Source organism: Bifidobacterium rousetti (genome assembly GCF_008698235.1).
Lineage (GTDB): Bacteria > Actinomycetota > Actinomycetes > Actinomycetales > Bifidobacteriaceae > Bifidobacterium > Bifidobacterium rousetti.
In genome coordinates this window covers 1-57,671 of sequence record NZ_PEBH01000006.1, presented here as the reverse complement: position 1 = coordinate 57,671, position 57,671 = coordinate 1, and the positions used below count along the sequence as shown (strand labels likewise).

The window sequence follows — 57,671 nt, the reverse complement described above, 5'->3', positions numbered from 1 at the left end:
TATGGCGTGACCAACCTCACGGTCACGGGAAACACCGTCACCGCTGATGCCGAATCCAAGGGTTCCGCATACGGCGCCTATGTGCAGGGCGTGCAGAACATGACGTTCACCGGCAACTCGTTCACTAACCTGCGTCAGGCCCTCGGTAGCGGTGTCGCCACCGGTCAGAACACGAAGAGCGATAAGGTGACTGTCGGCGACAACACGTTCAAGGGCACGACGTTCGGCTACAACCTCGGCAACGGTGTGACTGACGATGGTTTGACGTTCTCCAAACCGGATAACGGCAACACCAACAACCCGAACATCGCCGCGGGCGTCCCCGGCAAGGATGGCGTGATCACTCCGTACGCGACTCTCGCAGAGGCGATCAATGCCGCACAGAACGGTGATACGGTCACACTTCTGTCGAATGTCACGCTGAGTAGTGTGCTGACAGTTGGTAAGACGATCACGCTTGATGGCCGTGGATATTCCCTCAACGGCCAGCTTGTTTTGGGTGCACAGGCCACGGGAACTCAAATCACGAACGTGCACTTCATCCTCAACAGCACGACCAAGGTTACGAATTTCTCGTCTAGTGTGATGATCAGTGCTGCTGACCGCGTGCAGGTGACCGGTAACACCTTCACGATCACTGCTGACGCCAAGATTACGTCCGGCAGAGCCGTGGGCGTGAATGTTCAGACCAATTCCGGTGAAAAGGTCGAGGGTACCGTGATCTCCGGCAATACGTTCGATATGGCTGATGGAGATAGTGGCTATCATTACGGAGTCTTGCTGACTAACGAGGTCAACTCTGGCACGGAAGCCGGCGTCATCAACACGGTGATCTCAAATAACACCATGCTTGGTGCGGCGAAGCTCAACAAGACCCGGTTCCTCGCCACTTACGACACTGCTGCTGAACCTCGACTCGGTGTTAGTGGTGTCACTGTCACCGGCAACAAGCTTGCCGTGGGAGAGGACAATTATACTGACCTACTGATTGATTTCTGGGGTGGCACCACCGGCATCACCCTCTCCGGCAATGAGTTCGGAGCTGGCCGCATGGGTGTTCTGTTCCGTACACAGATCTTCCAGCAAGGTAAGAAGACGGCCCTTCAGGAGAACATCACCATCACGGGCAACACGTTCAACAGCGATACCGCTGTTGTTGACAACGGTGGCATCAAGGTCTCCGAGAAGTCCCCGTTCATCTTTGGCGGGGAGCACGCCGATGAGAACAAGTTCGGCAAGAAAACGGTTCCCTTCGCCGGCGCCAGTGGCGATTCCACGCTGTTCTACGGCGTGACCTACCGTATCGTCGGCACCGATGAGCTGGAGGGTTTCGAGGTAGTCGCCGAGAACGGAACTGTTGCGAACATCCCGTCCAAGGACGGTTACACCACTAGGGTGTACGTCAAGGTTGGTAATGACTACAAGCTGTTCGATCCCTCCACCAAGGTGACGGACAACCTGACCCTGTACGTGACGTTCACGTCGAACGGCGGTAACGGTGGTAACGGTGGCGGCACCGTGGTCTACCCGTCCAGCCCCGAGGTGACGACCAAGCCGAACAAGCTCGAGTACAAGATCGGCGAGCAGTTCGACGCCACCGGCATGGTGGTCAAGTACCGTGGCAGCACCCTCACCCCCGACCAGTACACGGTGACTCTTGACACCTCCAAGCCGGGCAAGGTGAAGGTGTTCATCACCCTGAACTCCGACCCGACGAAGGCGACCTCGTTCGAGGTGACGGTCGTCATCTCTGACATCAAGGTGCATCGCCTGTACAACCCGCGTAGCGGCGAGCACTTCTACGTGTCGAGCGAGAACGAGTACAACGCGCTGATCAAGTCGGGCCAGTGGCGTGACGAGGGCATCGGGTTCACGATGGTCGATTACGGCACGCCTGTGTACCGTCTGTACAACCCGGGTGGCAAGCATCTGTTCACGACGTCCGTCAAGGAGCGTGACGTGCTGATCAGGGCCAAGTGGAATTACGAGGGTGTCGCGTTCTACGTGCCTGAGTCGTCGGATGGTTCCGATGATTCCGCCGCGAAGGTGCATCGCCTGTACAACCCGGGCAACGGCGATCACCTGCTGACCACAAGTGCGAACGAGCGTGGTGTGCTGGTGATGCATGGTTGGCGTGACGAAGGCACCGCCTTCACCGCCAGGTAACCCGCAGCATCGGGTTCCATCAGGCCTCGGTTTCCGTGCGATTCGCACGGTGCCGGGGCCTTCTTGGTTGTATCGGCGAGAGGCGCGTGTTGGTTGGTGCCGTGTTCGTCTCTCTGGAGCACTCCCAGTGAGAGGCGTGTGCGGGGCGGTGACGGGAACGTCTCGCGGAGACAGAGGCTGGCGGGAGGTGTGCGTGGGATGGTGACCGGTTTCTCTCACTGAGGCGGGGATCGCAAGAGGTGTGCGTGGGATGGTGACGGGAACGTCTCGCGGGGGCAGAGGCTGACGAGAGGTGCGTGCGTGGTGGTAACCGGTTTCTCTCGCGGAATCGCGATCAGGGAGAGATGTATGCAGGCTGCTGACGGGAATGTCTCGCGAATATCCTGACGGGCCGAAACCCCCTTATGTGCGGCAAGGCTGAGCCGACGACTCATCGGGCTCAAAAGACGTTTGCTCGCATGGTGTCTCGCACGGTCGCCCCGCACGGTGGCCTCCGCACAGTGTCTTGCACAGTGTCTTGCACAGTGGCTCGCTCAGTGGCTCGCTCAGCGGTCCGCACGGTGGCTCGCACAGTATCGGGCGAATACCCCCGAATGCCACCCCATCATCGCCCGACATCCCTGATTCCTCCGGAACCGACAGGAACATGCTGTTGTATAGTCGTTGAGGTTCATAACATACGGTGTTCCGCATGATTCCGGCGCGACGGGCGTCCCGGCGTTGCCAGCCAGCCCCGCCGGCGGTCAGAGCGGTGTACGGTTCCAAGGGGAAAGAAGTTACTTATGCGTATCGGTGATGGTGTGCAGGCGCTGCTGAAGTCGCCTGTGGCGTTCGTGGGTGTCGTGTTGGCCGCCGTGGCGTCCGACGTGTTGATGCCGCTGGCCTGGTGGCGTGGCGATCGACTGCTGTGGTGGGTGATTCCGGGTGTCGTGTGGGCCGTCGGCCTGCTCCTGCTCGCCGCGTTCCTGCCCGCGTCCGGTGCGGCGTCCGACTCTGATCCCGCAGCATCCGCAGCATCCGCCCGTGCCTCCCGCGCCGCCACCCCCGCGGCTGGCGTCGCCGCGCTCGCGTTCCTCGGCCAGCTCGTGTTCGCCGTGCTGATGCTCGTCGTCAACGTGATCGCGAAGCCGGAGGGCCGTTTCGGGCTCCTGTTCGCGCTCCTCGTGCTCGTCGTCGCGCTGGTCTCCCTGATCGCGCTGTCCCGTGGCGGAGAGGTGCGTGACGCCGCCCTGTGGCCGCTGCTGGTGCCGTTCGTCCTGTTCATCGACCGCGTGCCGGCCGTGAACTGGATGACCATCCACCTGCCGCTGCTGTTCGCCTTCGGCCTGCTGTTCGTGCAGATCGCCGTGGTCTGGCACACCCTGACCCATCTGCCGGCCGCCTCCGCCGTGACCGTCGCTCCGGCCGCGACCCGCGCCCGCCACGGCGGCGAGTGATCGCACCACTCAACATCGACTGAAATCAACTCAAATCAACCAGATGCCGCCATGCGTGACCCCGTCCGCACGGCGGCATCTGCGTATTGATACAGCATCTCAGCTCATCAGCATGTCGCCGTACCGCTGCGTCAATCCGCTTTCCACGCGCTCGAACTCGGGAATGTAATCACGGATGATGTCGTCGACCAGACGCAGCGCCTTGTCCGCGTCGTAGATGTGAGCCGAATCGTTGCGGGCGCGCAGCATACGAAGCCAAAGTCCCTCGTCCATGAAGTCGTAGTACTGGAAGGCGGTTTTCAGTACGTCGCGGGGCGAGCCGGAAGCCGCGACGGGATCGCCCTCGTACGCCAGAAGAACCTTGAACAGCTTCCAGCCGAGTTCGAACTGCAATTCAAACTTGTCGATGACGCCGCTCTGCACGAACTCGTTGGACAGGTCCTGCTGCGGAGCCTTGCGCAGGGATCGCAAGGCCGATGCGTAGTTCTCATACTTTTTCATACAGCACCTTTCCGGACGCGGCGATCTCCCGCCTCAGCTCTTCGGTCACAGGCTCGTCAAGGTTGATGACGTCCACCTTGAGCAGCGACCACAGATCGTCCTGAAGGTGACGATTCAGCTCGTCGAACCGCCGGCATCCGCGCACGGCCAGATCGATGTCGCTTTTAGGCCGGTTCATGCCCCTCGCGCGGGACCCGAACAGGATCACCTCGCGGGCGTCGCACGCCGCGGCGAACTCGCGGATCTGTGCGTAGACGTCCGCTATCGGCACCGTGCCCCTGCCATGCTCCCGATCGACATGCTCCATAATCGCCATGATAGATCACCCGGGTCCACCCCGGTGAAGTGAGGACGCCCACCCTATAACCAACGCTTATACCCGGTGCCGCGCGTCGTGAGATATCCGCATTAATCTAGCCAATCATGTGCAGATTACTGGGATACGCTACAGCCGGGTTCAACCTCAGCCTCAACGCTATCCTTGGCACGGAAAACGTCGTGGAATACCGCGAGATGAGCGAGATCCACAACGACGGCTGGGGTTGTTCGATGCTGTACGAGCCGGTCGAGACCCCCGGCACCGAGGACGGCGGCGCCCCCGCGCCCGAGACCGGCACCAAGCTCTACAAGACCACCGTCGCCGCCCGACTCGACCCGGTGTTCCCCGAACTCGCCTCCGAGCCGGCGCGTGGCGCCCTGTGGCACCTGCGTCTCGCCTCCTCGAATCTGCCGCTGATCCTCGAGAACCAGCAGCCGTTCTTCACCAACGGACTGAGCTTCATTCACAACGGCGACATCTCCGACTCCCACGGCCGCAACATCACGACCAACGACCAGTATCCGGTCAGCAACAGCGTGTACCTGTCGACCGGCGGACGCTCCGACTCCGCGATCTTCTTCGCCGTGATCCTCGAGTACCTCGGCTTCGGCTACGAGCTCGACGAGGCGCTCGCCCAGGCCGTGCGCGAGCTGCGTCAGATGTACCCGCGCTCCAGCTACAACTGCATGATCCAGTCGCAGGATCAGTTCATCGCGCTGAACGCCGCCGGACGCGAGCGCACGTCGTCGCGTATCGTCGAGATCTACGACGAGTACGGCCAGGGTGCGAAGGCGGCCGACTACCGTGTGATGCGTTATCGCGCGCTGACCGACGAGACCGGCGCCCCGGCCGGCATCGTCGTCGCCTCCTCCGGGTTCGAGCAGACCGAGGCCGACGGCTGGGCCGAGCTCGGCAACGACCAGATGATCGTCGCCTCGAACCGCACCGGCGAGTGGTCCATCCGCTCGATCTAGCGGTTCGCTCTACAATGGGGCTCATGATCCCCACACTTGAGCAGATCGACGAGCTGCACCATAAGATCGCCCCGTCCGAGGCCGCGTACCGCCTCGTGCACACACACTGCGTGATCGTCTCGCGCATCGCCCGCGCCCTCGCGCATCGCCAGAACGCCCTGTTCATGCGACGCTGCACCCTGCCGGACGGCGCTCCCGAGCTGGATCGCAACGCCGATTCCGCCGGCGCGTCCCTGCTGACGCTCGCTCCTGCCGCCGACAACGACAACGCCGACGCCTCGGCCGCAGCCGCCGTTACCGCCATCCCGCAGCTCGACTTCGCCGTCCCGCCGTCCGACGACATCACCGGCGGCCGCGTGCCCCCGCGTCTGATCGACGAGCGGCTCGTCACGATCGGCGGCCTCCTGCACGACATCGGCACCTACCGCGTCTTCAAGCACGACGGCAACGACGACGAGCCGCTCAAGTTCAACGGCAAGCAGTACATCAAGCACGGTCTGCTCGGCTACGAATACCTGCTCGAGAACGGGGTCGACGAGTCGATCGCCCAGTTCGCGCGCAATCACACCGGCGTCGGGCTGACCCGCGAGGATGTGGAGCGTCAGGGACTGCCCCTGCCGCCCGCCGACTACGTGCCGGTCAACCTCGAGCAGGAGACCGTGATGGTGGCCGACAAGTACAACAGCAAGTCCCTGCCGCCCAAGTTCGTCTCCGCCGAGGCATACACGCGCCGCGCCGCGAAGTTCGGCGAGGAGAACCGCCGTCGTTGGCTTGAGCTCCTCGACCAGTACGGCGTTTTCGACGTCCGCCCGATGGCCGCCGAATACCACATGATCGTCATCTGACGGCCGCCACCGGGCGAACTGGCCGAACTGGCCGAACTGATCAGCTCAGTTGGCGAGCGAGTAGACCTTGTCGGCGCGGTCGGCGACCTCGTCGGAGGCGGTCACGATGATGACCGCGCGCTTCGGGTCGCGGCCGTGCGCGATCGAGACGATCAGGTCCAGAATCGAGCGTGCATCGGACAGGCCCAGCCCCTTGGTCGGCTCGTCGAGGATCAGCACGTCCGCCTCGCAGCTGATCGCGCGCGCGATCGCCACGCGGCGCTGCTCGACCAGCGGCAGATCGCGCACCTTCCGTCCGTTCGTCGCCTCGCCGAACCCGACCTTCGCGAGGAACTCGCGCGCCGCGATCGGCTTCGGCTTCAGGTACGTGCGCCCGGACGCGTTCATCGCGTACAGCACGTTCGACTCCGCGTCGAGGTCGCCGCGGACCGCGAACCGCTGCGGGACGATGCCCAGCCGGTGACCGCGCAGCTCGCCGACCTCCAGCTCGACCAGGTTCGAGCTCTTCGTCATCGCGGAACCGGAGGTCGGCGTCTGGAACCCGCCGAACACCTCCATCAGCGTGACGCGCTGCTCGGCGTCGTCCTCATCGGGCAGCACGCGCACCGCGTACAGCTCGCCCGCGTAGAACGCCATCGACGTGTTGTCCAGCACATGACGGCCGGACTTGTGGTTCGTGGTCGTCGCGTGGTTGAGCGAGAAGTTCGGGTACGACTTCAGGAGCACGCGATCCGCGACCTGACTGTAGACCGCCGACTCGCTCACTTCCTCGGCGTGACGCAGCTCGTTCGGGTCGCCGTGCTGGCCGTTCGCCATCACGTCGCCCGCCAGCGCCATCGTCTCGTTGACGCGACGCGCGTTCGCCTCGGTTGCCGCCGCGCTGGTCTCGGTCGGCGTGTCCGACTCATCGTCTGCGTCCGACTCGTCGTCCGCGTCCGATCCCGTAGTATCGGACGTTTCCCGGCCCGCGGAGCCCTCATTGCCGTCCGATCCCGTAGTATCGGACGTTTCAGAGCCCATTCCGCCCCGGTTTTCGTCCGATCCCGTAGTATCGGACGCCTCGGTGTCCTCGACGAGGTCCGCGGACACGTCGTCATCGTCGTCGAACGTGAAGCTGAACGACACCTCGGGGGTCGCGGTCTCGTCCGCGTCCGTCTCCGGCCTGTCGTCCGGCTGCTGATCGGTCTTGTCGGTCATCTCATCCTCCACGTTGCTGGTGTCGCTGTTCATCTCGTCGTCCTTGCCGCTCATGCCTTCGCCTCCTTGTTGGTGGCGGAATCACCCGCGCCGAAGTCGCTCACGACGGCGTCGTCGTACGTGACCGGCGCGAACAGCTTCGCGTAGTTGAACGTCGCGACCCTCAGCATCGCGACGATCGCCAGCACGACCACCAGTCCCAGCGAGTTCCAGACCAGTGTCCACACGATTGTGGAGGTGACGGGCGTCGCGTGACCGCCGGCCAGCGCGGCACCGATCGACTTGACGCCGAAGCCACCGGCGACCAGTCCGATCGCGATCGGGATGACGGTGAGCATGAACGTCTCGACCATGAACTGCCAGCCGAGGCGGCCCTTGCCCACGCCGGAGACGAACGCGAGGCCGATCTCGTCGGTGCGGCCGAACCATGTGCGGGCGATCGTCAGCGCGAGCAGCACCACGACGCCGCCGATCGCGATCGCCCACGCGGCCGGGCGGACCTTGCCGGCCAGGGAGTCGAGCGGCTGGATCGACTGTTCGTACGCGGCCATCGACGGCGAGGTGATCTCGTAGCCGTCGGGCAGCTTCGCCTTCTTGGCGAGCTTGACGAACTGGTTGTACGTGTCGACGTCGGTGAAGTCGAAGATCACGTTGAGGTCAGGCACGGACCAGGTGTCCGCCTTGGGGGAGTCGGGGTCGAGTCCGAACGTGTAGGCGGTGGCGTAGGCCGTGTAGATCACGTTCTCGCGGTTCTCCTTGGCGAGCGTCGCCGAGCCGTCCGAGGTGATTCCGTCGGCAGTGGCCTCGCCCGTGTACTCGTAGATGCCGCGCACCTTGAACTCGTACGTCTTCGAGGTGTCGGTCGGGTCGCCCACCTTGAACGTGTCGCCCACCTTGAGGCCGTTCTTGTCGGCGACGGACTTCGAGATCAGCGCGCCGATGGCCTTCGTGTCGGTGAAGACGAGGCCCTTGCCGTCGACCAGCTTGTACGTGCCGTAATCATTGGCCTTCGCGGCCTTCGCGTCGTAGAAGCTGCGCAGCTGGAACTCGCCGCCGGTCTTGTCGGCGGAGACGTCGGACGAGCCGGGGATCGCCTTGATCGTGTCGCTCTGGCGCACGGGCAGCGTCTCGGTGAAGGAGTACGTGAACGACACGCTCTTCTCCTGCGCGGCGATCGCGTACGGGTTGTAGTCGGTGAACTTCAGGTACTTCGACGTGCTCGACTTGGCGTCGTCGGCCTTCATCGCGGCCGCGGTCTTCGCGGTGGGGCGCAGCACGGCGTTCGGGGTCTGCGCGTTGTAGTCGGCGCCGTGCGCGTCGGAATCCTCCTGCAGGATCGCGAGCGAGGCGATGGTGCCGAACGAGACGAGGAGCGCGACCACCACGGTCAGCGCTGAGATCGCCCAGCCGCGCGTGACCGCGCGCCAGGCGTTGGTGAGAACGAACATGCGTTACTTCTCCAGTTCCCTAGGTTCCCTAGACGACTCTCTGCTCACAGCCAAACCCAGCGCCAACATCACGGCGGGTCATCGGTGGTCATCGGTGGATTCGGCGATGCAACAGTTCAACAGTAAGACAGTACGTCGGCAATCGTGTGCGTTGTCTTGCCTGTTCCTGAAAGCTTTCTGAAAAATAGATGACGCGACGTCGTGCGATGCCGGTGCGGGACGCCGCGCGATGCCGACGTGCGATGCCGGCCGGCTTCCGCGCTACCATCCCCCCGAACTACAATGGGAAGGCAAGGAGAAGACAAGGAAAGGAACGGTGAGCGGCCATGCTGAAGCCATATGTGCGTCCGGGCATCGACGACAGGCCCGATTACGACAAGGCGTTGAGTCCCGAGGACAAGGCCGCGGTCCAGCGGCTGGCCTCCGACCCGAAGCGTCAGGCGCCGGAGGCGTCGGCCGAGCAGCCGGGCACGCAGGCCGCCCGACTCGCCGCCGACGGCATGGCGACCGTCGCCGCGGCGTCCACGGTCGACACGGCCGTGCCCGACTACGCGTCGTCCTTCCTCGACATGCGCGACCCGATGGTCTCCGCCGACGGCCAGCGCCCCTCCGCGATCGACGTGAACCGCCTCAAGTGGGGCTTCGCGGTCGGCTCCTTCCTCATCACCGCGCCGTGGGCCGCGCTGAACCTCGTCGCGATCCCCTCCCACATCGCCCGCGTCTACGGCGTCGATACCGCCCTCGATACCGCCGTCGGAGGGCTCAACGCCCCGGGCATGGGACCCGGACAGTCCATGTTTACGCTCGTGCAGAGCCTTCCCCTGGTCGTCGTGATCGGCGCGGTGTTCTCCGTGTTCTTCGGACCGATCGTCTCGGCGCTCTCCGATCGCACCCGCACGCCGATCGGCCGCCGCGCCCCGTGGCTCGTCGGCGCCGGAATCCTCTCGGCGCTGATCACACTGGCCGTGGGCGCCGTCGGCAATCTCGCCGGCATCGTCATATTCTGGATCGCCCTGCAGTTCGCCTACGCAGGACTGGTCGCGCCCCTCGCCTCGGCCCTGTCCGAGCGCGTGCCCGACAAGTTCCGCGACGTGATCGAACGCTGGAACGCGATCGGCGTGATCGCCGGTCAGGCGGCCGGCGGCGTGGTCGCGGGCCTCGCGATCGCGTTCGGGTCCTACGCGCCGTTCGTGTGCGCGGCCGTGCTGTTCGCGGTCTCCGGGTTCGCGACCGTGCTCGTGTGGCCGAGGGAGCCGTCCAGCGTGGACCAGCCGCGCGCGCCGTTCGACTGGAACGAGGTGTTCTCCTCGACCCGTCCCCTGCCGCGCGGTGCCGCCTACAAGCCGTTCCGCAGACTGTTCTGCTCGCGCACGTTCATGACCGCCGCCGTCGCGATGACCACCGTCTACCTGTGGTACGTCGTGCGATACACGGTGTACGGCGGTGAGCCGATGTTCACCTCCGCGCCGCTCACCCTGCCCTCCGGCCTGCTCATCGCGATGCTCGCGCTCGCCTCCCTCGCCGGCGCCCTGCTCGCCTCCTACTCCGCCGGCGCGATCACCGACAAGTTCGCCGAGGGCTTCGGCCCGTGGTGGCGGGGCTCGCGCGCGGCCGTGGTCGCGGCGTGCGCGCTGTACGCGATCGGCCTCGCCGTGGGCCTTGCGATCGTGCAGATCGGCGGCGAGAAAAGCCTCATGATCTTCTCGTTCATCACCGGACTCGCCTCCGGCCTCTACGACGCGTTCATCCAGCCGCTGGTCGTCGACGCGCTGCCCGATCCGCGCGACGCCGGCCGCGACCTCGGCACGTACGCGCTCGCAAGGCCCTTGGGCCTGACGATCGGCGTGCTCGGCGGCGAGCTCGCCATTGTGGTCGGCTCGCAGGTCGCGGCGTCGCTCGGCTTCACGGCCGTGTTCCCCGGCGCGATCGTGTGCGTCGTGATCGCGGCCCTGTTCCTCGCCAAGTGACCCCGGCGCCCCACCGGCCTCACCCCACCCACCCACGCATCACCCCAACCCCAACCCCAGCCCCGCCTACCCCGCGCCCCCAACCCGGCTCGGCGCCCGATCCCGTAGTATCGGACGTATCGGGCCGGTTTGCGGGCGCGAAATCGCCCGATCCTATAGGATCGGATGCCAGGTGGGGGTGTCCGGGGGTCTGTACCGTCCGATTCTGTAGTATCGGACGGTAGGGCGGTCCCGCAGTGCCGGACGGCCCGGTTCGAGCGAGCGGAAAGGTGATGGTCGATGGTCGGAATGCGTGACGTGGCGAAGAAGGCCGGTGTGTCGCTGAGCACGGTGTCGCTGGTCGTCAACGGCACCGGATACGTGTCGGACGACATGCGCGCCAAGGTCCAGGCCGCGATGAAGGCGCTCGACTACATCCCCAACGAGCTCGCGCGCAACCTCGCCCACAACCGCACCAACATGATCGGCGTGATCGTGCCGACGATCCGCCACCCGTTCTTCGCGACCCTCACCGCCGCGCTCCAGCGCGAGTTCTCCGCACGAGGCCTGCGCACGATGCTGTGCTCCACGGCCGACTCGGACAAGGGCGAGGCCGACTACGTCGACATGCTCCAGCGGCACATGATGGACGGGCTGGTCATGGCCGCGCACACCGCGCATCCGGTCGGCTACTGGTCCGCGATCGGCCGTCCGGTCGTCGCGTTCGACCGATACCTCGGCCCCGGCATCCCCTCGATCGGCTCCGACCACGAGCAGGGCGGTCGGCTCGTCGCGCGGGAGCTGATCGACTCCGGCGCGCGTCATGTGGTCATGGTCGGCGGCCCGCGATCGCAATTCCATGACCTGCAGGGGGGCGGCGGCGCCGATGGGCGCGGAACCGCCGCGCCCGACGCGGACACCACCTTCCCGACGGTCCGCTACTACCTGACCCTCGAGCATGAGCTCGACGAGGCCGGCGTGCGCCACGACTATGTCGAGGCCGGCGAGGTCTCCGACCTCGAGGGGTACGCCAAGGCGATGCGCGAGCTGTTCGACAGGTTCGACAATGTCGACGCGGTCGTGAGCTCCGATCTCGGCGCCGCCCTGTGTGTGCAGGAGGTCCTGCGCCGCGGGCTCCTGCTGGGGGCCGACGTGCAGGTGGTCGCCTACGACGGCACCTATCTGGCCGACACCGCCGGCGTCCGGCTCACCGCCGTGTGCCAGGACTTCGACGCGATCGCCTCCGCACTCGCCGCCCGCATGACCGCGCTCATCGAGGGGGAGGGGAACGGCGGCGATTCGCCGAGCGATCTGAACCCGGCTCCGTCGGGGGCGGCGCCAGCCGGGGCGCCTAGCTCGGCCGACGCCTTGGGGGCGCCTTCGGCTGGCGCTTCGGCGCCGCCTATGGACGGCCGCCTGCCCGGCTCCGCCGTCGAGCTCATTCCCGTGACCCTGCGCAAAGGCGATTCCACCCGCTGAAAGGCTAACTCGGTTACGCGGGGTACTTTTGCCCTTCTGCAGACATCTATCTGCGTTACGAGGGGTACCTCCCACAAGTACAACTCCGCTAAAACGGCATAACGGCCACGGTGACAAGCCGTTTTGGATGCGTTGTACTTCGGAGGGGTACCCCTCATAACGCAGGTAGACGTCCGCGAACCCCGAAAAGTACCCCTCGTAACGCAGATAGGCGTACGTGGGTGCGTGTAGTGGGATCTTCTGGTGACTCAGCGATCCACGAGCCTACGTCTCGGCGTGTCGAACCGGTTTGAGCTTGACGGCATCGAACCGGTTCGATGCACTGTAATCACAAACAAACCAACAACTCGACAACGGAACAGCGGTTGGTTCCGGGTCCGGCTGCAATGGCCTGCAGCGACGGCGACGTCACGAGACCACTGCGGCGGCCGCAGCCAAACGCCGATCCGACCTCCATCACAACCACAAAATCACGCCATCATGATCAAAAGGGGATTACAACATGGCTGATGCAACCACCACCGCGCCCGACGCCTCCGCTCTGGCCTCGAACGCCCCGATCCACGATCCGTCCGTCTCCGCCGACGGCCACCGCCCGACCAAGGCCGAGGTGATCCGCCTCGGCGTCGGCTTCACCGTCTCCGCCGTCGCCTGCGCCATCCCGTGGGTGGCGCTGAGCTCCATCATCCTGCCGGCCGTGCTCGAAGGCATCGACCCGGCCACCAAGGAGCCGATGCTCGGCCTCATCAACGGCGTCGGCTCGATCGTCGCGTTGCTTGCCAACATTATCTTCGGCACCTTCTCCGACCTCACGCGATCCCGCTTCGGCAAGCGCAGTCCGTGGATCATCGTCGGCGGCGTCATCACCGGCCTGTCCATCGGCGCCATCGCGTTCGTCAACACCCACGCCCTGATCCTGCTGCTGTGGTGCTGCGCCCAGCTTGGATACAACATCATGCTCGCCCCGTACGTCGCCACGATGTCCGACCGCGTGCCCGACAAGTTCCGTGGCACCGTCTCCGGCTTCTACGGCGCCGGCATCGCCGCCGGTCAGACCATCGGCGCCTTCGTCGGCGCCCAGCTGCTCAAGAACGGCGCCTCCGGCATCTTCGCCGGCTGGATGCTGGGTCTGGTCATCTTCGGCCTGTGCGGCATCGTCGTCGTCATCATCTGGCCCCGCGAGAAGTCCAACGTGGACGAGCCGCGCGAGGAGATCACCGCGAAGTCCGTCCTGCTGCGCTTCCGCCCGCCGAAGAACGCCCCCGACTTCTACTACGCGCTCGCCGGCCGCACGATGATGATGGGCGGCTACTGGATGATCAACACCTACCAGCTGTTCATCGCCCAGGACTACGTCTTCGCCGGCGACCCGAACGCCAAGATCAAGGCCGCGTCCGTCATCGCCACGATGTCCATCATCACGCTCGTCGTCTCCCTGATCGCCGCCGTCGCGGCCGGCCCGCTGACCGACAAGCTCGGCATGAGGAAGCTGCCGGTTGCGCTCGCCAGCTGCCTGTTCGCCCTCGGCGCCCTGATGCCGCTGCTGTTCCGCTCCGAGATGGGCATGTACCTGTTCGCCGCCATCGCGGGTCTCGGCTACGGCACCTACAACGCGATCGACCAGGCCCTGAACGTCTCCGTCCTGCCGAACCCGGACGAGGCCGGCAAGGACCTCGGCATCCTCAACCTCGCGAACACGCTGTCCACCGTCATCGGCACCGCGATGACCTCGCTGATCGTCGTCATCGTCAAGGCCGTGATGGGCGTCACCCAGACCCCGACCGAGGCGTACTCGGTGGTGTTTATCGTCGCGATCGTCATCGTGCTCATCGCCGCCTGGCTCATCATGCGCATCAAGCACGTGAAGTAGCGCGTCCGGCCTGCGATCCGGTCTGAACCGCATGCGGGCCCCTCCGGTGTCCACCGACACCGGAGGGGCCCGTTCGTCGTTTTTCCTGCCGTTTTCCGCTGGTATTGCCACCGTGTTCAGATGCCGTGTTCAGGGGCGCGTCCCGTGTCCGCCGTATTACGAACAGTGACGGCGTTCACATAGTGAACCCCCGCTGGTTTGTCGCATTACGCGCGCCTATGTTCTGTGTCCAGATCGAGCGGAAAGCCAAGACAAGCCGCTTGATGACATACTTCGAGACCGAAAGGAGGCCGCCGCGATGACTGGATACACTGCCCTCAACACCGTTAGCGAATCGGTTCTGACCGTCGTTAACGTCGCTCTGCTGTCCGCACGAATTATTATTCCGTCTTCGCTGGCGGACTGATTTCGGCTTGATTAGCTTGAGCCCCGCCGGCGAAGGCAGGGCGACGAGCATCGATCACGTTTGAAGCCCTGCGCACGACAGCAGGGCTTTTTCATTGCCCGCCCTCCAAGGTCCAGCGGCCCACAGCCCACAAGGCACAGGGTCTTCCCGGATCGGGGCGTAGCGGTGGCAAGCATTCCCGGAGAGAACAGACAAGAACCAAACGAGATTGGAAGGGATTCCTCTCATGACTTCAGTCGAAACGACCGCAGCAGGCAAGGCGAAGAGCCTGGCCCGCGATTCGGTCAAGACCGTGATCGCCGCCTCCATGGTCGGCACGGCCATCGAGTTCTACGACTTCTACGCCTACGGCACCGCCGCGGCCAACTACTTCCCGCACATCTTCTTCTCGGCGAAGGACAACCCGACCGTCGCCCTGCTGATGAGCCTGCTGACCTTCGCCATCGCGTTCGTCGCCCGCCCGCTCGGCTCGCTCGTGTTCGGCCACTTCGGCGACCGCATGGGCCGCAAGACCACGCTGGTCGTCTCCCTGATGACGATGGGTATCGGCACCTTCCTCATCGGCTGCCTGCCCACCTACGACCAGTGGGGCGTCGCGGCGGTCGCCGTGCTGTGCCTGCTGCGCTTCATCCAGGGCATCGGCCTTGGCGGCGAATGGTCCGGCGCCGCGCTGGTCGCCACCGAGAACGCGCCTGAGGACAAGCGCGCCCTGTACGGCTCCTTCCCGGAGCTCGGCGCCCCGATCGGATTCTTCCTGTCCAACGGCACCTACTTCATCCTCGAATCCTTCAACGACTCCGACGCGATGCTCGCCTGGGGCTGGCGCGTGCCGTTCCTGCTCTCCGCGGTCCTCGTGATCGTCGGCCTCGTCGTCCGCGTCCACATGGAGGAGACCCCGATCTTCCGCATGGCCCAGGAGCAGAAGAAGGTCGTCAAGTCCCCGCTCACCGAGGTCTTCAAGAAGAGCTGGAAGCAGGTCCTGCAGGCCACCTTCCTCGTGGCCGTCACCTACACGCTGTTCTACACGCTCGCCACCTGGTCCCTCGCGTGGGGCACCAAGGAGCAGGGCGAGGGCGGCGGTGGCCTCGGCTTCACCAACCAGGAGTACCTGCTCATGCTGATGATCGCCATCTGCGTGTTCGCCCTGTTCATCGTGATCTCCTGCGTCAACGCCGATAAGCTCGGCCGCAAGCGCGTGATCACCTTCTCCTCCTGCGCCCTCGTCGTGTTCGCGGCCCTGTTCCCGTTCCTGCTCAACGGCCAGATCGTCGGTCAGCGCAACTTCGTCGCCAACATGGTGTTCCTGTGCGTCGGCTTCGCCCTGATGGGCACCGCGTTCGGCCCGATCGGCGCGTTCCTGCCCGAGCTGTTCGACGCCAACGTGCGCTACTCCGGCTCCGGCATCGGCTACAACCTCGCCGCCATCGTCGGCGCGGCCTTCGTGCCGACCATCGCCACCTGGCTGTCCTCCCACTGGGGCGTCCACTCCGTGGGCATCTACCTCGGCGTGATGGCCGTGTGCTGCCTCGTCGCGGTGCTGACCTGCAGGGAAACCAAGGACGTCGATTTCACCAAGTGAAATCGACGGCAGGTTCCTGCCTTCGCTTGGCTGTCGCCTCGCTCAGGCGTCGCCTACGAACAGTCCGCCGGACTGTTCGCTTCACGGCGCCGCCCGGACATCGACTTCACCAAGTGACCTCTCCTCACTAGGCCCCCTCTGACGAGGGGGCTCCCACGAAGCGGGTGGGGGAGAGACTACCCCTCAGACCCGCTTCGCGGGCCAGCTCCCTGATAGGAGCCGAAGAGAACCATCGACTGCAGGTGGAGCCCAAAGTTCCAGCTGTAGTCCGGCAAGATTTCATAATTGAAAATCGCAACTCAATATTTGGACGCGGGGAACCGCGTCAACCACTGGTCGACTAGAAATAGGACCCAGTGATCGATGACTTTCAACGTCAAGGGACACAATCCTTTCTCGCCGAAGGCCGTCAGCAATCTCACCGATTGCCGGGCGTGCAGTTTTCGTTCGGCATACCGAACAACATAAAGGAGTGCCAATCATGGCAGCAACTATCTGGTACGAGAAGGACGCCGATCTGTCCGTGTTCGATGGCAAGAAGGTCGCCATTCTGGGCTACGGCTCTCAGGGCCACGCCCACGCGCTGAACCTGCGCGACTCCGGTGTCGACGTGGTCGTCGGCCTGCGTCCGACCTCCAAGTCCGTCGAGTTCGCCAAGGAGCAGGGCCTCGAGGTCAAGTCCGTTCCGGAAGCCGTCGCCGAGGCTGACGTCGTCATGATCCTTCTGCCGGATCAGTACCAGGCCGCCGTCTACAAGAAGGACGTTGAGCCGAACCTGAAGCCGGGCGCCGCTCTGGCCTTCGCCCACGGCTTCAACATCCACTACGGCTACATCAAGCCGTCCGAGGATCACCCGGTCTTCATGGTCGCCCCGAAGGGCCCGGGCCACATCGTGCGTCGTGAGTACGCCGCCGGCCGTGGCGTCCCGGTCGTCGTGGCCGTCGAGCAGGACCCGGATGGCAAGACCTGGCCGCTGTGCCTCGCCTACGCCAAGGCCCTCGGCGCCCTGCGCGCCGGCGCCATCAAGACGACCTTCACCGAGGAGACCGAGACCGATCTCTTCGGCGAGCAGGACGTCCTCATGGGCGGTATCAACCACCTGTGCGACATGGGCTTCGACGTGCTGACCGAGGCTGGCTACCAGCCGGAGATCGCCTACTTCGAGGTCTTCCACGAGCTGAAGATGCTGGTCGACCTCGCCAACGAGGGTGGTCTGAACAAGGCCCGTTGGTCCTGCTCCGACACCGCCCAGTACGGCGACTACACCTCCACGGTCATCACCGAGGAGACCAAGAAGCGCATGCAGTACCAGCTCAAGCGCATTCAGGACGGCTCCTTCGCCAAGGAGTTCATGGACGATCAGGCCGCCGGCGCCCCGAAGTTCAAGAAGCTGCAGGAGGAGTTCTCCCACCCGCACCTCGAGACCGTCGGCCCGAAGCTGCGCGCCATGTTCTCCTGGAACAACGGCCCGGCCAAGGATCAGGACGAGGCCGAGTCCTTCAACGGCAAGATCGCTCGTACCCAGGTTCAGTGAGCCCGGCGCGGCCCTCAGCTTGGCCGCATGAGCGTCGCCTGAACGCGACTGAAGTCGTATGACCGCAGGCCGCCATTCCGATTCCCATCGGTGTGGCGGCCTTGTCGTATATATAGGCGTCCATACGCCATGCGAATGCATGGGTGTATGGATGTGCGGGAGTGGCGTGCTCGATTCCGGGGGATTCAAGGGCGAAATCGGCCGTAACTATGCTGAGTCCCGCGAATTTGGGGGCTCAGCGCGATTCCCGGAATTCCAGCGCTGAGCCCGCGGAATATCCAAAGGAGGATGGAACAATAGGACGGTAGTCGGTCACAGCGCGAGGCGGAACGGGGGAGCGGGGAGGGCGTCGCCGCTGAACAGTGGAGCGGGGCCCCAACTGCGCCACGCGTAGCGCACCTGTGTGGGCCGAACCACCTGCTCGGCTCGCACGGTGACGGTGCTGTGCTCAGTGTCGATGGTCGCCTCGGCCGGATGGAAGTCGCCGTCGTCGCCCGCCAATTCGAAGCCGGATTCCGTCGTGTCACGGTGGAATCGGGAACGCGTATCGCCCATATCCGCCCCGACTTCGGCCGCATTCGGCGCCGCCGGTGCGGTGGCGCCGATGTCGCGCCTGAAGGTGCCTGGCACGGTGCCGTCGAAATGCAGTCCTGCGGCGTGACTGTAGTGCAATGTCACCGCTGCGCCCTCACCATTGCCGTCACGCGCGACGCGCACGGTGGCGGACGTGACTTCCGGTCCGTCGACGGCGATGTCGCCGCGGCCGTATACGTCGTGCAGCGCGCAATCGGCCAGACGCTCGCCCGGCGTGCGTTTGTCGGTGGGGTGGAGATTGTCGAACTCACCGCAGTCGATCAACGTGATCATGGACACGCCTGAGATCGTGCGCGCCGCGTCTTGCTGTGCCTCGCGGATCAGTGGCCAACGCAGCGGGTCATTGCCGGCAGCGGCCGTCGCCTTGTCGATCCACTGCGGCAATTGCACGATAAGGAACGGCAGCGGTTTGCCGTCCGCACCCCCCGCATCCGAGCTCGCGCCGGGAATCGTCCACAGCCCACGCCATTCGTCGATGAGCATGCCCAGCAGATGACGGTAGCTTTCAGGACAACCCTCATCCGATTCGCCCTGATACCACAGGAAACCCGCGATGCCGTACGGCGCGACCCGCTCGACCATCGTGCCGTACGCGCCGGTCGGGCGCCACTGCGAGGTCGGCGTTTCCGGCGGCGGCCACGGGCATTCACCGTACTGCGCGGTCAGCTTCTCCCATGCCACATCCGGGTCCGCCTTGCGCGCCGTGTCGATGTCGTGGTTCCACTGGTCGAATTTCGTCTGCCACGCTTCGGTTTCGGCTCTGAACTGCTCGTCCGTTTTGCCTGCGATCGCCGCGTCGAAGCGTTCCAGATAGTCGCGCCCTGCTTTACACCGCTCCACACTCGCCCGACTCATCCACGCCGTGATCGATGTACCGCCGATATAGCAGTCCACAATGCCCACAGGCACGTTTGGGCCGAGTTCGGCGCGCAGCTTCCGCGCGAAGTAGTAGCCGATCGCGGACATCGACCCGCTGGTGTCCGGCCCGGCGACCTGCCAGCGGGCGTGGCGCTCGAGTTCCTCGCTGACGGCACCGGTTTTCGGTGTGTTGTAGAAGCGCAGCAGCGGGTCGGCGCTCACGGCGATGGCCGCGTCCGCGCCTGCGCTGGAGTGCAGTTCGAGCTCCATATTGCTTTGTCCGCCGGCGAGCCACACTTCGCCCACGACCACGCGACGGTAGACGAGTGTCACGTCCGCGCCCGACGAGGTGATTTCCAGCCGGTATGGCCCGCCCGCCTCCATCGCGGGAAGCAGCGCCAGCCAGTCGCCGTGCGCATCGGCGTTGGCGGCCGTCCCGGCAACGGTCACCGTCGTCCCGGCAACGTCAGTTGCCGCCGCCTCGCCCGATTCCTCCGCGATCAGCCGCACACGCACGTCGATGCCGGGCTTGCCGGTGCCGAATACGGGGATCGGCCGTCGTCGTTGCAGCACCATGTCGTGCGAGAAGATGGCCGCGGCGCGCAACGCGTCCGTGCCCAGCGGTTTCGCGTCGTCCGCCGCGTCGCTGTGATCGTTCAATCCGGAAAGGTTGGCGCCGGGCGCAGGTCCGGTGACCAGAGCAGTTGTTTCGGTCATGATAATCCTTGGAGGATGGGTAGGGTGTTGGTTGGTTGATTGGTCGGGTGTCGTATGTTGTCGGCGTCGTTCAGGACTGCCACACGTCCTCGCCGAGGGATTCGATGAACGTGGTCAATTCGCGTGCCATCTCCTTATGCTCGGCGACGCGCGGGTGGCCCGGCGTGGCCGAACCGTTGCGAGTGAACAGGAAGTGGTGGGCGACGGCGGGGGCGACGGCGTCGTGTACACCGTCCGCCGCGTCTCCGGTCGCGAACTTGCCGTACGCCGCGCTGGCCGGCGCGTCCGGCGCAGCGTTGAACGCGCGCACCGCCTCGTCGATGGCGCGATCCCACGCCGGATCATGCTGCAGCACCGTGGTGAGGCACACGATGACGGCCTTCGGGTAACGCGCGTGCAGCGACTTGAGGAAGTCGACGTAGCGCGTGCGCCAATGCCGCGCTCGCTCGCCGTCGTAATCGGAGGCCATGAAATCGTCGGGGTGCGCGTCGTTCTGCCCGATCGCGACGACCACGACGTGCGGCGTGTACCGGGAGAAGTCCCACGGCTTCGATTCGCCGAGCACGGGGTTGTACTGGATGCAGTCCCACGCGCTTTCCTGGCCCACGTAGTCGGGGCCCGCGAACCAGCCGATGCCGTCAAGCAGTGAGATGCCGCCCTGCGAAGTGTCGTGCAGTTCCGCGCCGAGGTTGCGCGCGGTGATGGCCGCGTACGAGTACCACGCGTTGCTGTATCCGCTCAGGTCCGCGGCCGGGTCGAGCCTGCCGACGTACAGGGACGCCTCGTTGCGCTCGCCGCAGGACACGGAGTCGCCGAACACTTCGATGCGTCGCGTCGGTTCGGGTGTCGCCGGCGGCAGGATGGTTGCGCCCGCGTCCAGCCCGTAGCCGAGTACTTCGAGATAGTGCTGTCCGTCCTGTCGTTTGAACAGCGTCACCTCGTGTTCGATGTCCGGCAGCCGGTCCGCCAGAGTCACTGTAACCGGTCCATACGTCGGCGCGACGCCGCCTGTATCGGCCGCGACGTCCGCTTGCGCGGCGTCGTCGGCCTCGACTGCGGTAGCCGGCGCCGCGTCAGTGCCTTCGCTGGTGCTGCTGTTGGGCATGTCGTTCGCGCCGGTGAAGCCAGAGGGGATGCGTACGGCGGTTTGCACTCCGTCGATGACGACGCCGAGTTTCGTGTCTCCGTAGTTCCAGTGGTTGACGACAGTGATGCTGAGCGAGGTTCCGGTGAAGCGGAAGGAGACCTGCGTGTAGGGGTACACCCACACCGGTCGGGTCGGGTCGGTCAGGTCGATGCGGCCCATGGCGCGCAACGCCGGATGATCAGGGCTGATGATGGTGCGGTCGCCGTCCCGCGTGACGTCCGCATCGGCGGGAATGGGAACGTCCGTAAAAGCGGTCGTGTCTGGCAGGTGTGACATGGCGATTCGTGGCTCCTCGTTGATTGAACCGATGTTGTTCTAGGTCTTTTTCCGGTTCCCTCGATGCGGCGTGGGTGCGAAACGCTTGCGACCGCAATGGCTTAACCGGTTCATGTATTTTATGATACACTACTGCCGGACGGGCCGACACCCGGCCGTTACCGCAGCAATCACATACGCACCTGACGTCGTGCCGATGAAGGCATCGACGACGCATAACCCCAAGAAAGGACATGGCAATCATGCGATTCCCTGAAGGATTCCGATTCGGCACGGCCACCGCCTCCTACCAGATCGAAGGCGCCGCAAAGGAAGGCGGGCGCACCCCTTCCATCTGGGACACGTTCTCGCACACTCCCGGAAAGACGGTCAACGGCGATACCGGCGACGTGGCCTGTGATTCCTACCATCGCTGGCGCGAGGACATCGCCCTGCTCGCCGACCTCGGCGTCAACTCCTACCGCTTCTCGGTGGCCATGCCGCGCGTACTGCCCGCCGAGGATGGTCCGGTGAACGAAGAGGGCCTCGACTTCTACGAGCGAATCGTTGACGAGCTGCTTGTCAGGGGCATCGAACCCACGGTGACGCTCTACCATTGGGATCTGCCGCAGTATCTGGGCGACAAAGGCGGGTGGCTGAACCGTTCCACCGCCTATAAGCTCGCCGATTACGCCGGTGTCGTGGCCCATCGTCTGGGCGACCGCGTGCGGACCTACACCACGCTGAACGAGCCGTGGTGCTCCTCCTACCTGAGCTACGGCGCCACCGAGCACGCGCCCGGCCTGGGTCTCGGTCCGGGTGCCTTCCCCGCCGTGCACCACCTCAACCTCGCGCACGGCTTGATGGCGCAGGCCGTACGCGCCGAAGTCGGCGACCGTTCGGACGTGTCGGTCACGTGCAACCTCCAGCTCAACCGCGGCGACGCCGACGCCGTGCACCGTCTTGACCTCATCGCCAACCGCGTGTGGCTCGACCCGATGCTGCGCGGCTACTACCCGGACGAACTGTTCGCCATCACCAAGGGCATCTGCGATTGGGAGTTTGTCAAGGACGGCGATCTGGAGCAGATCCACCAGCCGATCGACGTGCTCGGCGTCAACTACTACAGCACCTCGCTGCTCGCGATGAGCGACCGGCCGCAATTCCCGCAATCCACTGCCGCATCCACCGCGCCGGGCGCCAGCGATGTGGATTGGCTGCCGACCGAGGGGCCGCACACCGCGATGGGCTGGAACATCGACCCGGACGGACTGTACGACCTGCTGGTGCGCGTGCACAACGACTACCCGGAGATGCCGCTGATGGTCACCGAAAACGGCATGGCCTGCGACGACCGTCTGGTTTCCGAAGTCGATCCCTCCACTGACGAGACGGTCAAGGCCGTGCACGACCCCGACCGCATTGACTACCTGCGCCGTCACTTCGAGGCCGCCGGCCGTGCGATGGACGCTGGCGTTGATCTGCGCGGCTATTTCGTGTGGTCGCTGCTTGACAACTTCGAATGGGCGTTCGGCTACACCAAGCGTTTCGGCATCGTCTACATGGACTACGAGACGCTGGAGCGCGCCCCGAAGGACAGCTTCAAGTGGTATAGGAAGCTCATCGCCGACCGAGCCATCCCGCAGGCGTAGCGATTCCTTGCGGGATTCCTGAGAGGCACCGCGGACGAGCGGTCCGGGGCTGTGCGATAGACGACACGCCGAGTGGCGAAACTTAACCGGTTGAGTTATAGTGAGGGCAACTCAACCGGTTAAGTTATATAATCGGCAAGAGAAACCGGCGAGGTCGCCGGCATAGAGAGAACCAACCAATCGAAAGGATTGACGATGACGTCGAAAGTGAGGAAAGCCCTGCGCCGAACAATCGCCGCGGTGGCCGCGCTTGCCTCCCTGATGTCCGTCGCGGCCTGCGGCGGGACCTCGTCAAGCACCGCACAGGACGGCACGGTGGTCAGCATCTTCAACGGCACGACGGGTACGTTCAACGAGAACTTCAACCCGTTCTCGCCCACCGCACTCGGCCCCACCCTGGGTGTGATCTACGAGACGCTTTACTGGTACAATCTGGCCGCCGACGAGGATCCGACCCCGATGCTCGCCACCGGCTACGAGTGGAACGAGGACGGCTCCGAACTGACCATCACCACCCGTGAAGGCGTCAAATGGCATGATGGCGAGCCTTTCTCCGCTGCGGACGTGGCGTTCACGTTCAACCTGATTCACGACACCCCGGCGCTGAACACCAACGGCACTGCCTGCACGGCCAAGCTCATCGACGAGAACCACGTCAAGCTCATCTTCCCGACCAAGAACGCCGATGGCACGCCGTTTGACGAGCCGTTCAAGGGCGCCTACATGCAGGAAGGCGGCATCCTCGGCGGTCAGGCCATCGTGCCCGAGCATATCTGGAAGAACGTCAAGGACCCGATGAACTACACGAACGCGAACCCGATCGGTACAGGCGCGTTCAAGCTCAGCAGGTTCACCAACCAGTCCTACAGCTTCTCCGCGTTCAAGGACTACTGGAACGGCGCTCCGAAGATCGACGGTGTGCGCTACATCGCCCTGAACGACGCCTCCGCCGCCACCAGCACGCTGATGGCCGGACAGGTCGACTGGATGAGCGCCTACATCCCCAGCTACCAGATGCTGCTCAAGAACTACCCGCGCATCTCGGCCGTGAACACGCCGCGACTGACCACCGTGGTCATGACCTGCTCGAACACCGAAGCCGGATGCAAGGGCCCGCAGACCGACACGGCCGTGCGCCAGGCCATGTACTACGGCATGAACCGCACGCAGCTCAACAAGCTCGCCGGCGCCGGCGCGGGCGCCATCGGCTCGCCGACGATGCTCATGCCGGACCGAGACCGCAAATGGATCACCGACAAGAACCTCGTCACCACGCCGGAGACCGAGGATCAGGAGAAGGCCAAGCAGATCCTCGAGGACGCCGGCTGGAAGATGGGTGACGACGGCTACCGCCACAAGGACGGAGTCAAGCTCAGCATGACCATCCAGACCGTGGCCGGCTGGTCCGACTACATTCTGATCAACGACACGTTGAAGCAGCAGATGAAGCCGCTGGGTATCGAGATCATCTCCACGCAGATGGCATGGAACCAGTGGAACGAAAACGAGCAGAAGGGCAACTACCAGCTCTCCCTTGACTCGCTGGGCTTGGGTGTCACCGCCGACCCGTACTACACGTACAACCCGCGCTACAGCTCCCTGCAGATGGCCGAGGTGGGTGAGACCTCCGGCGGCCAGAACTACGCCCGCTACTCGAACCCGAAGGTCGACGATGCCATCGAGGCCGCCGCCGGCACGGAGGACGAGGCCGAGCGCAAGGCGCAGTATGCGATCGTGCAGAAGGAGATCGCGAACGACGTGCCCTACATCCCGGTCTACATCAACTCGATGCTCACCGAATTCAACGACTCCAAGGTGACCGGCTGGCCCACCGAGGACAACATGTACGCGCTGCCCGCAGCTTGGAAGGCGTGGGACATGGGCATCATCCTGCAGCATCTCGAACCGAAGCAGTGACGGCAGTAAGGAACCAATCATGAAATATGTCCTGAGAAAACTGGGCTTCTACTTGGTGGCCCTGTGGGCGGCACTGACGCTCAACTTCTTCCTGCCGCGCATCATGCCCGGCAACCCGGTCGACCAGATGATCTCCAAGCTCGCGCAGAAGGGCCAGGTCACCCCGGCCACCCGCCACGCTATCGAGCTCATGCTCGGCTCCGACTCCTCAGTACCGATGTGGCAACAGTACCTCAACTACTTCGGCAACATCTTCCGCGGCGATCTGGGCGTCTCCGTCACCTACTTCCCGAACTCCGTCTCCTCCGTGATCGGCAGCACCCTGCCGTGGACCGTCGGTCTGGTCGGTATCTCCACCATCCTCGCCTTCCTCATCGGCACGCTGCTTGGCACACTCGCCGGCTGGAAACGCGGCTCTTGGATCGACAACCTCATCCCGGTGACCACGCTGTTGCAGTCGATCCCGTACTTCTGGCTCGCGTTGATCCTCCTGTACTTCTTCGGCCTGCTCAACCCGATCTTCCCGCTGTTCGGCGGCTACGACGTGTGGAGCGTCACTCCTGGCTGGAGCTGGGAGTTCATCGGCTCGGTCATCAAATACGGCACACTGCCGGCCATCACCATCGTGCTGTCCTCCGTGGGCGGCTGGATGCTCGGCATGCGCAACATGATGGTCGCCACCCTCTCCGAGGACTACATCCTGACCGCCGAGGCCAAGGGCCTGTCCCGGTTCAAGATCATGACCTCCTACGCGGCGCGCAACGCCATCCTGCCGTCCATCTCCGGCTTCGCGATCTCCCTCGGCTTCGTCGTCGCGGGCTCGATCGTCGCCGAATCCGTGTTCTCCTATCCGGGCATCGGCTTCGCGCTGCTGACCGCCGTGCAGAACAACGACTACGCGCTCATGCAGGGCATCTTCATGATCATCACGGTCTCCGTGCTCGGCGCGAACCTGTTCATGGACCTGATCTACGGCTTCATCGACCCGCGCACCCGGGCCCAGGGCTGAGGAAAGGACTGAAAGACAATGGCTGCAACAACCACCAAAGCCGGCAAGGCCCGCAAATCCCGCGCCGACTCCATGCTTCCCCCGATGACGCCGAAGCTGGCCGTCGGCCTGACGATCGTCGCCCTCATCGCCGCGTTCGCCATCTTCGTGCCGTTCTTCGTGGACGACCCGAACAAGGTCAGCGACATCGGCATGACCGGCCCCAGCGCCGAACACTGGCTCGGCACCACGCAGACCGGACAGGACGTGTTCGCCCAGCTCGCCTACGCCTGCCGTGGCTCCCTGTTCATCGGACTGACCGTCGGCGTGCTCGCCGTGGCCCTCTCCAGCTTCTTCGGCATCCTCGGCGCCTACGTGGGCGGCGCCACCGACGAGGCGTTCTCCCTCCTATCCAACGTGATGCTCGTCATCCCGGGCCTGCCGCTGATGATCGTCATCGCCAGCTACATGCCCTCCAAGTCGTCCGTGCTCGTCGCCGGCGTGCTCGCCCTGACCTCCTGGGCCGGACCCGCCCGAGTGCTGCGCGGCTATACGATGTCCGTCCGCTCCCGCGACTACGTACTCGCCGCACGCGTCGCCGGCGAGAAGCCGTGGCGCATCCTGTTCGTCGAGATCTTCCCGAACCTCATCCCGCTGCTCGCCTCCCAGGCCATGAGCGCCGTCATCGCCGCCATCCTCGGTGAGGCCGGCCTGTCCTACCTCGGCCTCGGCGCCACCGACTCCTACACCTGGGGCACGATGCTCTACTACGCGCAGAACGGCATGGCGCTGATCCTCGGCGCATGGTGGTGGTTCATCCCGCCGGGACTGTGCATCGCCCTGTTCGGCGCGGCCCTCGCGCTCATCAACTTCTCGGTCGATGAGATCGTCAACCCGAAGCTCAAGGCCGCGACCCGCAGCCAGATCAAGAAGTGGAAGCTCGAGGAGAAGGCCGGCAAGGCCAAGACCGACGCCGCGTTCACCCCGGTTGCCAGCGTCAACGGCAACGTCATTAACGGTACGAAGGAGGCCGTGGCATCATGACCGAGACGACTGAGATCAAGACCAACGTCATCCCGCCCGTCTACGAAACGGACCCGGTGCTTGAGATCGACGACTTCTGCGTCGAATACCGCGCCGAGAAAACCGTGCAGGCCGTCAAGCACGTGAACCTGAAGCTCGGCCGCGGCGAGGTCCTCGGCCTCGCCGGCGAATCCGGCTGCGGCAAGTCCACGCTCGCCTACGGCGTCAACCGGCTCCTGAAGCCGCCGGCGGTCATCACCTCCGGCCGTGTGGTCTTCAACTCCCGTGAAGGCTACCCGATCGACGTGCGAGCCCTCGAAGGCGACGACCTGCGCATGTTCCGCTGGGAGAAGATCTCCATGGTCTTCCAGGGCGCGATGAACTCGCTCAACCCGGTCAAGAAGATCAAGGATCAGCTGGGTGACGTGTTCACCACCCACCGCCCGGAAATGAGCAAGAAGGAACGCCTCGACAAGTGCGGCGAACTGCTGGAGCGCGTCGGCGTGGACCGCAACCGCCTCAACGCCTACCCGCACGAGCTGTCCGGCGGCATGCGCCAGCGCGTGATGATCGCGATGGCCATGGCCCTCGACCCGCAGGTCATGATCATGGACGAACCCACCACCGCCCTCGACGTCGTGGTCCAGCGCGAGATCCTGCGCGAGATCACGCGTCTCAAGGACGAGTTCGGCTTCGCGGTGATCTTCATCACCCACGACCTGCCGCTGCTGCTGGAGATCTCCGACCGCATCGCCGTGATGCGCAAAGGCGAGATCATCGAACTGAACGACGCGATGAGCCTGTACACCAACCCGCAGCAGGAATACACCGCCAAGCTGCTCTCCAGCTTCCCCTCCCTGACCGGAGACCGAGGTTCGTTCATCCGCACCGGTTCCGAGGACCTCGCCGAAGGCGCCTCGCCGTTCGCCACCAAGGAGTGAGCATCATGACCACGCTGCAACTCAAGGACGTCACCAAGCAGTTCGACCTGCGTTCCGGCTTCAAGACCACGAAGTTCACGGCAGTAAGCCACGCGAACTTCACGCTCGAATCCGGCAAGACCGTGGCCCTGGTCGGTCAGTCCGGCTCCGGCAAGTCCACGATCGCGAAGATGATCCTCGGCCTCGAGACCCCCACCGAAGGCCAGATCCTCATCGACGGCAAGCCGGTCGAGCATCATGGCCGCAAAGCGGACCACATCTTCCGCAAAACCGTGCAGATGGTCTTCCAGGACCCGTACGCCTCGCTCAATCCGTTCCACACCGTGGAGCACCATATCGCCAGACCGATGAAGCTACATCACCCGGGCATGAGCAACGAGGAAGTGCACAAGCGCGTTATCGAACTGCTCGACCGTGTGCGTCTCACTCCCGGCGAGGACTTCGCCAAGCGCCTGCCCAGCGAACTGTCCGGCGGCCAGCGCCAGCGCGTCGCCATCGCCCGCGCGCTCGCCCCGGAGCCGAGCATCCTCATCGCGGACGAGCCGGTCTCCGCGCTCGACGTGTCCATCCGACTCGGCGTGCTCAACCTGCTCGCCCGACTCCAGCGCGAGGAGAACCTCGGCGTGCTGTACATCACGCACGACATGGCCACCGCACGCCACTTCTCCGACGAGATCATGGTGATGTGCCGCGGCGAAATCGTGGAACGCGGCCCCGCCGACGACGTGATCCTCAATCCGAAGAGCGACTATACGAAGACCCTCATCGGTGCCGCGCCCGACCCGGAGCGCCGCCTCAAGGAGCTCGCCGCCGCCCGCGCCGCCCACTGACAACCGCAAACCGTCATCATCATCGCAAGGAACACCATGACGACCATCACCACCCCGCGCACGTTCTCCGCACTCGAAAGCGGATGGACGCTCACCGCGCTCAACCCCGAACTCGCGCCGGAGGAACTGCGCGAACGTCTCACTGCAGGCATCCCCGCGACCGTGCCGGGCGAAGCGACCGTCGACCTGTTCCGCGCCGGACTCATCGGCGACCCCTTCGACGGCGACAACGAGAACCGCCAACAGTGGATCGGCGACATCGTCTGGCGATTCACCTGTGAATTCGACTGGCGCGATGACGGCAACACGCGCCACGACATCGTCGCCTACGGGCTCGACACCGTCGCGTACGTCGCGCTCAACGGCATCATCGTCGGCGAAACGCGCAACTTCCACCGCACATACCGTTGGGACGTGCGCCCGTACCTGCGCGACGGGGCCAACCGTCTGAGCGTCACGTTCCTGTCGCCCGTGGCAAGCTCCGACGACGCCGAACGCCGTCGCGGCTACTACCCGCATACCGAACACCACGCGTTCAACCAGATCCGCAAGCCCAGCTACTCCTTCGGTTGGGACTGGGGCATCGACGTCGCCAATGCCGGCATCTGGCGTCCGATCGGCATCGACTCGTGGAGCGGCGCGCGCATCGCCTCCGTCCGCCCGCTTGTCGACGTCCGTCCGGATGGCACCGGCGTGCTCGACGTTCACGTCGAGGTCGAACGCGCCGGACGCGGCCGCGTGATGACCGTGGCCGACGCGCTGGACCTCAACGGTGTGACCGGCGACGGCAGCGGCGCGCTGCCCGTGACCGTCACCGTCGGCGGCTACGACGTCAACCTCGAAGTGGCCGGCGTTGTCGAGGAAGGACGCGACGAGGCCGTGCTCACCGTCGAAATCCCCGAAGTGCGACGCTGGTGGCCGCGCGGCTACGGTGAGCAGCCGCTGTATGACGTGCACGTGGCAGTCGGCGGCATCGCCACGGAAGCCGAGTGGCGCGGCCACGTCGGCTTCCGCACCCTCGCCGTCGACACCCGCGCCGACATGACCGGACGCCCGTTCCGGATCACCGTCAACGACGTGCCGGTGCACGCGCGCGGTTACAACTGGATCCCCGACTCCGCATTTCCCTCGCAGGTGGATGACGCGCGCTACCGCCGCGGCATCACCGACCTCGTCGAATCGAATTCGAACATGGTGCGCGTGTGGGGCGGCGGCATCTATGAAGCCGACGAATTCTACGACATGTGCGACCGCGAAGGCATCATGGTCTGGCAGGACTTCATGCTCGCCTGCGCCGCCTACCCGGAAGACGCCGAAACGAAGGCCGAAGTGGAAGCCGAAGCCCGCGAACAGATCGCGCGCCTGAGCTCCCACGCCAGTCTGACCGTGTGGAACGGCTCCAACGAGAACTACGTGGCCTACAGCGAATGGTGGGGCTTCAAGCAGGCCCTGCGCGCCGACGACCTGCCCGCCAACGAGCACGGCTACGGCGAAAAGGGCTGGGGCGACTACTACTACTCCGAACTGTTCCCCGCGTTGCTCGCCGAACTCGACCCGGTCCACGTGTACCTGCCGAGCTCCCCGATGAGCTTCACCCCGTTCACCGACGCCAACAAGGACGTGGACGGCACCATGCACATCTGGGACGTGTGGAACCGTCAGGACTACCGCAAATACCTCGACTACACGCCGCGCTTCGCCGACGAATTCGGCTATCAGGCGCCGCCCGCCTGGAGCACGCTCACCAGCGTGGTCCACGACGAGAAGCTCGACCCGTTCGGTACGCAGATGCTCGTCCACCAGAAAGCGTCCGGAGGCAACGTCAAACTCGCCCGTGGCATGCGCTCGCATCTGACCCCCGGCCGCTTCGACGACGTGAGCTATAACGCTGACGGCACGCGTGACTGGCTCATCCCCACCGACCGTTGGAACGACATCGAGGACTGGCATTGGGCATGCCAGCTGCAGCAGGCACAGGCCATCCGCTTCGGCGTCGAGCACATGCGCTCGTTGGAACCGGTGAACGCCGGCGCGCTGATCTGGCAGATCAACGACGACTGGCCGGTCGTCTCCTGGGCGGCCGTCGACTACAACGGTCACCGCAAGCCGCTGTGGTACGCCTCGCGCGACTTCTTCGCGCCGCGCTTCGCCACGATCCAGCCGCGCGTCTCCGCCCGGGCGCAGGCCGATCTGAGCTGGGAAGGCAAGAAGGTCAATCCGGACACGCTCGCGCTCGTCGTCGTCAACGACACTTGCTCGCCGTGGCATGGCTCGTGGACGGTCGAGCGCCGCACGCTCGCCGGCGAGACGCTCGCCTCGCAGACCTTCGACGATGTCATGTTGGAGGCGACGTCATCGGTCACGCTGACGCTCGACGCGTCCGTCGCCGTGTTCCGCGACTCGACGGATGAGATCCTCATCGCGACGCCCGCCGGTGATGACGGCTTCGCCCGCGTCATCCACAATCCGGCCGAAGTCATCGAACAGAAGCTCGACCGTGCGCCGTTCACGGCGACGGTCGAGGCCGTCGACGAGGGATACGCGCTGAAGGTGACGGCGCACGCCTACGCCCGCGACGTGTTCTGCATGGTCGACAAGGTCGATGCGGCCGCGTCGATCGACGGCGGACTGGTGACGTTGCTGCCCGGCGAGACGGTCGTCTGGCATATCGCCTCGGACGGCGTCGACGATCCGCAGGCGTTCACGGCGGCCAACGTGCTGCGTTCGGCCAACGATCTCAATCGAGACTGGGCTGTGGCGTGACGGAGCTGAACGCCCGCGGCCTCGGTCTGGGTGTCGCAGTGGGCGTGTGGTGCGCCGCATGGATGTCGTAAGGCTAGTATGGGGAACGACTGTACGGGTTCAGTGCCGCGGCATGGAACCCGTACCGCGTACCTGAACGGGAATATGCCGGGATGGATGCGCCCCGCGTGATCGCGCGTGAATCGCGCGCAGTCGGTTCGAATGAATCATGCGAACCGGTGTGATACGTGGCAGGGCCCCGATGTATGAGGAAAGTGGAGAACCATGGCGAAAGGCACCATCACCATCGCTGATGTGGCGAAGGCCTCCGGCGTATCGAAAAGCGCGGTGTCGTACGCGCTGAATGGCAAGGCCGGCGTCTCCGAGGAGACCCGTGCCAAGGTGCTCAAATTGGCGCGTTCCATGGGGTGGAAGCCGAACAGTGCCGCGAAGTCCCTTTCCGATGCCTGCACCAGGTTCATTGGCGTGGTGCTGATGGTGGCTGATGCAGAGGGTTTCGGCTCGGGCCTGTTCGCCATGGACTGCCTCGCCGGCTTGAGCAAGGCCGTGGACCCGCGCGACTATTCCATCGTGCTGCGCATGACCGCGGGCGGCGCCGCGGCTGCCTGCCGCATCTACGAGGATTGGATCGCCTCCGGCAAGGTGGACGCGCATCTCATCTTGGGCGTCGAACTTGGAGACCCGCGACTGGCGCTGTTCCGTGAACACCCCGAAGCCAAGGCCCTGTTCATCTCCCAGCGTGAGATCACCAGCGGGCTGCCCACGCTCTACAGTTCCGACGACGAAGGCGCGCGCATGGTCGTCCGATACCTGCACGGCTTGGGCCATCGCAACATCGCGCGCATCGCCGGCCCCGAGGAATACGTGCACACGTTGGCGCGCGACAACGCCACCGCCGACGAATGTTCCAAACTGGGCATGCGCTGCACCACCCTGCATGGCAAGTACATGGCTGAAACCGGCGAGCGGCTGTGCAACGCGATTCTGGACTTCGGACACCGTCCCACTGCGATCATATGCGATACGGATACTACGGCGGTCGGCGCGCTGCATGCGGCCTTGGCCCGTGGAATTTCCGTGCCGGAGGATCTTTCCATCGTGGCCTGGGATGATTCCGCCGCATGCGTTTCGTCCACGCCCACGCTCACTGCCCTGCACCGCGATGTCCGGGCGCTCGGACTGAAAGCGGGGGAGATGCTGTTGCACATGATCGACGGGGAGACTGTCGGCGATGAGCCAGAGCCGCCGTACCGTCTGGTGAAGAGGGCTTCCACCGGGCCTGTGATTGTGTCTGCGCCAGTAGCGTAGTGGTGGCGGGGCCGACTGCTTGGGCTGGTTCGGGTGTCGATGGACTGCGGTCTGACTGTTTGACGGTTTGGCGGTTCTGTCTGTTTGGCGACTTGACGACTTTATCGGTTCATTGAAAATGTGCCTCTTCAAATGCGTAGTCAGCACGAACTTGTTGCGATTCTAGGATCTCTTTGGCGTGTCGCACTTTCTTTGCCATATACTTTACTTAAGCGGTTCAGTTACCGACGACGACGCTTAGCAACCAAGAATCAAAGGAGCCTCTTATGTCTAACTTCGTTTCTGCCCGCATGTCATCCAAGACGACTGTGGATTCGATCGTCTTCTTCATGTTGGGAATTCTTCTCACCGTTGCGGGTCTTACCATTTCGTCCGCTATCCCCACGTTCCCGGCCAGCGTGCTCGGCATGGTCGCGGTGGTGGTAGGTGTGGCGTTGGCTGCCAGCTTCTATGGTGCCGCCCTGTGCCAGGAGCTTAACCGATAAATAAGCCGTGGCGGACACCGCCTTGCATGTGCGGAAGCGGTGGCAACGCCATTCGGGAAATCTGGCGAAAGGAAAAAACAATGGGAACTCAATCCCGATATGAGCTCGGAACTCCGGAAAACAAGACGTGGCTCAATGGGCAGCGTGACTCCCTGATGGCTTTCGGCCACGCGTTCCCCGCCCCGACCGGCGGTTCGTATTGGCTGGGGGACGACGGCACTCCGTGGAAGGACCGTAATCGCGAAACGTGGATCACCTGCCGCATGACCCACGTCTACTCACTCGCCGCGTTCACCGGGCACGACGGCGCCGAGGCGCTCGTGGACGCCGGATTGAAGGGCCTCACGGGCGAACTCCATGACAGCGCCAACGGCGGCTGGTACGCGGCCGTCACCCCGGAAGGCGGCCACATCGGCACCAAGCAGTGCTACGCGCACGCCTTCGTACTGCTTGCCGCATCCTCTGCCACGCTGCTCGGCCGCCCCGGCGCCGCCGAACTGCTCGCCGATGCGCAACAGGTCTTCCTCAAGCGATTCTGGGACGACGAAATCGGCCTGTCCGTCGACACATGGAACGAGGACTTCACAGAACTCGACCCGTACCGCGGACTCAATGCCAACATGCACTCGGTCGAAGCGTTCCTCGCCGTGTCCGATGTCACCGGCGACGAAACGTGGCGCACGCGCGCCGGTCGCATCATCGACCACGTCATCGGCTGGGCAGAAAACAACGAATGGCGCATCCCCGAACACTTCCATGAGGACTGGTCGCTGGACCTCGAATGCAACTCCGACAAGAAGGACGACCAGTTCAAGCCGTACGGCGCCACCCCGGGGCACGGCATCGAATGGGCGCGACTCATCACCCAGTACGCGCTGAGCGCCCCAGGCCTTGCCGAGTCGAAGAAGACGCAGCTGATCGACGTCGCCGAGCACCTGTTCCGTCGCGCCGTGGCCGATGGTTGGGACGCTGACGGCGCGCCCGGCATCGTCTACACCACCGACTGGAACGGCGTGCCCGTCGTGCATGACCGTATGCACTGGACGCTCGCCGAAGCGATCAACACGTCCTCTGTGCTGGCATGCGTGACCGGCAAGACGGAATACGCCGACCTGTACTCGACCTTCCTCAAGTACGCCGACGATTGCGTCATCGACCACGTCAACGGTTCCTGGTTCCATCAGCTTGACCGCAACAACCAGCCGATCGGCACCGTCTGGCCGGGCAAGTCCGACCTGTACCACGCCACCCAGTCGATGATGATCCCGTTGACCGACCCGTCGTTGTCCATTGCCGTCGCATCAAAGGAGGGCCGTTGACCGCTGACCTGTCGTTGACTCGACTTGTTGGTGACTTTTGACTTTGATGTCATGATCGGTTGATTCCGGTCTTCTGCTTGTCCTTCTCCTTATTCATGGCCGTGCCGGTGTGCGTTTTCCCTTTTTCCCGCACACCGGCACGGCCTTTTGCAATCGACCGGGAGTGTCGTGCTCGATTTCGGGGGATTCAAGGCGAAATCGGCGGGTGGCTGTGCTGGGTCCCACGGAATATCTGGAATGTCTGCGCCCCTATTGCGCGCTTGTGAGCATTCCCGAGGGGCTTCGTCCACAAGAGTCGTTCCGGCTGTTCTGCGTCAACGCGCGTCCGATACGGTTCCGCCATGACCACTTTGACTACGTACGGCGCAATCGCCCTGACCAATGATGATCCGACCTTCGCCATCGATGTCGAATGGGATGACATTCAGCCCACGGCCTCGTCCGCGTCCTCACGGCCGCCCTATCCTAGCAACGCCAACGCATACGCAACCACTTCCGCGACAACGGTTACGGCGCAACCCACGATGCGTGAATCGCTCGCCCAACGCAGGGCCGACGCCATCCGCCGTTGCACGGACGCGGCGAAATCAGTCGGCAGGCGACTGCTCTTCGGCATGACCACGTCGCTCGCACTTCACTCCGTGCCGATCCCCGACGATTGCGATCTCGACACTACCGTGCTGCACACGGTCTCCAGCGAGAAGACGCGCAGAACTCGGGCATCCGGCAACGCCGTCGGCTCCACCATGGTGCCGCATCTCTGGCAGCCGCTGCCGCAAAACGGCAATACGCGTATCAATGGCCGTGTGTACGCCCTCGACCTGTTCCACACATGGGCCCAGCTGGCCGTCCATCTCCCGCTCGAATCGCTGGTCGTTCTCGGTGACGCCATTATCACCGCGATGACGCGGCAAGCGGCGCTGGCGCAAGGGCGCAATGCGGAGGAGATCCACCGGGAACTGACGCGCTTCGCCGACACCTTGCCGCGGTTCAAAGGGAAACGATCCTGCAGAGTGGCGTCGTCGCTCATCAGGTTCGGATCGGATTCGCCGCCCGAGACGAGAGAACGATTGTCGTTGCTGCGTCATGGGCTGCCGGATATGACGTTGAACCATGTGGTGGAGGATGCCCTGTTCCATTCCGGGGTGGCCATGACGCTGGACATGGCGTGGCCGGAATATCGGGTGGCGATTGAGTATGACGGTGATCATCATCGCACGGACAGAAAGCAATGGAAGCGAGATCAGGATAAGCGCAATCACCTGCAAAGCCGTGATTGGCTTGTTTTCATCGCGACCGGGGCGACGCTCGCGAACGAAACCGCGCGGGCTGAATTCGCGCTGAAGATCGCGCGGGCGTTGGCGTCGCGTGGGGCCAGATTCACGTTCCACGTCTTGGAGGCGCCACTCGAGGCGATCGCGAAGAGGTGATGGAATCGAGTCGGTGACGTTGAAGCGTGCCGTCGCCGTCTGTTTGGGGGATTCAAGGACAATACTGGCCGGAATCGCGCTGAGTCCCGTGAGTTCGGGGGATTCAGCGCGATTCTCCGTGATTTCTGTGCTGAGTCCCACGCTGCGGCGTTGTCAAAGCAGGTCAAGCGCGATCACGTGATCTTGCGGATCATGGAATCATTGGAAAATAGCCATTTTAACAGTGTGTCAATGCGGTGTGGGTGGGAGGGACGCACTGGGGGCGTGGGACTCAGCGTGAGAAAAGCGCAAAACCGTGCTGAGTCCCGTGGATTGGTGGGATTCAGTGTGGATACGGCCATTTCCAGCGCTGAGTCCCCCAGAATCGATGGCCGAACGCTGTTCCCGAGTCACTTGGGGCCTCCGGGAGGGGCCTAAGTGGCATGTCCCATGCGGGCGCGTCCACGATTCGGTTCATAAAGTCGTGATTTGGCCCACCTTGTGGACGGAAGCGCGGCGGCGGGGCGTGCATCGGTAGGATGGACCCCAGTTTCGAGGACACAATCCTCAACGCCTGGCATCGCCCCGACCCCGCGGCCGGAACGCCGGAACATCGACCGGCAATCCGGCGGAAGAAAGGGCGAACGCCGCAAGCGCTACACGCGCAACCACAACAACACCGTGTGCCGACCGCGCGAACCGTGCGTCGCGGAAGGTACGCAAGTTCAAGGAGTGCTACATGGCTGCACAGATCTGGTATGAGAACGACGGCGATCTTTCCGTGCTCGAAGGCAAGAAGGTCGCGATCATCGGCTACGGCTCGCAGGGCCACGCCCACGCGCTGAACCTGCGCGATTCGGGCGTCGACGTGGTCGTCGGCCTGCGTCCGACCTCCAAGTCCGTCGACTTCGCGAAGGAGCAGGGCCTCGAGGTCAAGTCCGTCCCGGAGGCCGCCGCCGAGGCCGACGTGATCATGATCCTCGCCCCCGACCAGTACCAGCGTACGATCTGGGCCAACGACATCGAGCCCAACATCAAGCCGGGCGCGGCCGTCGCGTTCGCCCACGGCTTCAACATCCACTACGGCTACATCAAGCCGAGCGAGGATCACCCGGTCTTCATGGTCGCGCCGAAGGGCCCGGGCCACATCGTGCGTCGTGAGTACGCCGCCGGCCGTGGCGTCCCGGTCGTCGTGGCCGTCGAGCAGGATCCGCGCGGTGACGGCTGGGCGCTGACCCTGGCCTACGCGAAGGCCCTCGGCGCCCTGCGCGCCGGCGCCATCAAGACCACGTTCAAGGAGGAGACCGAGACCGATCTCTTCGGCGAGCAGAACGTGCTCATGGGCGGCGTCAATAAGCTCGTCGAGATGGGCTTCGAGGTCCTCACCGACGCCGGCTACCAGCCGGAGATCGCCTACTTCGAGGTGTGCCACGAGCTCAAGATGCTTGTCGACCTGATGAACGAGGGTGGCCTCAACAAGGCGCGTTGGTCCTGCTCCGACACCGCCCAGTACGGCGACTACACCAACACCGTCATCAACGAGGACTGCCGCAAGCGCATGGAGTACCACCTCGGCCGCATCCAGGACGGCTCCTTCGCCAAGGAGTTCATCGACGATCAGGACGCCGGCGCCCCGCACTTCAAGGAGCTGCAGGAGAAGTACTCCAACGAGCGCATCGAGACCGTCGGCCCGAAGCTGCGCGCCATGTTCTCCTGGAACAAGGACGGCGTCAAGGACGCCGACGAGGCCAACTCCTTCACCGGCAAGATCGCCCGCGCCCAGGTGCAGTGAGTGTGTCGCTGAGACGTACAGCGAATCGTTCTCAATAGCGAATGTGTGAGGGTTGACGACTCGTCAATCGCACATAAGGAAATCCCCGAAACGGCGGAATGAAAGCCGTTTCGGGGATTTTCGTATGTGGTCAATCGCGTGCGATCCTGTGCGGTCGTCTCACACTTCCGCTATTGAGAACGATTCGCTGTAGTGCACTACTTCCGATTACTCACTTGATAGGCGATGAACAGGATCGCCAGCCAGATCACGCCGGCGATCACGGCCACGCGATAGCTGGCGGAGAAGCACATGAGCACCACGACGAGCGCGAGGAACGCGAGCACCACCCACGGGGTGACGCGCGCGAACGGCAGCTTGAAGTGGATCGCGTCGAGCGCCTCCTGACCCGAGAGCCCGGCCAGATCGGTGTCCTCGGGTGCGCCGCCGGCCGCGATCACACGGCGGAACTTCATCTCGGTGATCATGATCATCGTCCAGTTGATGATGCCCGCGATCGTGGCGATCGACATCAGGTAGTTGAATGCGAAATCGGGCCACACGAACACGACCACCACGGCGAACGCGGTGATCACGGCCGACGTGAGCACGCCCGCCACCGGCACGCCATGCGCGTTCAAGCGGCCCAGATAGGCGGGCGCGTTGCCCTGCTTGGCGAGCGAGTACAGCATGCGCGAGTTGGCGTACAGGCCGGAGTTGTACACGCTCATCACGGCGGTCAAGCACACGAAGTTCAAGATACCGGCGGCCGCGTGCACGCCCACCGAGTCGAAGATCTGCACGAACGGGCTGGTCTTGCCGTCGAGCGTGTTCCACGGCACCACGGCCATGATGACGCCGAGCGCGCCGATGTAGAACACGAGGATGCGCCAGATGATGTCGTTGGTGGCGCGCGGGATCGTGGTCTTCGGGTCCTCGGTCTCGCCGGCGGTGATGCCGATGAGCTCGGTGCCGCCGAAACTGAACATCACGACGACGAGCGCCATCAGGAGGCCCGTCCACGAACCGTCGGACGCGCGTCCCATCAGGCCGTTCGGCAGGAATCCGCCGCCCACGGTGAACCAGTTCGCGAAGCTTGCCTTCACGCCCGAGTCGGTCGGCAATGCGAAGACGATCACCGCGAGGCCGCCGACGATCATCGCGATCACGGCCACGATCTTGATGATCGCGAACCAGAACTCGAACTCGCCGAACTTGGAGACGCCCAGCAGGTTCGCCGCGCAGATCACCACGAGGAACACGGCCGCCGACACCCACGTCGGGATCGCCGGGAACCAGTAGTTGACGAACGAGCCGACCACCGCGAGCTCGACCATCGACACGAGGATGTAGTTGAACCAGTAGTTCCAGCCGGAGATGAAGCCGGCGCGCTTGGACCAGTAGCGTGTCGCGTAGTAGCTGAACGCGCCCGCCTTCGGGTCCTCGACGCTCATTTCGGACAGCGCGCGCACGATCATGAAGATCGCGAGGCCGCCGATCAGGTAGGCGAGCAGGATCGCAGGGCCGGCCAGCGCGATCGACTCGCTCGAGCCGTAGAACAGGCCCGTGCCGATCGCGCCGCCCAGCGCGATCAGCTGGATATGGCGGTTCTTCAGCGACTTGCGCAGCGTCGCCGGCACCGGCACGTCGTCGGTCTCGCGCGGCTTGTTGGGCTGTGGCGCGTTTGCAGCGCTCATGGATATTCTCTTTTCTCTCGTGTCATTGTGCGATACCGTCTGGGATTGGGCGGGTGCTGGTGCATCCGTGCGATGCGGCATCGTGGACAGCAGTATTGTACGGCTGTCATACTGTGTGACGCGTTCCACAGCCAGAGTCGTAGTCGTTTGCGGAAGTGTTTGTGTATGAGGCATCTGCGATGACGGATAAGTTGTGTGACAGTCCGTTTCGCCTCGTCACGCGCTTGTCCGGCGTTCGCAGGCGGTGTCGGAGCCAGGCTGTTCCGGTTCACCTGTCCGTTGCCCGGCCATATTGGCGGGAATGGACATCGTGAAAATGATGTGCGCCACGGATTCCGGGGTAGCGGCGAGATCGGTTGCGAGCCAGTGTTGGATGAGACCGATACTGCCGGAGACGGCGAACCGCATGCGCATCTGCGCCTCCTGCGGTGTGGCGGCGCCGGTCTGCATCCGCTCGACCATTGATTGTCTGCCGTAAATCAGTTCGAGCAGTTGCTGTTGGAATCCGACGTCCGCCTTCGGACTCATCAGCACTTGCAGATGATTGCGATTGTCGGCGATGTATCGGCACACGCGTTCGATGATGTGTTCGATGCCTGCCGGGTCCGGTTGCTTCATGAGCTGGTCGAGCGCGGCCGTGACCCATGCCATGGTGTCGTCCTCGATATCGTGCAGCAGCTCTTCGATGCTGGAGTAGTGGGCGTAGAACGTGGATCGGTTCACGTCCGCCCGTTCGCACAAGGCTTTGACGGTGATGTCACCGAGCGCCTGATCGCGGAGCAGCTCGATGAGTGCGTCCTGCATCGCGGCTCGGGTATAGCGCGTCCGCCGGCTTTCCGTCAGACCTTTGGCCTCTTTGGCTTCTTTGCCCATGATGTTGCCTTTCTGCTCGATAGTTCGATTCCGGAAAGTTGAGGAAAGTTGATTTCCATGGAATGGCGAGTGCGACTGACGTTGCCGTTCCTGCGTTTCCCGGCTCGTTGTCACGCGAGCGTCGGCTCATTTGGAGGAGCTCGGGAAAGTTGCGGCATGTGGCCGTGCGTCTGATCATGCCCATATGGGGATGTATTGCATGTAGCGAGGCGCTGTCTTCGGATCCAAAGGTTTGATGAGGGTTCTCTCCATAGTGCGTTTGATGAGTTTGGAAATCACTGGCTGTGATTGCTGTCCGAGACCGAATCGATGTCGAAGACTGCTGTTGGTCATATATGCTGATCCAGCGTCTTCATTGATATAGCGAAGGCAGGCGTGCATATAGCAAGCCCATTCCCTGTCGTCCATGGAGATGCTGCTGAACGGGCGCTCCGAGTAAAGCGTAACGCGTGTTCCTGTGTCATATCCTCGGATCCTCGGTGAAGGTAGCTCCATGAGTTCGCAGGACATGGCGATTTTGTCCCAGCCGGTACCGAGCTCTTCGCAGATTTTCATTCGGCGCATGAATGCGGCGGTGTCCTCATTGCGAGAGCGTGGCGGCGCGTCGATGATTCGCATTTGGTCGACCATGAGCGTGCCGGGATTGGTGATCTCCATGCGATGGTCGAAGATCTCGACCATCGGACCCGCTCCGGTCACGGTGAAATCCTGATGGATGAGGGCGTTGGCCACAGCTTCTCGAATGGCCAGTTCGGGGTAGTTCCCATGCTCCTCCCTCAATGACTTGCCGACTATCTCACGGGAGGGTGTCATGGCACTGATCAGTTTGATAAGTCCGTCGAAATTAACGGCGTAGCCGGTGGTGTATTCCTCTTCCTTGCTTGAGCCCATGCGGTTATCGCCGTCGTACCGGATGATCCTGACAGTCTTACGATTCAGCCGTGGGAAATCGGTGAGGTGTTTGGCGAAAAGAAGGGCGCCCATGTTGGAGATGGAATACCTTCCATCGTCCTGTCTGATGACGATCCCCTCCTCTTCAAAGTAGTCCACAATCGCTTGCATGGTTGAAGGATAGGGACGATTGAGATGGTCGAAACAGGATTGGGCGTCAAGTGATGACAGAACCTCTGTTGCGGTTAGATTATTTTTGGCGATGTCGTTCTCGAACCTGCTGGCGCGTAGGCGATCCCATAGAGCTGTTTGCTTCGATGGCACGTCCCGCAGTTTTTTCGTATAGCTGCCGACTCGGATGTACTCTGTCTTGTTGAATGACACGGGACGGTTCACGGCGCTGCTGATCTTGAGAACAAGCACATGTCGTTGCTCGTCGATTTGGGTGCGTAGAAAATCCAGTTCGGTATTGCCTGACAGTTGTGTGCGCACCCAGTTCTCAATCTCCTGCTGCTTGACGTGCATGGTGTGCCACTCGTTATCGGTGCCGAGTATCTCGTGGGTGGCGTCATCGACGCCCCAGATCAGGTAAGCGAATGGGTGTCCGGCGAGAGCGGCACCGTTTGCCAAGGCGCTTACATCTTCCCCGATCATTTCGGGGGTGTACTTGTTGTGCTTGAACTCCAGCCATTCGGTTTCGGCTGGTTGCTTGGCAAGTTCATTCACCAATAGCGTCAGATTTTCCATACATGCATTATCCTCCATCGGGAAAGTTAGGGAAAGTTACTGATATTGCTGCGGCCGATGGTGAAGACGTTGAAAATCCAATGTTTTATGGTCATTCGCTGAATGGTGTCGGGGATGGTATCGGGTGTGTGGGGCCTGAATTCGATGACTAGGGAAAGTTAGACGGACATGGGACGCATGTGGCGACAATCCTACGCAGCCCGACATTTATCGAATCGACTGTTGGTTGTGGAACCGACACGGTGTTGTTTTACTTGATGATAACATTCATCAACTTCGAAGGCCGGGCCGTGCGTATATGGGCGGACGGGTGTTTGCAGCGGGGGTGAGCGACATGGCGTACATCGAATTCGACAATGTGGTCAAGGAGTATCCGACGGGCGGCGGCAGGCCGATCCGGGCGCTCGACGGCGCGAGCTTCACCGCCGACCGGGGCGAGCTGACCGTGATCCTCGGCCAGTCGGGCGCGGGCAAGACCACGGCCCTGAACATCCTGGGCGGCATGGACACCGCGACCTCCGGGCGCGTGGTCGTCGGCGGTCGCGACATCACGGACTTGAGGAAGCGCGACCTCATCACCTACCGGCGCAACGACATCGGCTTCGTGTTCCAGTTCTACAACCTCGTACCCAACCTGACCGCGCTCGAGAACGTCGAACTGGCGAGTCAGATCTGTCCGGATCATTTCGATCCGGCCGAGACGCTGCGCAAGGTCGGGCTGGGGGAGCGCCTCGACAACTTCCCGGCGCAGCTGTCCGGCGGCGAACAGCAGCGCGTGTCGATCGCCCGCGCGATCGCGAAGAAGCCGAAGCTGCTGCTGTGCGACGAACCGACCGGCGCGCTCGACTACGAGACTGGCAAGGAGGTCCTGACCCTGCTGCAGGACATCTGCCGCGAGGAGGGGATGACCGTGATGATCATCACCCACAACTCCGCGCTCGCTCCGATGGCGCACAAGGTGATCCACTTCCGTTCCGGCCGCGTGACCGCCGCCGAGGTCAACGAGCATCCGACGCCCATCGCCGACATCGAGTGGTGAGGGAGGCGTGTGATGACCGGACGTGCGTTCGTCAAGGACATGCTGCGGTGCTGGCTTCGATCGTGGAAACGCTTCGCGTCGATCGCCCTGATCTCGCTGCTCGGCGTGGCCGTGCTGACCGGCATCTACGCGGGATGCCGCGACATGTTCCTCGGCGCCGACCGGTTCTACGACGCGCAGGGTCTGCGCGACATCCAGGTGGTCTCCACGCTCGGATTGACGTCCGACGACGTCGACGCCCTGCGTGCGGTCGACGGGGTCGAGACCGTACAGGGCGTGCGCAGCCAGTCCGTCAAGGTGCCGATCGACGGCGCCGAAAAAACCGTGACGATCAACGAGATCGCGGGCGGGGGCGCGGCCGGGGGCGCGGGCGCCGGTTCGGGCGATGCCGACACCGCGCTCGACCGCCCGTATCTCGAATCCGGACGCATGCCCACGAAGGCCGGCGAGGTCGCCGTCACCCGCAAGTTCCTCAAGGACAGCGGCTACAACATCGGCGACAAACTCACCGTCACCCCGGTCGGCACGGCCGCGGAATCCACGGGATCAACCGATGACTCGGCCGATTCCGCCGACGCATCGCCCTCGTTCCCTACCCAGCTCACCATCACCGGGCAGGTCCTCGACCTCGCGGACCTGAGCAACCCCGACGGCATCAGCAGCGAGGCGTTCCGCAACAACGCCGCCTCCGACTACGCGTTCTTCGCGCCCTCCGACGGCGTGACCGGCGACGTCTACACCTCGATCAGCATCGCCGTGGCCGGCGCCAAGGCCGAGGACACGTTCTCCGACCGCTACGATCGGACAGTCAGAGCCGTCGCCGACCGCATCACGACGCAAATTCAGTCGCAACGCCAGAAGGCCCGCCGCCAACAGCTCATCGACGAGGCCCAGCAAAAGATCGACGACGCCCGAGCCGAGGCGACCCGGAAATTCGCCGACGCGCAAGCGCAACTGGACCAGCAACGTGCGCAATTCAACCAGCAGGTTGATGCGATAGCGGCCCAAAGTGCGCGATCCGCGGGGTCGCTTGCGCAGGGAGGTCAAGTATCCAGCGACCAAGCGCGTCAGGCCATCATCGCCAAAAGCCCGGAATTGCAACGATCCCAGACACAGCTGGATCAGGGGCAAACCGACCTTGACCGCCAGAAAGCTGAGACCACCGCGCAACTGGACGAGGAAAGTGCGCAAGTGCCCGACAAGATCGCACAGGCGCGCTGGTATGTGAGCACGCGCTCCGCGATCGGCGGGTTCAGCCAGCTCAAATCCGACGTGAGCTCGATCGAGTCGATCGGCCGCGCGTTTCCGGTCGTGTTCCTGACCGTCGCCGTGCTCATGAGCCTCACCGCGATGACGCGCATGGTCGAGGAGGAACGCGGCCTGATCGGCACATACGTCGGCCTCGGCTATGGTCCGGCCGCGATCGCCGCCCGCTACGTGCTGTTCGCCGCGCTCGCCTGCCTGATCGGCGGCGGACTGGGCCTCGTCGCCGGGTTTGTCGGGATTCCCGCGTTCCTGCTCGTCGTGCTGAACGGCCTGTACACGGTTCCCGGCGTGCGCATCGAATACGACTGGGTGTACGGTTCGGCCGGCATCGCCCTGTTCGTCGTCGGCATCGTCGTCGCGACCGTCGTCGCGTGTGCGGGCGAGTTGCGGCAGACGCCTGCCGCGCTGATGCGCCCGAAAGCGCCGAAGGCGGGCACGCGCGTCCTGCTCGAGCGCGTACGCCCGGTGTGGCGTCGCATGGGATTCCTCAACAAGGTGACCGTGCGCAACATCATGCGGTTCAAATCGCGTCTGATCATGACGGTCGGCGGCGTGGCCGGCTGCACCGCGCTTATCGTGTGCGGATTTGCGATCAACGACAGCGTCGACGCGATCCCCGCGCGCCAGTATCAGGACATCTACCGCTACGACCTGATGGTCGTCACCGATCACGACGATCTCGCCGCCGTCGAACAGCGTCTGCGCGACGACGGCAAACTCGACGGCGAGGCGACGCCCGCCCGCATCGACAACGGCGAGATGACGAACGCCGACGACGAATCGACCACAGTCCAGCTCGTCGCCGTGCCGTCCGCCGCCGATCTGCGCGCGATCGCCGATTTGCGCGTCGTATCCGACGGCACGATGAACGCCTACCGCACCGGTGACGAGGTCAGGCTGTCCGATGCCGGCGATTCTGGTGCCTCGTCCGACTCCGCCCCGACCTTCACCGGTTCCGGCGTGATCGTCTCACGGTCCGCCGCCGCGTCGCTCGGCGTCAAGGCCGGCGACGAGATCACCCTGCGCAACGGCGATTCCGAACGCGCCAAGGCCCGCGTCCACGCCGTCAGCGAATCCGTGATCGGCTCCGATCTCTACCTGACCACGTCCTACTACCGGCAGCTGTTCGGCGCGGATGACGATGACAACGACGACGCCGATGCAGGCACGGTCTCCGACGGCGTCGAACTGAACGCGCTCTACGCCAATCTGCAAGGTATTGACGACGAACAGATCGACTACGCCGCCAAGCTCGACCGCGACGCGAAGGTGCTGAGCGCCGTCAGCAACGCCAAGCTCGAACGCAGTTTCGAGTTCAAGCTCATGGCCGCGGTCGTCGCCCTGATCGTCGGGCTCGCGGGCGGACTCGCGCTGGTCGTGCTGTTCACACTCGCCAATACCAACGTGTCCGAACGCGTGCGCGAGATGGCGACGCTCAAGGTCCTGGGCTTCTACGACCGCGAGGTGCACACGTACGTGAACAAGGAGATGCTGATCCTGACGCTCGCCGGCATCGCGGTCGGACTGCCGCTCGGACGATGGGTCGGAGGCCTCCTCACCGCCGCCCTTAACATGCCCGGCATGTACTTCGAGGTCCATGTGCGTCCCGTCAGCTATCTGATCGCCGCCGCAGTGACCCTCGCCTTCGCCCTCCTGGTCCAGCTCTTCACCAACCCGGTCCTGGACCGCATCGACCCCGCGGTCTCACTGAAAAGCATCGAATAGCGTAGTGAGTAGTGCCGGGGGGTGCCGGGGCCGGAGGACAGGCCGGTTTGTCGTGCCGGACACGCTCAAGGCCGCTCGGCCAAGCCTACGGTCCGGCACGACAAACCGCCCTGCCCTCCTCGTCGGCGCAAACGTTACGTAAGAAGCGGAATCACGCGGAATTGCATGGAAATATACGCTGAAACGTAACGGAACGCTGAAACGGAGCGTGGGGGCGGCGGTCCGCTGTTGCGGACCGTAAAGACTTGGCCAGAGCGGCCCGGAGCGTGTCGGTAATAGCGGACCGCCGCCCCCACGCGGTCCACGCTGGGAACATCCTTTCCGCCAAAAACGAAAGTTCAATTTTGGGCCACAAGACGGAGCATGGCAAATTGAACTCATCTGTGCAAAGTTCACAGAGACGTTACATGATAATTGAACCGAATGAACTTTTCCGTCCCGCCCGGTGCTACAGTTTGAACCTGCATTTGAACACGCGAATCGAAGCGAAGTGAGGAGTGAGGGCAGCGGTATGAGCGATGCGAACACGAGGTCAGTCGAAGCGGCCACCGCGACCCTGAAGTCCGTCGAGAGTCTCGACGAGAACAACGAGATGGACCGCGGCCTCAACAACCGCCACGTCCAGTTCATCGCGATCGGCGGCACGATCGGCACCGGCCTGTTCCTCGGCTCCGGCAAGTCGATCGCCCTGACCGGTCCGAGCATCGTGTTCGTGTACATCGGCGTGGGCCTTGTCATGTTCATGCTGATGCGCGCGATCGGCGAGATGATGTACCGCGATCCGAGCCAGCACACGTTCATCAACTTCATCACGCGCTACCTCGGCAACGGCTGGGGCAAGTTCGCCGGATGGTCGTACTGGATCGTGCTCGTGCTCATCGGCATGACCGAGATCACGGCCGTCTCCACGTATTTCATCACGTTCTTCAACACGTTCGACATCGACCTGAGCGCGTGGAAATGGTTGATCGAACTGGCGTTCCTCGTGGTGCTGGCCACGATCAACCTGATCGCCGTGAAGGCGTTCGGCGAGGCCGAGTTCTGGTTCTCGATGATCAAGATCACGCTGATCTGCGCGATGATCGTGACCGCCGTGGTCATGGTCGTGATCGGCTACCACTACGGTTCCGTGCAGATCGCCGGCCAGAGCGCGCCGTCGCCCGCCGGCCACGCGGGCCTCGACAACCTGTTCTCGAACTTCTCGATCGCGCCGAACGGCTGGCTCGCGTTCCTGATGAGCTTCCAGATGGTGTTCTTCGCGTATGAGGCGATCGAGTTCGTCGGCGTGACCGTGTCCGAGACGCAGAACCCGCGCAAGGTGCTGCCGAAGGCGATCAACGAGATCATCATGCGCATCCTGATCTTCTACGTGGGTGCGCTGGTGGCGATCATGTGCATCGTGCCGTGGACCACGTTCAAGCCGAACAAGGACGGCTCGTTCGCGTCGCCGTTCATCATGGTGTTCCAGTACGCGGGATTGAACTGGGCGTCGGCGCTGGTGTTCTTCGTGGTGATCACGGCCGCGTCGTCGTCGTTGAACTCGCTGCTGTACTCGGCCGGCCGTCACCTCTACCAGCTGGCGATCGAGTCGGAGTCGCCGGTGTTCCAGAAGATCGGCGTCGTCTCGAAGCGCCGCGTGCCGGCCCGCGCGATCCTCGTGTCGGCCGCGCTGGTGCTGTTGTCGCCGGTGATCAACGCGTTCCCGCAGGTGTCGAGCGCGTTCGTGCTGTTCTCGTCCGCCTCGTCCGCGGTGATCATCTTCATCTACATCCTGACGATGGTCGCGCACCAGCGGTACCGCCGTTCCGCCGATTTCATCCCCGACGGCTTCGTGATGCCGGCGTACAAGGTGACGAACACGATCGCGATCATCTTCTTCGTGTTCATCTACGTGACGCTGTTCCTTGCGTCCGACACGATCGGCTCCGCGGTCGCCGGTCTGGTGTGGCTGGCCGTGTTCGGCGGCTACTGCCTGCTGCACGACCGCTTCCAGAACCGCGACCTCAAGGCCGCGTTGGGTCGCTGATCCGCGCACACGTCCGCGTATACGATGTGCGAGGCACATTCAGCCTTGCGATGTATGAAGGAATTGTGAATGTGCTGTTGCGGCGGCGTTCGTGCCGGGTGTGTCGTGGTCGCGTTGCGCGTGTAGAGGCATGTGAACGGGCGGGCCGTTAGCTGCCGCGTGTGATTTCGGGTGATTCCGGCTCGATCCGCACGGTGATCGCGACGTGGCCGTCGTGTGACTGTGCCTCGACTCAGCCGTGATGTCCACCGTGATTGTGGCGGAATGACGCGAGTTTCCGGCCGTTCGGTTATCAGGCGCCAGCTGATCGAGCATCACCCTGATCGCTCTTCCGGTCGTCTGCCGTTCCTCGCTTGAGTCGTCATTTCGTCGTCACTCGGCGGGTTTCCGATCTTCTTCGATTCGACGGATTCGACGGATTCCGCCGCGAATCGCCCTTGTCGCGCTGTCGTCTTGACGTGGGACCGTTCGATCAGCGGCCCACGCACGAGTCGATGTCGATTCGCGAGCGGGGCCGCTTCGCTTGAACGCCGGTACGGGTTCGGGGGAAACGGTAATTTCCAAGGGAAGGACGTGCGATGAGGCACGAATGGCGTAATCGGCGGCCGGGTGGTCGTCGCGACGGGAATCGCGGTGATGGATCGGGTGATTCGACGCGGCCGACATGGACGAAACGGGCTTTACGCCGACGAAGGATGTGGGCGTGCATGACGGTCGGCGCGATGCTGCTGGGAGTGGCGGCGCCGGCATCGGCGTTCGCCTCCGCGACGGCCGCATCGGGACTGGTGTCGGCTGCGGCTGCGGCTGCGAACGGGAGCGGGGCCGCGGGGGCGGATGCGACGTTGACGACGATCGTCTCCGAGGCGCCGTCGACCACCACGCTGCCGGACGGGATCACTTGGGGCGACGTGCGCGAGTACATCGACGGGCATTTCACCGGCTCGAAGGTGTTCGCCGACGCCGTCTATCAGGCGATCCGCGATTCCGGTCAGGACTTCACGGACCCGAGACTGGTGGCCGACGGCAAGCTCGTCGAGTCCGCGGCGGACGTGATCTCGGTGTTCGGCATCCACAGCCCCGAACACACGACGATCACGATCAGCAAGCCGCTGGAGGACGGCGCGGTGCTGACCGGCGTCACGCTGCTCAACCAGGTGGGGCACCTGAGGATCGAGGACGTCGGCAATCACAAGGGGTTTGCGTTCATCGAGGACGCGTTCGACCCGACGATCGACGGGGTCTCGTCGGACCGGCATCCGGGCGGTCCCGCGATCGACATCGGGCCGATCGACCTGACCGTGCTGCCGAAGAACCCGTACACGTACAACCTGACCAAGGCTCGCAGCGGGCAGCATACGTTCAACACGCATGCCTACAGCGATCTGACGGTCGACGTGGTGCGCAAGCCCGGCGGCGAGGACATGACGGTCGAGATCGACACGACGCTCACCGGCCGCGGCATGTCGGTCGACCTCGGCAGTGTCGTCGGGGATGATGGTGGCGAGGCCGAGGTCGATGGCTCGAAGGAAGCCGCGAAAGTGATTCGCCCGACCGGAATCACGACGACGTTCAACGAGCGGTTTGGAACCCAGGAACAGCCCACCGACCGGGTCTCAGCCAAGGGCAACGTCATCACGATGTCGATTCCGAGTTGCGGGGTGGACGGGGATTATCAGGATCTGGTGAAGTTCAACCTGCTCTATAAACAATTTGGTGGTGTGGTTCCACAAGAACAATCCATCGACCACGCCTACCGCACCAATATCTCCTACCTCAACACCGTGCAGGTTACCGGCCAGCCGCTCGTCCTCGGCGACATCAAGGCGCGCAAGGTCGACGCGGCGAGTGGCGAGCCGTTGCCGTTCGCGCATTTCGCCCTCTACACGGACAAGGCCGGCAAGCACGTCGCGCAGCAGGCGGTCGTGAGCCTCGGCGGTGAGGTCCAGCGCGACGAATCCGGCGAGATCATGATGCAGGACGTCGAGGTGGAGAGCACCGGCGATGACGGCATCATCCACTTCGAATACCTCAAACCGGGCGACTACTACCTGAAGGAGCTCGCCCCTCCCACCGGCTACGGCTTGGTCGAACCGATCAAGGTCACGGTCAAGGGCGCCGAAACCGAGTCTGGGGAGTCGCCCGCCGGCCTCGTGATCGGCGGCGGTCAGGGCAGCGAGATCGAAACGCTCAAGGAGCGCAACACCGCGCGTGCCGACGACTTCAAAAGCGCGTCGAACTGGCTCGGCGCGATCGACAACATCACGATGACGTCCGACTACGCCACCGCGCGCGTGGACGACGGCGTCTACATCATGAACGCTGGCAAGCCGATCACGCTCGCCGAGCCCGATCTCGGTCAGTCGGGACTCACACCGCTGGGCGCGGGCGGGTACACGGTCGCGTTCGGCGCGGGCAAGTCGGCCGGTGGCAAGTCGGCCGAATCCCCGGAATCGCAACGTTTCGAGACGCTCGCCGAGGCGCAGGACGCGATCAACGCGATGATTAAGGGGCGTCAGCTCACCTGCGCGAACGTGGCGATCACGGTCGACGCCGGCGGCAACGTCTACCATCGCGCGGCCACGGACGCCGACATTATGACGGTCGCGGACAAGCCGCTGCCGGTGCACCTGCGCGCCGCCGCGGGCAAGATCCTCACAGGCGGGGAGAAGCTGGAGAGCGACCGGTTCCGGTTCACGATCGACGGCGCCGACGGCCGCGGGGCCGTGCACGAAACGGTCGGGGTCAAGGCGCCCGCGGACGATTGGTCGTTCATCGGCTATGACGGCATCGCCGACTTCAGCCCGCTGACCTTCAGCGAGCCCGGCGAATACGAGTTCACGATCACCGAGGAGATCGACAGGTCCGACACCTCCGTCGCCTACAACCCCGAAGGCGTCTCCTACAAGATCTGGATCGACGTCAAGGAGGACTGGCTCGGCCGCTTCACGATAGACGGCGAGGAAGCGAACCCGTCGGACGATGGGGAATCGGGCGATGGGACGGCGGATGACGACTTGACGGGTGACGAATCGTCCGGCGGAGATCGATCGCCGGGTGACGGGTCTGTGGACGGGCAGTCATCTGGCGGGCAAGAATCATCTGACGCCACCGCTCCGGATGCAGACGACTCCGCCCCGGACTCCTATACCCACTGGCATCGGGGACTGGTGGCGATGATGTACTCCGCGAAGGTGACGACCGGCAAGGACGGCAAACCGGTGGTCGGCGAGCGCGAGTTCCTCGGCAAGGTCACCGGCCAGGACACGAACGTGGAGATCAAGGACGAGGAGGGCAGGACCACCGGGTTCACGCCGAATCCGCGACTGATCGGCAGCGCCGCGGACTTCACCTTCACCAACGTCGTGAAGGACACCGCCCTGCCCCGCACCGGTTCGTCCGGTCTGCTGGCCGTCTCGGCGGCCGGTCTCCTCCTGCTGCTCGCCGGCGCGCTGGTCGTCACCCGCGAATCCCGTCGCCACTGATCGGCTATTCGGCTCCCCTTGTCAGACGAGCTGGCCCGCGAAGCGGGACTGAGGGGTAGTCAAATTCATTAATGAATTTGCGGTGCGAAACACCAAACACACATACGAAAGGAACAATGATGTTCAACCATTCACACACATCGCATGCGTCGCATACGACGTCACGTCCGTCGCATGCACCCACGCGCGTGATGCGCGCCGCGGCGGTGACGGCGATGACCCTCGGTCTCGTCGCGGGTCTGATGATGCCGTCGCTGGCGCTGGCGGCGGCCGACGACGCGATCTCCGGCACGCCGCTCGCCAAGGACTCGACCGCCGAACTGGTCGTGCGCGGCGTCGAGGCCGATTCCGCCAGCGTCGCGTACCGGGTCATCGAGATGACCCTCGACGCGGACGGCACGTCGCCCGGCGCGCCGCCGTACGTCTGGGCCGAGCCGGTGCGCGAGTTCGTGCGCGCGTACGACGCCGAGCACAACGTCGATTTCATCGTCGATGATTCGGGCGATGCGGGGGTTTCGGACGATGCCGCGCTCGCCGGCGCGGTCGGCGACGCCTACGCCGGACTGCCATCCGATGACGACGGTGATCCCGCCAATGCCACGGCCGGTCAGATCGCCGACTTCGCGGACAAGCTTGCCGATTTTGTCGGCGGATCGGCCGGAAGCGGAGGCGGTGGCGGTACGGGCGGTGCATCGCTCGAATCGTACGTCGGCGTGACCGCCGGAGGTGACACGTCCGGCGATGGCTCCAGCGGCGAGGGTGGCGACAACGCCGCAACCGCTTCCGCCACGTTCGCGGCCCTCCCGCTCGGCGGGTATCTCGTGCTGACGACCGGCGGCCGGTACATCTACCGCCCGGTGATCGCGAACCTTGCGCCGCGGTATCGCGCGTCCGACCGGCAGTGGGTCGTCGCCGACCGGTTCGAGGCGCACACGAAACGCGACGTGCCGTCCGTCGACAAGTCGATCAACGAGGATCGCGACGACGGTCACGTGACCGGCAAAGGCATGAACGGCGCCGGATCCGACGCCGTCGCGGTCGGCGACAGCGTGACCTTCGACCTGCGCGCCGACGTGCCGGTCTTCCCGAACAACGCGACCCACCGCGACTTCACCATCGCCGACACACTCTCGCCGGGGCTCACGCTCGAGGCGGACACGCTCGAGGTGTTCGGCGTCGGCGGTTCCGGTGGGGCCGGCGGGGGCGGCGGAGACGCCGAGACCCGGCTCGCCGCCGACCGGTACACGCTCACCTTGGGCGGCGGGCAGCCTGCGAAACCCGACGATGCGTCGTCCTTCTCCTTCCGACTCGATTTCGGCGGCACGCACTACGACGGCATCCGCGGCTACCGCGCGATCCACATCCGCTACCGTGCGACCGTGAACAGCGGCGTCGCGATCGGCCCGGACGGCAATCCGAACACCGTGACGCTGGAGTACTCCAACAACCCGTACCACGATGCGTCGCACAGGACCGAGCACGACCGCGTGATCGCCTACTCGTACGGCCTCGAGATCCTCAAAACCGGCGGTGACGGCAAGCCGCTCGCCGGAGCGGTCTTCGCCCTCGGCGGCGACGTGGACGCGGTCGTCGGCGATTCCAGTCAGGCCGATGCCGCGGCCGTTGCTGCGGTGGGGCCGCGTGGCGGAGACGAATCGATTACCGACGAGTCTGGTTCCGGAACGACTGGAACGGCCGGAGCGAACGCCGCGGCCGATGAGCCGGTGAACGGTTCGTATGAGGGCGTCGTGCCGGTCGGCGACGGAACAGCCGGTGGTGAGGTGGCCGGAGATGCCGGTGTGGCCGGAACCGGCCGCTACCGTCTTCCGTACCGCGACGCGACGGGCACAATCGTGGCGGAGGACAGAGCGCGACTGACCCGTGACCTCGCCGTATCGGCCGACGGCGAGCTATGGATCGACGGCCTGCGCCCCGGAACCTATACGCTGACCGAAACGAAGGCGCCTGACGGCTACTCGCCGCTCGGCAAGCCGATCAGCTTCACAATCACCGACGTCGCCGTCGGCGGTCCGGGCGATGGCCCGGCGAGTGGCGGTGACGTCGGTGGCGGCGGTTCAGACGGCGGCGGTGAGCAGCCGGGCGGCGGCACCGGCGGCAAAACGGGCGTCGAACTCACCGGCAACGTCGTCGGCCAGAAGACAGTCGGCTACGCCTACGGCCAGATCAAGAACCACCGCAGCTGGCTACCGCAGACCGGCAGCACCGGCGTGATCGTCCTCAGCGCAGCCGGTGCCCTCATGGTCCTCGGCGGTCTCGTCCTGGCCTTCCGCCGTCGGCGCAGTTAGTGTCTCGCGTCAGCAATTCGTTGATCTCTCCTCGGTTCCCTGTCAGGACGTTGCCGTGAAGCAGGTCTGAGGGGTAGTCGATTCATCAATGAATTGGCGTCGCAGAATACCAGTGTTCGAGCTTGCTCGGGCGATGCGAGTTGCCTGGAGATTCCGTCAGACGGCTGGAGACAGTCTCTCTTCGTTTGGCCGATAACGTGCAGTATCGGCCAAACGGGAGGGGATGACCGGCTCGCCGGGATGGACCGCCCGCCGGCCGGGACAGGATGAACTTCCCGCAAGGAGGTGAACGGCATGGGACGCGGACGACATGCACGGCTTGCATCAGGGGCGGCTCCGAGGCCAGGTGCGGGCGCCGCTTCAGGAGGTCGCGTACGTCGCGCATGTACTTCGGCTCTCGCTGCGATCCTCGTCGTCGCGGGGCTCGGGCTGTGCGCGTACCCGGCGATCGCCGAACGAATCGCCTCGCGCGGTCACGCGGAGGTGATCGCCGGATACGAACGCACCGTCGATTCGATCGACGATACCGAGCGCGAGACCATGCTCGCCGAAGCGCGCCGCCACAACGCTGCACTCGCCGGCCTGCCGTATTCCGGTGATCCCGGCTCCGGGGCGTCCGTCACCGGTCCCGATATGTCCTCCGGCCTCCCCAAGGCTCCGAATCCGCATGCGCCCGCCGGTTCCGATAATTCCTCCGGTTCCTCCGGCACGAGTCCGCCCCTCACCCCTTACGCCGACCTGCTCAACCCGAACGGCGACGGGGTGATGGGCGTCCTCGCCATCCCGCAGATCGATCTCCGACTGCCGATTCGCCACGGTGTCGGAGACGACGCGCTCGCCAAAGGCGTCGGTCACATGCCCGACAGTGCGCTGCCGATCGGCGGTGACGGCAATCACAGCGTGCTGGCGGGGCATCGCGGACTGCCATCGGCCGAACTGTTCACGCGACTCGACGAACTCGCGCGCGGCGACGTGTTCACCGTCACCGTGCTCGGCGACACTCACGCCTACCGCGTGACCGACATCCGCGTGGTCGCGCCGGACGAGTTGGGTGTTGCGAGGGAGCCGGATTCAGTGAGTTTTACGGATACGGCGGATAAGTCGGGCATGGAGAACCCGGCGGAAGGGACTGGCCCGATGAAAGGGTCGGATTCGGCGGGCCGGGCGGATGGAGGGAATGCGGCGGAGTGGGCCGGCGTGGCGGAAGAAACGGTCCCTATGAACGTGGACGTCCCAACTGGGGGAACTGCCGTGTCGGTAACCGACCGTCGCGACATCCTCGCGGCGCAGCCCGGACGCGACCTCGTCACGCTCGTCACCTGCACGCCGTACGGCGTCAACACGCATCGCCTGCTCGTCACCGGCGAGCGCGCACCCGATCTCGAACGCACCGGCGATCCGGCGACCGTGTCGCGTTCGCTTGCGACCATCCGCATCCCCACCTCGCCGGACGCGTGGTTCCGTTCCGGCTGGGCGGCCGCGCTCGCCGCCGTGTTCGTGGTCGTTGCGCTTGCGGCGGCAGCGATGTGTCGTGCATTCCGTGTGTCCCGCGCATTCCGTTCGTCTCGCTCCGGCAGTCATCGCGCGGTGACATACCCATGAAGTGGTGTACCGCCCATCGCACGGTGACGGGAAATGGCGGAATTCCGCCAATCTGTAAAAACGGCTCACCGCTTCATGGGCAAAACACTGCGCGATGGGTGCGTCGACCGCGCGACGGGGCACGGGGGATACAGCACACGCGGCAACAAAAAAGCGGCCTCACGGTCGCCTTCATGCCTGATTGACCCTGACTGCGCAATGGTGTTCGGCCGCGCGATGTTTCAATCGCGTCCGGTCGCTTAGTCGGTCACATAGTCAGTAATGGTCACTCGGTGATTCAGTGTTCAGTTGTGTCTGCGATTGCGTCAACCCATGTCCTCGCCGTCGTGCGGCTGCAAAGCATATGTCGTGCCGGTCGTGTCGTCAGTCTTCCGCGATGTTCCGCTCTTGTGTGGTCGTCATCCTCTTCGACATGTATCGTTATCGTCCCTGAATCACCCACGTGCTTCGGGCGACTCACCTGTGATCGTTGATTCCGCTCTGTGATCCGCGGCGCCCATGTACATAGCGCATACGCCGACGCGACAGGCAGCGACGCGTGCGTATGCGTTCACGCGCGCAGCTGGTCAGGCGCGGGCCGGACGTGTGGCGGGCGTCGCGTACTGCAGCGCGCCGTGGACGAGCGCGGCCGTGAAGTGCATGCCGCACATGCCGGCCTCTTCCGCCTGATGAGTGCATCCTGCTATGCAGCAAACGTTCCGTTCCATCTTTCTTCCCCCCTTCATTGGGACCCCTTGCAGGGCTTCTGTGCCTTACAAGGCCCCACTATAGCTTCGGGGTGCCCCCTATGCCAATATATGGACAGCTTCTCATATCTTTTGTGGCGTAGATCACAGGAAACGCCGTATGTCGAACCGGTTTGACTGTATTTCCTACGCGCTACCGCGTGTCTTGAGCGTTTCTTGTGCCGGCGTCGCATATCGTGGGCTGCCGCGTCGCGGGCGTGCGGTCTCGTCGTGGATTGTACGGTCGCGTGCCCGGGGTGGGGATGTTGTGTGACGTCGTGGGGTACGGTGGCGTACCGTGTGGTTGTGCGTCATGCGGGTCGCGCGTCGAGTCATCGTTGTGCCTGTGGCGAGGCGGTTTCGAGGTGGGGGACGTGCGATGATGGAGCCATGGGTAACGAGGATCGGATGGTGTGCGCGTCGGGCGCGGAGCGTGACACGGCTGCGGAAGACGTGTCGCGAGTCATGGGCGCGGCCCGTCCGGGCATGACGGATGGGGTGGATGTGGCGGCGCATGTGGCGGATGCGGTGGATATGACGGGCGCGGCGGATGTGACGGATGCAGCAGGTGCGGAGAGGCCGGCCGTCGGCGCGGAGGGCATCGCGCCTTCGACGCGCTTCGCCAATGTCGTCGATTTCGCCGGGCATCGCATCCCGCGACTCGGCATGGGCACGATGGCGCTGTCGATCGAGGGGCGGCCGGATCGTGACACCGCGATCAAGACGATCCATGCGGCGCTCGACGCCGGCGTGCGATACCTCGACACCGCGTGGTCGTACTACCTGCCGAGCGCGCCCGGCGAGGACGGCACCGGCGTCGCGGCCGATTTCGGATACGGCGAGATGATGGTGCGCGACGCGATCGCGAGCTGGGACGGCCCGCGCGACGAGGTGCTCGTCGCCACGAAGACCGGGTATCGCAGGACGATCGATGTTTCCGGCGACTCCAGTGACTCCAGTGACTCCCGCCAGCGGTTGCAGGCGGCCGGCAGCCGGTACGGGTGGATGGCCGACTCCCGCCCCGAGACGATGATCCGCGATGCGAAGGAGTCCGCGCGCCGGCTCGGCGTCGACGCGCTCGACCTGCTGTACTCGCACGGCCCCGACCCGGCCGTGCCGTACGAGGACCAGGTCGGCGCGCTGAAGACCCTGCTCGACGAGGGCGTGATCCGCTACGCCGGCATCTCGCGTGTCGACAACGCGCAGATCGACGTCGCCCGCGCGATCCTCGGGACCGGACTGATCGCCGTGCAGAACCAGTTCTCGCCATCCCACCCCGATCCGGAGTCGACGATGGCGCACTGCGCCGAACTCGGCCTCGACTTCGTCTGCTGGTCGCCGCTCGGCGGGTTCCTCGACCCGTTCGACATGCACGCCTACGACCCGTTCCGTGCGGTCGCGGCGGCGCGTGGCGTCTCGTATCAGCGCGTCGTGCTCGCGTGGGAGCTGACGCGCTACGGCCGGCTGTTCACGATCCCGAGCGCGCGCAATCCGCATGAGATCCGTGATTCGTTCGCCGCGATCGACCTGCGTCTGACCGACGAGGAGCTGGCGATCCTGGGGTAGACGGCCCGTCGCCTTGTATCGCCCTCGCGCCTCTTGACCTCGCCCCCCC

At 64.2% G+C, this 57,671-nt stretch carries 37 protein-coding genes and 1 pseudogene (1 of these 38 running past the window's edge); 28 read left to right on the top strand and 10 right to left on the bottom strand.

Annotated elements, in window-relative coordinates:
* Both CSQ85_RS07375 and CSQ85_RS07365 read left to right on the top strand, forming a co-directional pair.
* A protein-coding gene (locus CSQ85_RS07375; protein WP_150383524.1) for a bacterial Ig-like domain-containing protein crosses the window boundary here: on the top strand, positions 1-2,166 show its 3' portion. 882 nt of this gene lie to the left of the window's left edge; only the last 2,166 of its 3,048 coding nucleotides appear in the window; its start codon lies off the left edge, out of view; the stop codon is at positions 2,164-2,166.
* 782 nt (positions 2,167-2,948) lie between these two features.
* Positions 2,949-3,602 (top strand): hypothetical protein, encoded by a 654-nt coding sequence (locus CSQ85_RS07365; RefSeq protein ID WP_150383523.1) that lies wholly within the window; start codon positions 2,949-2,951, stop codon positions 3,600-3,602.
* 99 nt (positions 3,603-3,701) lie between these two features.
* On the opposite strand, the gene CSQ85_RS07360 is transcribed toward CSQ85_RS07365, so the two are convergent.
* Together CSQ85_RS07360 and CSQ85_RS07355 are read right to left on the bottom strand one after the other, a co-directional pair.
* Positions 3,702-4,103 (bottom strand): HI0074 family nucleotidyltransferase substrate-binding subunit, encoded by a 402-nt coding sequence (locus tag CSQ85_RS07360; RefSeq protein WP_150383522.1) that lies wholly within the window; start codon positions 4,101-4,103, stop codon positions 3,702-3,704.
* Entirely contained in the window at positions 4,090-4,410 is a 321-nt protein-coding gene (locus CSQ85_RS07355; protein ID WP_150383521.1) for a nucleotidyltransferase family protein, read from the bottom strand. The genes CSQ85_RS07360 and CSQ85_RS07355 overlap by 14 nt, the downstream gene beginning before the upstream one ends.
* A gap of 116 nt (positions 4,411-4,526) precedes the next feature.
* Between CSQ85_RS07355 and CSQ85_RS07350 the strand changes: the two genes are divergently transcribed.
* Both CSQ85_RS07350 and CSQ85_RS07345 read left to right on the top strand, forming a co-directional pair.
* On the top strand, positions 4,527-5,396 hold the full coding sequence (locus CSQ85_RS07350; RefSeq protein ID WP_107042599.1) for a class II glutamine amidotransferase: 870 nt from the start codon (positions 4,527-4,529) through the stop codon (positions 5,394-5,396).
* Positions 5,397-5,410: 14 nt separating this feature from the next.
* On the top strand, positions 5,411-6,241 hold the full coding sequence (locus tag CSQ85_RS07345; RefSeq protein ID WP_150383520.1) for an HD domain-containing protein: 831 nt from the start codon (positions 5,411-5,413) through the stop codon (positions 6,239-6,241).
* Positions 6,242-6,286: 45 nt separating this feature from the next.
* Here CSQ85_RS07345 and CSQ85_RS13070 read toward each other — a convergent pair whose 3' ends face one another.
* Positions 6,287-7,492 (bottom strand): ATP-binding cassette domain-containing protein, encoded by a 1,206-nt coding sequence (locus tag CSQ85_RS13070; protein WP_190972945.1) that lies wholly within the window; start codon positions 7,490-7,492, stop codon positions 6,287-6,289.
* On the bottom strand, positions 7,489-8,886 hold the full coding sequence (locus tag CSQ85_RS07335; RefSeq protein WP_150383519.1) for an ABC transporter permease: 1,398 nt from the start codon (positions 8,884-8,886) through the stop codon (positions 7,489-7,491). Before CSQ85_RS07335 ends, CSQ85_RS13070 begins: the two co-directional genes overlap by 4 nt.
* A gap of 326 nt (positions 8,887-9,212) precedes the next feature.
* On the opposite strand from CSQ85_RS07335, the gene CSQ85_RS07330 reads away from it, so the two are divergent.
* The 5 genes from CSQ85_RS07330 to ilvC (CSQ85_RS07310) all read left to right on the top strand — a co-directional run bounded on the left by CSQ85_RS07330 (position 9,213) and on the right by ilvC (CSQ85_RS07310) (position 17,700).
* Positions 9,213-10,853, top strand: coding sequence for an MFS transporter (locus CSQ85_RS07330; RefSeq protein ID WP_150383518.1), 1,641 nt, complete (start codon positions 9,213-9,215; stop codon positions 10,851-10,853).
* 279 nt (positions 10,854-11,132) lie between these two features.
* Positions 11,133-12,311 (top strand): LacI family DNA-binding transcriptional regulator, encoded by a 1,179-nt coding sequence (locus tag CSQ85_RS07325; RefSeq protein ID WP_150383517.1) that lies wholly within the window; start codon positions 11,133-11,135, stop codon positions 12,309-12,311.
* 502 nt (positions 12,312-12,813) lie between these two features.
* Complete coding sequence (locus CSQ85_RS07320; protein WP_150383516.1) at positions 12,814-14,181, top strand: MFS transporter; 1,368 nt, start codon at positions 12,814-12,816, stop codon at positions 14,179-14,181.
* A gap of 632 nt (positions 14,182-14,813) precedes the next feature.
* Positions 14,814-16,166 (top strand): MFS transporter, encoded by a 1,353-nt coding sequence (locus CSQ85_RS07315; protein WP_150383515.1) that lies wholly within the window; start codon positions 14,814-14,816, stop codon positions 16,164-16,166.
* Between the two features lie 481 nt (positions 16,167-16,647).
* Positions 16,648-17,700, top strand: coding sequence for a ketol-acid reductoisomerase (gene ilvC, locus CSQ85_RS07310; protein ID WP_140445274.1), 1,053 nt, complete (start codon positions 16,648-16,650; stop codon positions 17,698-17,700).
* A gap of 312 nt (positions 17,701-18,012) precedes the next feature.
* Here the strand turns inward: ilvC (CSQ85_RS07310) and CSQ85_RS07305 are convergent, their stop codons facing one another.
* Together CSQ85_RS07305 and CSQ85_RS07300 are read right to left on the bottom strand one after the other, a co-directional pair.
* Positions 18,013-19,869, bottom strand: a complete 1,857-nt coding sequence (locus CSQ85_RS07305; RefSeq protein ID WP_150383514.1) for a sialate O-acetylesterase — start codon at positions 19,867-19,869, stop codon at positions 18,013-18,015.
* A gap of 70 nt (positions 19,870-19,939) precedes the next feature.
* The gene (locus CSQ85_RS07300; RefSeq protein ID WP_150383613.1) at positions 19,940-21,175 is read right to left on the bottom strand and encodes a GDSL-type esterase/lipase family protein; all 1,236 of its coding nucleotides are present in this window, start codon (positions 21,173-21,175) and stop codon (positions 19,940-19,942) included.
* Between the two features lie 359 nt (positions 21,176-21,534).
* On the opposite strand from CSQ85_RS07300, the gene CSQ85_RS07295 reads away from it, so the two are divergent.
* The 12 genes from CSQ85_RS07295 to ilvC (CSQ85_RS07240) all read left to right on the top strand — a co-directional run bounded on the left by CSQ85_RS07295 (position 21,535) and on the right by ilvC (CSQ85_RS07240) (position 37,698).
* Positions 21,535-22,923 carry a GH1 family beta-glucosidase gene (locus CSQ85_RS07295; protein ID WP_150383513.1) on the top strand — a complete coding sequence of 463 codons (1,389 nt, stop codon included), beginning with the start codon at positions 21,535-21,537 and terminating at the stop codon, positions 22,921-22,923.
* 195 nt (positions 22,924-23,118) lie between these two features.
* Positions 23,119-24,840, top strand: coding sequence for an ABC transporter substrate-binding protein (locus CSQ85_RS07290; RefSeq protein WP_150383512.1), 1,722 nt, complete (start codon positions 23,119-23,121; stop codon positions 24,838-24,840).
* 19 nt (positions 24,841-24,859) lie between these two features.
* Positions 24,860-25,849, top strand: a complete 990-nt coding sequence (locus tag CSQ85_RS07285; RefSeq protein ID WP_043163760.1) for an ABC transporter permease — start codon at positions 24,860-24,862, stop codon at positions 25,847-25,849.
* A gap of 18 nt (positions 25,850-25,867) precedes the next feature.
* Entirely contained in the window at positions 25,868-26,872 is a 1,005-nt protein-coding gene (locus CSQ85_RS07280) for an ABC transporter permease (protein WP_150383511.1), read from the top strand.
* Positions 26,869-27,792, top strand: a complete 924-nt coding sequence (locus tag CSQ85_RS07275) for an ABC transporter ATP-binding protein (RefSeq protein WP_150354114.1) — start codon at positions 26,869-26,871, stop codon at positions 27,790-27,792. The genes CSQ85_RS07280 and CSQ85_RS07275 overlap by 4 nt, the downstream gene beginning before the upstream one ends.
* Before the next feature lie 5 nt (positions 27,793-27,797).
* Complete coding sequence (locus tag CSQ85_RS07270; RefSeq protein ID WP_150383510.1) at positions 27,798-28,622, top strand: ABC transporter ATP-binding protein; 825 nt, start codon at positions 27,798-27,800, stop codon at positions 28,620-28,622.
* 36 nt (positions 28,623-28,658) lie between these two features.
* A complete protein-coding gene (locus CSQ85_RS07265; RefSeq protein WP_150383509.1) occupies positions 28,659-31,385 on the top strand; it encodes a glycoside hydrolase family 2 protein in 2,727 nt (908 codons plus the stop codon).
* 264 nt (positions 31,386-31,649) lie between these two features.
* Entirely contained in the window at positions 31,650-32,693 is a 1,044-nt protein-coding gene (locus tag CSQ85_RS07260; RefSeq protein WP_150383508.1) for a LacI family DNA-binding transcriptional regulator, read from the top strand.
* Between the two features lie 266 nt (positions 32,694-32,959).
* The gene (locus tag CSQ85_RS07255; RefSeq protein ID WP_107042253.1) at positions 32,960-33,178 is read left to right on the top strand and encodes a hypothetical protein; all 219 of its coding nucleotides are present in this window, start codon (positions 32,960-32,962) and stop codon (positions 33,176-33,178) included.
* Positions 33,179-33,258: 80 nt separating this feature from the next.
* Positions 33,259-34,497, top strand: a complete 1,239-nt coding sequence (locus tag CSQ85_RS07250) for an AGE family epimerase/isomerase (RefSeq protein WP_150383507.1) — start codon at positions 33,259-33,261, stop codon at positions 34,495-34,497.
* A 341-nt stretch (positions 34,498-34,838) separates the two neighbouring features.
* Positions 34,839-35,927, top strand: coding sequence for a hypothetical protein (locus CSQ85_RS07245; RefSeq protein ID WP_223846897.1), 1,089 nt, complete (start codon positions 34,839-34,841; stop codon positions 35,925-35,927).
* Between the two features lie 553 nt (positions 35,928-36,480).
* On the top strand, positions 36,481-37,698 hold the full coding sequence (ilvC, locus tag CSQ85_RS07240) for a ketol-acid reductoisomerase (protein ID WP_263390569.1): 1,218 nt from the start codon (positions 36,481-36,483) through the stop codon (positions 37,696-37,698).
* A gap of 197 nt (positions 37,699-37,895) precedes the next feature.
* Here the strand turns inward: ilvC (CSQ85_RS07240) and CSQ85_RS07235 are convergent, their stop codons facing one another.
* The 3 genes and pseudogenes from CSQ85_RS07235 to CSQ85_RS07225 all read right to left on the bottom strand — a co-directional run bounded on the left by CSQ85_RS07235 (position 37,896) and on the right by CSQ85_RS07225 (position 41,885).
* Complete coding sequence (locus CSQ85_RS07235) at positions 37,896-39,374, bottom strand: amino acid permease (RefSeq protein WP_150383506.1); 1,479 nt, start codon at positions 39,372-39,374, stop codon at positions 37,896-37,898.
* A 294-nt stretch (positions 39,375-39,668) separates the two neighbouring features.
* A pseudogene (locus CSQ85_RS07230) lies at positions 39,669-40,247 on the bottom strand (TetR/AcrR family transcriptional regulator); the annotation flags it as partial.
* Positions 40,248-40,421: 174 nt separating this feature from the next.
* Positions 40,422-41,885 carry an ATP-binding protein gene (locus CSQ85_RS07225; protein WP_150383505.1) on the bottom strand — a complete coding sequence of 488 codons (1,464 nt, stop codon included), beginning with the start codon at positions 41,883-41,885 and terminating at the stop codon, positions 40,422-40,424.
* A 334-nt stretch (positions 41,886-42,219) separates the two neighbouring features.
* On the opposite strand from CSQ85_RS07225, the gene CSQ85_RS07220 reads away from it, so the two are divergent.
* The 6 genes from CSQ85_RS07220 to CSQ85_RS13560 all read left to right on the top strand — a co-directional run bounded on the left by CSQ85_RS07220 (position 42,220) and on the right by CSQ85_RS13560 (position 55,331).
* Positions 42,220-42,924 (top strand): ABC transporter ATP-binding protein, encoded by a 705-nt coding sequence (locus CSQ85_RS07220; protein WP_150383504.1) that lies wholly within the window; start codon positions 42,220-42,222, stop codon positions 42,922-42,924.
* A 12-nt stretch (positions 42,925-42,936) separates the two neighbouring features.
* Positions 42,937-45,915: an FtsX-like permease family protein gene (locus CSQ85_RS07215; protein ID WP_150383503.1), complete on the top strand. Its 2,979-nt coding sequence runs from the start codon at positions 42,937-42,939 to the stop codon at positions 45,913-45,915.
* Between the two features lie 511 nt (positions 45,916-46,426).
* Complete coding sequence (locus CSQ85_RS07210; RefSeq protein WP_150383502.1) at positions 46,427-47,941, top strand: amino acid permease; 1,515 nt, start codon at positions 46,427-46,429, stop codon at positions 47,939-47,941.
* Positions 47,942-48,648: 707 nt separating this feature from the next.
* Positions 48,649-51,423, top strand: a complete 2,775-nt coding sequence (locus CSQ85_RS07205) for a SpaA isopeptide-forming pilin-related protein (RefSeq protein ID WP_190972944.1) — start codon at positions 48,649-48,651, stop codon at positions 51,421-51,423.
* A 119-nt stretch (positions 51,424-51,542) separates the two neighbouring features.
* Positions 51,543-53,729 carry an isopeptide-forming domain-containing fimbrial protein gene (locus tag CSQ85_RS07200; protein WP_150383500.1) on the top strand — a complete coding sequence of 729 codons (2,187 nt, stop codon included), beginning with the start codon at positions 51,543-51,545 and terminating at the stop codon, positions 53,727-53,729.
* A 294-nt stretch (positions 53,730-54,023) separates the two neighbouring features.
* Positions 54,024-55,331: a sortase gene (locus CSQ85_RS13560; protein ID WP_150383499.1), complete on the top strand. Its 1,308-nt coding sequence runs from the start codon at positions 54,024-54,026 to the stop codon at positions 55,329-55,331.
* A 566-nt stretch (positions 55,332-55,897) separates the two neighbouring features.
* On the opposite strand, the gene CSQ85_RS13065 is transcribed toward CSQ85_RS13560, so the two are convergent.
* Complete coding sequence (locus CSQ85_RS13065; protein ID WP_181281922.1) at positions 55,898-56,038, bottom strand: hypothetical protein; 141 nt, start codon at positions 56,036-56,038, stop codon at positions 55,898-55,900.
* Positions 56,039-56,722: 684 nt separating this feature from the next.
* Here CSQ85_RS13065 and CSQ85_RS07185 point away from each other — a divergent pair.
* Positions 56,723-57,622, top strand: a complete 900-nt coding sequence (locus CSQ85_RS07185) for an aldo/keto reductase (RefSeq protein ID WP_223846910.1) — start codon at positions 56,723-56,725, stop codon at positions 57,620-57,622.
* Positions 57,623-57,671 lie beyond the last annotated feature (49 nt).

What these genes read in the sequence shown, in the direction of transcription:
- CSQ85_RS13065 (WP_181281922.1), bottom strand. Translation starts at nt 56,038, where the DNA reads ATGGAACGGAACGTTTGCTGCATAGCAGGATGCACTCATCAGGCGGAA.
- CSQ85_RS13070 (WP_190972945.1), bottom strand. Translation starts at nt 7,492, where the DNA reads ATGAGCGGCAAGGACGACGAGATGAACAGCGACACCAGCAACGTGGAG.
- CSQ85_RS07315 (WP_150383515.1), top strand. Translation starts at nt 14,814, where the DNA reads ATGACTTCAGTCGAAACGACCGCAGCAGGCAAGGCGAAGAGCCTGGCC.
- CSQ85_RS07260 (WP_150383508.1), top strand. Translation starts at nt 31,650, where the DNA reads ATGGCGAAAGGCACCATCACCATCGCTGATGTGGCGAAGGCCTCCGGC.
- CSQ85_RS07225 (WP_150383505.1), bottom strand. Translation starts at nt 41,885, where the DNA reads ATGGAAAATCTGACGCTATTGGTGAATGAACTTGCCAAGCAACCAGCC.
- CSQ85_RS07285 (WP_043163760.1), top strand. Translation starts at nt 24,860, where the DNA reads ATGAAATATGTCCTGAGAAAACTGGGCTTCTACTTGGTGGCCCTGTGG.
- CSQ85_RS07320 (WP_150383516.1), top strand. Translation starts at nt 12,814, where the DNA reads ATGGCTGATGCAACCACCACCGCGCCCGACGCCTCCGCTCTGGCCTCG.
- CSQ85_RS07185 (WP_223846910.1), top strand. Translation starts at nt 56,723, where the DNA reads ATGGGCACGATGGCGCTGTCGATCGAGGGGCGGCCGGATCGTGACACC.
- CSQ85_RS07220 (WP_150383504.1), top strand. Translation starts at nt 42,220, where the DNA reads ATGGCGTACATCGAATTCGACAATGTGGTCAAGGAGTATCCGACGGGC.
- CSQ85_RS13560 (WP_150383499.1), top strand. Translation starts at nt 54,024, where the DNA reads ATGGGACGCGGACGACATGCACGGCTTGCATCAGGGGCGGCTCCGAGG.
- CSQ85_RS07275 (WP_150354114.1), top strand. Translation starts at nt 26,869, where the DNA reads ATGACCGAGACGACTGAGATCAAGACCAACGTCATCCCGCCCGTCTAC.
- CSQ85_RS07295 (WP_150383513.1), top strand. Translation starts at nt 21,535, where the DNA reads ATGCGATTCCCTGAAGGATTCCGATTCGGCACGGCCACCGCCTCCTAC.
- CSQ85_RS07245 (WP_223846897.1), top strand. Translation starts at nt 34,839, where the DNA reads ATGACCACTTTGACTACGTACGGCGCAATCGCCCTGACCAATGATGAT.
- CSQ85_RS07325 (WP_150383517.1), top strand. Translation starts at nt 11,133, where the DNA reads ATGGTCGGAATGCGTGACGTGGCGAAGAAGGCCGGTGTGTCGCTGAGC.
- CSQ85_RS07280 (WP_150383511.1), top strand. Translation starts at nt 25,868, where the DNA reads ATGGCTGCAACAACCACCAAAGCCGGCAAGGCCCGCAAATCCCGCGCC.
- CSQ85_RS07300 (WP_150383613.1), bottom strand. Translation starts at nt 21,175, where the DNA reads ATGGGCCGCATCGACCTGACCGACCCGACCCGACCGGTGTGGGTGTAC.
- CSQ85_RS07305 (WP_150383514.1), bottom strand. Translation starts at nt 19,869, where the DNA reads ATGACCGAAACAACTGCTCTGGTCACCGGACCTGCGCCCGGCGCCAAC.
- CSQ85_RS07350 (WP_107042599.1), top strand. Translation starts at nt 4,527, where the DNA reads ATGTGCAGATTACTGGGATACGCTACAGCCGGGTTCAACCTCAGCCTC.
- CSQ85_RS07200 (WP_150383500.1), top strand. Translation starts at nt 51,543, where the DNA reads ATGTTCAACCATTCACACACATCGCATGCGTCGCATACGACGTCACGT.
- CSQ85_RS07335 (WP_150383519.1), bottom strand. Translation starts at nt 8,886, where the DNA reads ATGTTCGTTCTCACCAACGCCTGGCGCGCGGTCACGCGCGGCTGGGCG.
- CSQ85_RS07345 (WP_150383520.1), top strand. Translation starts at nt 5,411, where the DNA reads ATGGGGCTCATGATCCCCACACTTGAGCAGATCGACGAGCTGCACCAT.
- CSQ85_RS07250 (WP_150383507.1), top strand. Translation starts at nt 33,259, where the DNA reads ATGGGAACTCAATCCCGATATGAGCTCGGAACTCCGGAAAACAAGACG.
- CSQ85_RS07365 (WP_150383523.1), top strand. Translation starts at nt 2,949, where the DNA reads ATGCGTATCGGTGATGGTGTGCAGGCGCTGCTGAAGTCGCCTGTGGCG.
- CSQ85_RS07290 (WP_150383512.1), top strand. Translation starts at nt 23,119, where the DNA reads ATGACGTCGAAAGTGAGGAAAGCCCTGCGCCGAACAATCGCCGCGGTG.
- CSQ85_RS07355 (WP_150383521.1), bottom strand. Translation starts at nt 4,410, where the DNA reads ATGGAGCATGTCGATCGGGAGCATGGCAGGGGCACGGTGCCGATAGCG.
- CSQ85_RS07360 (WP_150383522.1), bottom strand. Translation starts at nt 4,103, where the DNA reads ATGAAAAAGTATGAGAACTACGCATCGGCCTTGCGATCCCTGCGCAAG.
- CSQ85_RS07265 (WP_150383509.1), top strand. Translation starts at nt 28,659, where the DNA reads ATGACGACCATCACCACCCCGCGCACGTTCTCCGCACTCGAAAGCGGA.
- CSQ85_RS07210 (WP_150383502.1), top strand. Translation starts at nt 46,427, where the DNA reads ATGAGCGATGCGAACACGAGGTCAGTCGAAGCGGCCACCGCGACCCTG.
- CSQ85_RS07270 (WP_150383510.1), top strand. Translation starts at nt 27,798, where the DNA reads ATGACCACGCTGCAACTCAAGGACGTCACCAAGCAGTTCGACCTGCGT.
- ilvC (WP_140445274.1), top strand. Translation starts at nt 16,648, where the DNA reads ATGGCAGCAACTATCTGGTACGAGAAGGACGCCGATCTGTCCGTGTTC.
- CSQ85_RS07235 (WP_150383506.1), bottom strand. Translation starts at nt 39,374, where the DNA reads ATGAGCGCTGCAAACGCGCCACAGCCCAACAAGCCGCGCGAGACCGAC.
- CSQ85_RS07255 (WP_107042253.1), top strand. Translation starts at nt 32,960, where the DNA reads ATGTCTAACTTCGTTTCTGCCCGCATGTCATCCAAGACGACTGTGGAT.
- CSQ85_RS07215 (WP_150383503.1), top strand. Translation starts at nt 42,937, where the DNA reads ATGACCGGACGTGCGTTCGTCAAGGACATGCTGCGGTGCTGGCTTCGA.
- CSQ85_RS07205 (WP_190972944.1), top strand. Translation starts at nt 48,649, where the DNA reads ATGACGGTCGGCGCGATGCTGCTGGGAGTGGCGGCGCCGGCATCGGCG.
- CSQ85_RS07330 (WP_150383518.1), top strand. Translation starts at nt 9,213, where the DNA reads ATGCTGAAGCCATATGTGCGTCCGGGCATCGACGACAGGCCCGATTAC.